This window comes from Frigoribacterium sp. Leaf186, from assembly GCF_001423905.1.
Taxonomy (GTDB): Bacteria; Actinomycetota; Actinomycetes; order Actinomycetales; family Microbacteriaceae; genus Frigoribacterium.
The window spans coordinates 1,067,737-1,109,318 of record NZ_LMPQ01000001.1; the positions used below are offsets into that span (position 1 = coordinate 1,067,737).

The 41,582-nt window shown below is 73.7% G+C and carries 44 protein-coding genes, 1 pseudogene and 1 riboswitch (1 of these 46 running past the window's edge); of the genes and pseudogenes, 27 read left to right on the forward strand and 18 right to left on the reverse strand.

Features of this window, described 5'->3' with window-relative positions:
* A protein-coding gene (locus tag ASG05_RS04855) for a helix-turn-helix domain-containing protein (RefSeq protein WP_056257878.1) crosses the window boundary here: on the reverse strand, positions 1-49 show its start. Its footprint begins 146 nt before the window's first position; only the first 49 of its 195 coding nucleotides appear in the window; it begins with the start codon at positions 47-49; its stop codon lies beyond the left edge, outside the window.
* Positions 50-163: 114 nt separating this feature from the next.
* On the reverse strand, positions 164-700 hold the full coding sequence (locus ASG05_RS04860) for a helix-turn-helix transcriptional regulator (RefSeq protein WP_082486367.1): 537 nt from the start codon (positions 698-700) through the stop codon (positions 164-166).
* A 54-nt stretch (positions 701-754) separates the two neighbouring features.
* Between ASG05_RS04860 and ASG05_RS04865 the strand changes: the two genes are divergently transcribed.
* Complete coding sequence (locus ASG05_RS04865; RefSeq protein ID WP_056257879.1) at positions 755-2,212, forward strand: TrkH family potassium uptake protein; 1,458 nt, start codon at positions 755-757, stop codon at positions 2,210-2,212.
* Positions 2,205-2,876 (forward strand): TrkA family potassium uptake protein, encoded by a 672-nt coding sequence (locus ASG05_RS04870; RefSeq protein ID WP_056257882.1) that lies wholly within the window; start codon positions 2,205-2,207, stop codon positions 2,874-2,876. The genes ASG05_RS04865 and ASG05_RS04870 overlap by 8 nt, the downstream gene beginning before the upstream one ends.
* 40 nt (positions 2,877-2,916) lie before the next feature.
* Here the strand turns inward: ASG05_RS04870 and proC are convergent, their stop codons facing one another.
* Complete coding sequence (gene proC, locus ASG05_RS04875) at positions 2,917-3,768, reverse strand: pyrroline-5-carboxylate reductase (RefSeq protein ID WP_056257885.1); 852 nt, start codon at positions 3,766-3,768, stop codon at positions 2,917-2,919.
* Between the two features lie 46 nt (positions 3,769-3,814).
* On the opposite strand from proC, the gene ASG05_RS04880 reads away from it, so the two are divergent.
* Positions 3,815-4,777 carry a cation diffusion facilitator family transporter gene (locus ASG05_RS04880; protein WP_056257888.1) on the forward strand — a complete coding sequence of 321 codons (963 nt, stop codon included), beginning with the start codon at positions 3,815-3,817 and terminating at the stop codon, positions 4,775-4,777.
* Positions 4,778-4,819: 42 nt separating this feature from the next.
* On the opposite strand, the gene ASG05_RS04885 is transcribed toward ASG05_RS04880, so the two are convergent.
* The gene (locus ASG05_RS04885; RefSeq protein ID WP_056258506.1) at positions 4,820-5,251 is read right to left on the reverse strand and encodes a nucleoside deaminase; all 432 of its coding nucleotides are present in this window, start codon (positions 5,249-5,251) and stop codon (positions 4,820-4,822) included.
* A 93-nt stretch (positions 5,252-5,344) separates the two neighbouring features.
* Here ASG05_RS04885 and upp point away from each other — a divergent pair, with 93 nt between their 5' ends.
* The 5 genes from upp to ASG05_RS04910 all read left to right on the forward strand — a co-directional run bounded on the left by upp (position 5,345) and on the right by ASG05_RS04910 (position 10,979).
* Positions 5,345-5,977, forward strand: a complete 633-nt coding sequence (gene upp, locus ASG05_RS04890; protein ID WP_056257890.1) for a uracil phosphoribosyltransferase — start codon at positions 5,345-5,347, stop codon at positions 5,975-5,977.
* Positions 5,978-6,477: 500 nt separating this feature from the next.
* Positions 6,478-7,254, forward strand: a complete 777-nt coding sequence (locus tag ASG05_RS04895; RefSeq protein ID WP_056257892.1) for a winged helix-turn-helix domain-containing protein — start codon at positions 6,478-6,480, stop codon at positions 7,252-7,254.
* A gap of 370 nt (positions 7,255-7,624) precedes the next feature.
* On the forward strand, positions 7,625-8,062 hold the full coding sequence (locus ASG05_RS04900) for a MarR family winged helix-turn-helix transcriptional regulator (protein WP_228497569.1): 438 nt from the start codon (positions 7,625-7,627) through the stop codon (positions 8,060-8,062).
* Entirely contained in the window at positions 8,059-9,432 is a 1,374-nt protein-coding gene (locus ASG05_RS04905) for a deoxyribodipyrimidine photo-lyase (RefSeq protein ID WP_056257897.1), read from the forward strand. The genes ASG05_RS04900 and ASG05_RS04905 overlap by 4 nt, the downstream gene beginning before the upstream one ends.
* A gap of 116 nt (positions 9,433-9,548) precedes the next feature.
* Positions 9,549-10,979, forward strand: a complete 1,431-nt coding sequence (locus tag ASG05_RS04910) for a serine hydrolase (protein WP_056257899.1) — start codon at positions 9,549-9,551, stop codon at positions 10,977-10,979.
* Between the two features lie 52 nt (positions 10,980-11,031).
* Here ASG05_RS04910 and ASG05_RS04915 read toward each other — a convergent pair whose 3' ends face one another.
* A complete protein-coding gene (locus ASG05_RS04915) occupies positions 11,032-11,964 on the reverse strand; it encodes a carbohydrate kinase family protein (protein ID WP_157490053.1) in 933 nt (310 codons plus the stop codon).
* Positions 11,965-12,095: 131 nt separating this feature from the next.
* On the reverse strand, positions 12,096-12,545 hold the full coding sequence (locus tag ASG05_RS04920) for a DoxX family protein (RefSeq protein WP_056257902.1): 450 nt from the start codon (positions 12,543-12,545) through the stop codon (positions 12,096-12,098).
* A 277-nt stretch (positions 12,546-12,822) separates the two neighbouring features.
* Between ASG05_RS04920 and ASG05_RS04925 the strand changes: the two genes are divergently transcribed.
* Both ASG05_RS04925 and ASG05_RS04930 read left to right on the forward strand, forming a co-directional pair.
* Positions 12,823-13,608, forward strand: coding sequence for an NAD(P)-dependent oxidoreductase (locus ASG05_RS04925; RefSeq protein ID WP_056257905.1), 786 nt, complete (start codon positions 12,823-12,825; stop codon positions 13,606-13,608).
* A gap of 67 nt (positions 13,609-13,675) precedes the next feature.
* A complete protein-coding gene (locus tag ASG05_RS04930; RefSeq protein WP_235491388.1) occupies positions 13,676-14,119 on the forward strand; it encodes a GNAT family N-acetyltransferase in 444 nt (147 codons plus the stop codon).
* Between the two features lie 54 nt (positions 14,120-14,173).
* Here the strand turns inward: ASG05_RS04930 and ASG05_RS04935 are convergent, their stop codons facing one another.
* Complete coding sequence (locus ASG05_RS04935) at positions 14,174-14,644, reverse strand: Lrp/AsnC family transcriptional regulator (RefSeq protein ID WP_056257909.1); 471 nt, start codon at positions 14,642-14,644, stop codon at positions 14,174-14,176.
* A gap of 167 nt (positions 14,645-14,811) precedes the next feature.
* On the opposite strand from ASG05_RS04935, the gene ald reads away from it, so the two are divergent.
* The 3 genes from ald to ASG05_RS04950 all read left to right on the forward strand — a co-directional run bounded on the left by ald (position 14,812) and on the right by ASG05_RS04950 (position 17,434).
* Positions 14,812-15,921 (forward strand): alanine dehydrogenase, encoded by a 1,110-nt coding sequence (ald, locus tag ASG05_RS04940; protein ID WP_056257912.1) that lies wholly within the window; start codon positions 14,812-14,814, stop codon positions 15,919-15,921.
* 108 nt (positions 15,922-16,029) lie between these two features.
* Positions 16,030-16,593 (forward strand): TetR family transcriptional regulator, encoded by a 564-nt coding sequence (locus tag ASG05_RS04945; RefSeq protein ID WP_056257915.1) that lies wholly within the window; start codon positions 16,030-16,032, stop codon positions 16,591-16,593.
* Between the two features lie 43 nt (positions 16,594-16,636).
* Positions 16,637-17,434 carry a dienelactone hydrolase family protein gene (locus ASG05_RS04950; RefSeq protein WP_056257917.1) on the forward strand — a complete coding sequence of 266 codons (798 nt, stop codon included), beginning with the start codon at positions 16,637-16,639 and terminating at the stop codon, positions 17,432-17,434.
* Between the two features lie 114 nt (positions 17,435-17,548).
* On the opposite strand, the gene ribH is transcribed toward ASG05_RS04950, so the two are convergent.
* From ribH to ASG05_RS04980, 6 genes and pseudogenes are all read right to left on the reverse strand, one after another.
* Positions 17,549-18,049 carry a 6,7-dimethyl-8-ribityllumazine synthase gene (gene ribH / locus ASG05_RS04955; protein ID WP_056257919.1) on the reverse strand — a complete coding sequence of 167 codons (501 nt, stop codon included), beginning with the start codon at positions 18,047-18,049 and terminating at the stop codon, positions 17,549-17,551.
* An 83-nt stretch (positions 18,050-18,132) separates the two neighbouring features.
* Positions 18,133-18,798: pseudogene (gene ribB / locus ASG05_RS04960) on the reverse strand (3,4-dihydroxy-2-butanone-4-phosphate synthase); the annotation flags it as partial.
* A gap of 2 nt (positions 18,799-18,800) precedes the next feature.
* Positions 18,801-19,445 carry a riboflavin synthase gene (locus ASG05_RS04965; protein ID WP_056257921.1) on the reverse strand — a complete coding sequence of 215 codons (645 nt, stop codon included), beginning with the start codon at positions 19,443-19,445 and terminating at the stop codon, positions 18,801-18,803.
* A gap of 182 nt (positions 19,446-19,627) precedes the next feature.
* Positions 19,628-19,764, reverse strand: a riboswitch (FMN riboswitch).
* Between the two features lie 224 nt (positions 19,765-19,988).
* The gene (locus ASG05_RS04970; protein ID WP_056257923.1) at positions 19,989-20,681 is read right to left on the reverse strand and encodes a pentapeptide repeat-containing protein; all 693 of its coding nucleotides are present in this window, start codon (positions 20,679-20,681) and stop codon (positions 19,989-19,991) included.
* A 147-nt stretch (positions 20,682-20,828) separates the two neighbouring features.
* Positions 20,829-22,253 (reverse strand): L-serine ammonia-lyase, encoded by a 1,425-nt coding sequence (locus ASG05_RS04975; RefSeq protein ID WP_056257926.1) that lies wholly within the window; start codon positions 22,251-22,253, stop codon positions 20,829-20,831.
* Positions 22,254-22,341: 88 nt separating this feature from the next.
* Positions 22,342-22,857, reverse strand: coding sequence for a MarR family winged helix-turn-helix transcriptional regulator (locus ASG05_RS04980; protein WP_056257929.1), 516 nt, complete (start codon positions 22,855-22,857; stop codon positions 22,342-22,344).
* Between the two features lie 88 nt (positions 22,858-22,945).
* Between ASG05_RS04980 and ASG05_RS04985 the strand changes: the two genes are divergently transcribed.
* The gene (locus ASG05_RS04985) at positions 22,946-25,102 is read left to right on the forward strand and encodes an MMPL family transporter (protein WP_056257931.1); all 2,157 of its coding nucleotides are present in this window, start codon (positions 22,946-22,948) and stop codon (positions 25,100-25,102) included.
* Here the strand turns inward: ASG05_RS04985 and ASG05_RS04990 are convergent.
* Genes ASG05_RS04990 through ASG05_RS05000 form a run of 3 tightly spaced genes read right to left on the reverse strand, consistent with a single transcriptional unit; the run spans position 25,027 to position 28,207 of the window.
* Positions 25,027-25,641 carry a thermonuclease family protein gene (locus ASG05_RS04990; protein WP_082486369.1) on the reverse strand — a complete coding sequence of 205 codons (615 nt, stop codon included), beginning with the start codon at positions 25,639-25,641 and terminating at the stop codon, positions 25,027-25,029. The genes ASG05_RS04985 and ASG05_RS04990 overlap by 76 nt on opposite strands.
* Positions 25,638-27,023 (reverse strand): MFS transporter, encoded by a 1,386-nt coding sequence (locus tag ASG05_RS04995; RefSeq protein ID WP_056257936.1) that lies wholly within the window; start codon positions 27,021-27,023, stop codon positions 25,638-25,640. The genes ASG05_RS04990 and ASG05_RS04995 overlap by 4 nt, the downstream gene beginning before the upstream one ends.
* A complete protein-coding gene (locus tag ASG05_RS05000; protein ID WP_056257939.1) occupies positions 27,020-28,207 on the reverse strand; it encodes a winged helix DNA-binding domain-containing protein in 1,188 nt (395 codons plus the stop codon). The genes ASG05_RS04995 and ASG05_RS05000 overlap by 4 nt, the downstream gene beginning before the upstream one ends.
* A gap of 108 nt (positions 28,208-28,315) precedes the next feature.
* On the opposite strand from ASG05_RS05000, the gene ASG05_RS16680 reads away from it, so the two are divergent.
* The 11 genes from ASG05_RS16680 to ASG05_RS05050 all read left to right on the forward strand — a co-directional run bounded on the left by ASG05_RS16680 (position 28,316) and on the right by ASG05_RS05050 (position 37,741).
* A complete protein-coding gene (locus tag ASG05_RS16680) occupies positions 28,316-28,453 on the forward strand; it encodes a hypothetical protein (RefSeq protein ID WP_199738651.1) in 138 nt (45 codons plus the stop codon).
* A gap of 162 nt (positions 28,454-28,615) precedes the next feature.
* On the forward strand, positions 28,616-30,628 hold the full coding sequence (locus ASG05_RS05005; RefSeq protein WP_056257941.1) for a carboxypeptidase-like regulatory domain-containing protein: 2,013 nt from the start codon (positions 28,616-28,618) through the stop codon (positions 30,626-30,628).
* Between the two features lie 150 nt (positions 30,629-30,778).
* A complete protein-coding gene (locus tag ASG05_RS05010; RefSeq protein ID WP_056257944.1) occupies positions 30,779-31,765 on the forward strand; it encodes an aldo/keto reductase in 987 nt (328 codons plus the stop codon).
* A 135-nt stretch (positions 31,766-31,900) separates the two neighbouring features.
* Positions 31,901-32,179 (forward strand): acylphosphatase, encoded by a 279-nt coding sequence (locus ASG05_RS05015; protein WP_056257946.1) that lies wholly within the window; start codon positions 31,901-31,903, stop codon positions 32,177-32,179.
* 191 nt (positions 32,180-32,370) lie between these two features.
* Complete coding sequence (locus tag ASG05_RS05020; protein WP_056257949.1) at positions 32,371-32,922, forward strand: methylated-DNA--[protein]-cysteine S-methyltransferase; 552 nt, start codon at positions 32,371-32,373, stop codon at positions 32,920-32,922.
* A 1-nt stretch (position 32,923) separates the two neighbouring features.
* Positions 32,924-33,529, forward strand: a complete 606-nt coding sequence (locus ASG05_RS05025) for an RNA polymerase sigma factor (protein ID WP_082486370.1) — start codon at positions 32,924-32,926, stop codon at positions 33,527-33,529.
* Positions 33,526-34,164 carry a methylated-DNA--[protein]-cysteine S-methyltransferase gene (locus ASG05_RS05030; RefSeq protein WP_056257952.1) on the forward strand — a complete coding sequence of 213 codons (639 nt, stop codon included), beginning with the start codon at positions 33,526-33,528 and terminating at the stop codon, positions 34,162-34,164. Before ASG05_RS05025 ends, ASG05_RS05030 begins: the two co-directional genes overlap by 4 nt.
* Positions 34,165-34,199: 35 nt before the next feature.
* Positions 34,200-34,907, forward strand: a complete 708-nt coding sequence (locus ASG05_RS05035) for a DNA-3-methyladenine glycosylase I (protein WP_082486460.1) — start codon at positions 34,200-34,202, stop codon at positions 34,905-34,907.
* Complete coding sequence (locus ASG05_RS05040; protein ID WP_200936707.1) at positions 34,904-35,839, forward strand: DNA-3-methyladenine glycosylase; 936 nt, start codon at positions 34,904-34,906, stop codon at positions 35,837-35,839. The genes ASG05_RS05035 and ASG05_RS05040 overlap by 4 nt, the downstream gene beginning before the upstream one ends.
* A 127-nt stretch (positions 35,840-35,966) precedes the next feature.
* Positions 35,967-36,341 (forward strand): hypothetical protein, encoded by a 375-nt coding sequence (locus ASG05_RS05045; protein WP_056257956.1) that lies wholly within the window; start codon positions 35,967-35,969, stop codon positions 36,339-36,341.
* Positions 36,342-36,454: 113 nt separating this feature from the next.
* A complete protein-coding gene (locus ASG05_RS05050; RefSeq protein WP_056257959.1) occupies positions 36,455-37,741 on the forward strand; it encodes a M18 family aminopeptidase in 1,287 nt (428 codons plus the stop codon).
* Between the two features lie 27 nt (positions 37,742-37,768).
* Here ASG05_RS05050 and ASG05_RS05055 read toward each other — a convergent pair whose 3' ends face one another.
* Positions 37,769-38,389, reverse strand: a complete 621-nt coding sequence (locus ASG05_RS05055) for an alpha/beta hydrolase (RefSeq protein WP_056257961.1) — start codon at positions 38,387-38,389, stop codon at positions 37,769-37,771.
* Between the two features lie 48 nt (positions 38,390-38,437).
* Between ASG05_RS05055 and ASG05_RS05060 the strand changes: the two genes are divergently transcribed.
* Positions 38,438-39,028, forward strand: coding sequence for a DUF1990 family protein (locus ASG05_RS05060; protein ID WP_056257964.1), 591 nt, complete (start codon positions 38,438-38,440; stop codon positions 39,026-39,028).
* A gap of 43 nt (positions 39,029-39,071) precedes the next feature.
* On the forward strand, positions 39,072-40,169 hold the full coding sequence (locus ASG05_RS05065) for an alpha/beta fold hydrolase (protein ID WP_082486372.1): 1,098 nt from the start codon (positions 39,072-39,074) through the stop codon (positions 40,167-40,169).
* Positions 40,170-40,277: 108 nt separating this feature from the next.
* Here ASG05_RS05065 and ASG05_RS05070 read toward each other — a convergent pair.
* Positions 40,278-41,582, reverse strand: a 1,305-nt coding sequence (locus ASG05_RS05070) for an Nramp family divalent metal transporter (protein WP_369814034.1), incomplete at its 5' end; no start/stop codon positions are given.

The window sequence follows — 41,582 nt, forward strand, 5'->3', positions numbered from 1 at the left end:
CCACCTCGGCGACCGTGAGGAACCGCACATCGGAGAGATCCTGCGACATGACCCTGCCTCGACTCGGGCCCCGTGCCGGGGCTGTGGAGCAGACGAGTGTTTCCCGTGTGCCTGAGGGCAACTCTAGGGGCGCGTGTGACTCGGTGTAAAGGAAGGGTCGGCGCTAGGGCCCGGTGCGCCCCAGGCGCTTGCGCACCGGGTCGATGACGCGCTCGTCGAGGGCCCCAAGCGCGCTCTGCGCGTCGTGCAGGGCCGAGGAGGCGCGGTGCTGGGCCCCGGCCACGTAGCGGCCCAGCGTGCTGCCGACGTCTTCGGCGTCGGGCAGGTTCTCGGCCGCCCGCCGCAGCGGCGCGGGCACGGTGGCCCCGGCCCAGGCCGCGAACGGCGTGCTGGTCAACGCGTCCGAGACCAGCGAGTCGGCACTGACGAACGGGATGAGCCAGTCCTCGACCGCTTCGAGCGGCCCCGGCTCGACCGAGTAGTACCGGTGCTGACCCTCTTCACGGACGCTGACCAGGCCGGCCTCGCGGAGAACGCGGAGGTGCTTCGAGACCGTGGGCTGGCTGATGCCGAGCGACGTGACCATCTCGCCCACGCTGATGTCGGCGTTGACGGAGTCGGTCGACATCGAGGCGTCGAGCAACACCTTGAGGAGGTCTCGGCGAGTGGCGTCGGCGATCACGGCGAAGATGTCCGGCATGCGACCAGCGTAGTGACCCGGGGCGCACGCGGCCTCGGCGTCGGCCGGGATAGCATGACCGGCGTGACTCGCGCCCCCGTCGCCGGTCGACGCCGCCCCTCGGACCCCGGCCGCTCGCCCTGGCGCAGACTCAGCGACGCGATCGACGACATCGGTCGCAAGTCGCCCGCGCGCTTCGCCATCCTGATCTTCACCGGCCTGATCGTCGTCTTCACCCTGCTGTTCTCGCTGCCGATCTCGTCCGCCGACCGGACGATCACTCCCCTGGCCGACTCGGTCTTCACGGCCGTCTCGGTCATCTGCGTGACCGGTCTCGCGACCGTCGACATGGCGACCCACTGGTCCCTGTTCGGCCACGTCGTCATCTTCGTCGGCGTGCAGATCGGCGCGATCGGGGTGCTCACCCTGGCCTCGATCATGGGCCTCGTCGTCTCGCGGAAGCTCGGCCTGCGCGCCCGTCTCATGGCGGCCGGCGACCAGAACCCCCTGCGGGTGCACGCGGGCCCGGTGCCCGAGGGGCAGGCCGTCCGACTCGGCGAGATCGGCGGGCTGCTGACGACGGTGGCGCTCAGCTCGTTCGTCATCCAGCTGGCCATCGCCCTGCTGATGATCCCCCGCATGCTGATCGACGGCATCCCCGTCGGAGACGCCGTGCTCGACAGCTTCTACTACTCGGCGATGGCCTTCACGAACACCGGTTTCACGCCCAACGCCGAGGGGCTGGCCGCTTTCGAGAACGACTACTGGTTCCTCAGCCTGATCATGATCGGGGTCTTCCTCGGCAGCATCGGGTTCCCGGTGATCTACGCCCTGGCCCGGAACCCCCGCAACCCGCGCCGCTGGTCGGTGCACGTCAAGCTGACCCTGCTGACGACGGCGATCCTGATCGTGTTCGGCATGGTGCTGTACATCGTCCTCGAGTTCGACAACCCGAAGACGTTCGGCGGCATCGAGGCCGGCCCGACGGTGTTCCAGTCGCTCTTCCTCAGCATGATGACGCGCTCGGGCGGGTTCTCGACCATCCAGATCTCCGACCTGAACGGGTCGTCGCTGCTCGTCACCGACATGCTCATGTTCATCGGCGGCGGCTCGGCGTCCACCGCCGGAGGCATCAAGGTGACGACGCTCGCGGTGCTCTTCCTGGCGGCCTTCGCCGAGGCGCGCGGTCAGCGGTCGATGGAGGCCTTCGGCCGCCGCATCCCCAGCGACGTCCTGCGCCTGGCCGTCAGCGTCGTCCTCTGGGGCGCCACGATCGTCGCCGTGTCGAGCATCCTCATCATGCACATCACCAAGGAGCCCCTCGACCACGTGCTGTTCGAGTCCATCTCGGCGTTCGCCACCTCGGGCCTCAGCACGGGCCTGACCGAACGCCTCCCCGACTCGGCGAAGTACATCCTGGCGGTCACGATGTGGATGGGCCGCGTTGGTACAGTGACACTCTCCGTCGCCCTGGCCGCCAGCCAGCGACGCCAGTTGTTCACGAGAGCCGAGGAGCGACCGATCGTTGGTTGACAAGATCAAGCACGACGCCCCGGTGCTCGTCATCGGCCTCGGCCGCTTCGGCGCCGCGACCGCCGGGCAGCTGGAACGACAAGACCGCGACGTCCTCGCCGTCGACACCGACGCCGGCCTCGTGCAGAAGTGGGCCGACCGCGTGACGCACGCCGTGCAGGCGGACGCCCGCAGCATCGACGCGCTCAAGCAGATCGGCGCCCAGGACTTCTCGATCGCGGTCGTCGCCGTCGGCTCGTCGATCGAGGCCAGCGTGCTCATCACGGCCAACCTCGTCGACCTGAAGGTGCCCCAGATCTGGGCGAAGGCGATCAGCCAGTCGCACGGCAAGATCCTCGCCCGCATCGGCGCGAACCACGTCATCTACCCCGAGCGCGAGGCCGGCGAGCGCGTCGCGCACCTCGTCTCGGGCCGGATGCTCGACTACATCGAGTTCGACGACGCCTTCGCCATCGTCAAGATGTACCCGCCGAAGCCCGTCCGCGGCGCCTCCCTGGCCGCGTCGAACATCCGCACGAAGTACGGCATCACGATCGTCGGAGTGAAGAGCCCCGGAGGCGCGTTCGTCGAGGCCACGCCCGAGACGGTCATCAGCAACCACGACCTGATCATCGTGTCGGGCGACAGCCGCGCGATCGAGCGTTTCGCCGCCCTCGAGGGCTGAGCGCGGCCGCGCTGCCGGGTGCGTTCGGGCAGGAAGCGGCTCAGCGACCCTCGGCGATCTCGCGGTTGCGGGCGAGGGCGGCCCGGGTGGCCCGTTCGAAGAGGTCGACGAGGCCGCCCTGCTCGAGCTCGGCGACGGCACGTTCGGTCGTGCCGCCGGGGCTCGTGACTCGGCGGCGCAGTTCGGTCGGTGCGGTGTCGGCCGGCAGGACGTCGCTCGCCGCGAGCAGCTCGCTCGCGCCGCGGAACGTGCCCTGGACCATGGTGGCGGCCTGCGCGCGGGTGAAGCCCAACGCGACCGCCGCCTCCTGCAGTTGCTCGATCAGGTAGAAGACGTAGGCGGGCCCCGAGCCCGAGATCGTGCTGAGCGCGTCGATCTGCGACTCGGGGACGACCACGACATCGCCGACGACGGCGAAGAGCGACCGGGCGAGCGCGAGGTCGGCGTCGGTCGACCGTGACCCGGCGCTGAGGCCGGTGACGCCCAGCCCGACGTGCGACGGGGTGTTGGGCATCGAGCGCAGCACCGAGACGGACTCGGGCAGGGCGGCCTCCATGGTGGCGGTCGTGACACCCGCGGCGAGGCTGACCACGACGGCACCCGCGTCGAGCACCGGGCCGATCTCGCGCAACAGGTCGACCACCATGTGCGGCTTGACGCCGATCAACACCAGCCGGGCGCCGACGACGGCCGAGGCGTTGGCACTCGGGTCGGTCTCGGTCGCGAGCGAGGTGACGGAGCCGTGCCGCAGGGCCCGCGCCTTCACCTCGGTGCGGTTGGTCACCCGGACGCCGCCGTCGACCTCGACCTCGGGGCGCAGCAGGCCCTGCAGGATCGCACCGCCCATCGAGCCGGCTCCGAGAATCGCTGTGGTGGGGAGGGTGGTGACCATCCGGCCATCCTAGGATCGACCTGGACCACACGAGGGGATCGAACCGATGAGCACTCACGGCGGCAACAAGGCGATCATCGCCGCACTCAGCGCGAACCTGGGCATCGCGGTGACCAAGTTCGTCGCCTGGGCGTTCTCGGGCTCGTCGTCGATGCTCGCCGAGGGCGTGCACTCGCTGGCCGACTCGGGCAACCAGCTGCTGCTGCTGCTCGGCGGCCGTCAGGCGAAGAAGGCGGCCGACGCCGAGCACCCCTTCGGCCACGGGCGTGAGCGGTACGTCTACGCGTTCGTCGTGTCCATCATCCTGTTCAGCGTCGGCGGGGTCTTCTCGCTCTACGAGGGCGTCGAGAAGCTGCGCGAGCCGCACCCGCTCGACGTGCCGTGGCTGCCCGTGCTCGTGCTCGCGATCTCGCTCGCACTCGAGGGCTTCTCGCTGCGCACCGCGATCCGCGAGGCCCGCCCGAGCAAGGGCCAGCAGAGCTGGGCGTCGTTCATCCGTCGGGCGAAGGCCCCCGAGCTGCCCGTCGTGCTGCTCGAGGACGCCGCGGCGTTGCTCGGCCTGTCGTTCGCCATGATCGGCGTCGTCCTGACCTGGATCACCGGCGACGGCCTCTACGACGCGATCGGCACCATCGCCATCGGGCTGCTGCTCGTCGCGGTGGCCGTGATCCTCGGCATCGAGACCAAGAGCCTGCTCGTCGGCGAGGGCGCCTCGGCCGACGACGTGCAGAAGATCCGCGACGCCGTCACGGGCGGCTCCGAGGTCGAGTCGATCATCCACATGAAGACGCTCTACCTCGGGCCCGACGAACTGCTCGTCGGCGTGAAGGTCGCGATGCCCGGCCGGACCGTGCTCGCCGACGTGGCGAGCGCCATCAACGCGGTCGAGGCGCGCATCCGCGAGGCCGTGCCCATCGCCCGCGTCATCTACGTCGAACCCGACGTCTGGGTGAAACCCGGCCAGGTCGACCCGCCCACCGACGCTATCGTCATCCGCGCCGCCGACTGAGACCCGAGGAGGCGCGGGTCGGCGACCAGCGCGCCTCCCGGCTCAGCGCCGCCCGGCGAAGAACGCGTCGAGCTGCGCCCGGCACTCGGCCTCGCGCACCCCGGCGTAGACCTCGGCACGGTGCGGAAGCCTGCGGTCGCGGGCGATGTCGTAGACGCTGCCCGCGCCTCCTGCCTTGTCGTCCCAGGCGCCGTAGACGAGCCGCGGCACGCGCGCGGCGAGCAGGGCGCCTGCGCACATCGGGCACGGTTCGAGCGTGACCACCAGGGTCGTGCCGGTGAGGTGCCAGTCGCCCGTGTGCCGGGCGGCGGCCCGCAGGGCGATCACCTCGGCGTGGGCCGTCGGGTCCTGGCGCAGCTCGCGCTCGTTGCGCCCGGTGGCGATCACGACCCCGCCGGCGTCGACCACGACGGCACCCACCGGCACGTCGGCCGAGACCCGACAGGCGTCGGCCTCGACGAGGGCGAGCGACATCCAGTCGTCGAACTCGGGCGGGACGGCGATCACGGGGCCTCAACGGGGTCGGGGCGGCTCACGGAACCGGTCGACTCCGCTACCGTTGAGCCTATGCGAGTGCACGTAGCGGACCACCCCCTCATCACCCACAAGCTGACCGTGCTCCGTGACAAGAGCACGCCCTCCCCCACGTTCCGGGCGCTGACCGAAGAGCTCGTCACCCTGCTGGCCTACGAGGCCACGCGCGACGTTCGCACGAGCCCCGTCGACATCGAGACGCCGGTCGGCCCCGCCACCGGTCTCGAGATCAGCCAGCCGCGGCCGCTGGTCGTGCCGATCCTGCGGGCCGGGCTCGGCATGCTCGAGGGCATGACGAAGCTGGTCCCCACGGCCGAGGTGGGGTTCCTCGGCATGGTGCGCGACGAAGAGACCCTGCAGCCGACGACCTACGCCGAGCGCCTGCCCGACGACCTCTCGAACCGCCAGTGCTTCGTGCTCGACCCCATGCTCGCCACGGGCGGGTCGCTCATCGCGGCCATCGACTACCTGCTCGACCGGGGCGCGGTCGACGTCACGGCGGTCTGCATCCTCGCCGCCCCCGAGGGGCTGGCCGCGGTCGAGAAGGCCATGCAGGGCCGCGACGTGCACGTCGTGCTCGGCGCCGTCGACGAGAAGCTCAACGAGCAGGGCTACATCGTGCCCGGCCTCGGCGACGCGGGCGACCGCCTCTACGGGCTCGCCTGACGCGACCCTTCCACACGACCCGCACCGCGCCTCCTGGACGTCAGGAGGCGCGGTTCGTCGTCCCGGCGCCGGTCACGGTGCCCGTCGGCGCGCCTCGCTTGACACGGGGACGCGGCGTGTAACAAGATCGACCCCATGACTAACAGCGTGCTCACCCCGACCTCTCGTGAGGCCCTCGGGAGCACCGGCACGATGATGCCGATGCACGCTGTCACGTGTCGAATGTGTGCCTGATCCGGCCACACACCTCGCCGAGTCGAAGCTGCTGACACCGCCAGCTGAGCTCGCGGCCCCACCCGGTCGCTGAGCCACCGACTCCAGGATGCCTCGCGTCGCCACCCCCGACGCGCATCCCGAACGGTGCATCGCACCGACTGCTCGTGACGTACGGCACCATCGCCGGCGGGATCGAGCACCGACACACATCGAGCAGTCCCTCGGCACCCCGGCGACCCGTCGGCCCGAGCGGCAGCCGCCGTCACGCAAGGACCCCGCCTGTCATGTCCCTCATCCTCGACCGCCCCGTCACCGCCACCCGCACCGTCTCGCCCGCTCGTCCCGCCGCACCGACCCCCCTCCGCGAGGTCGCCCCGGCCCGCTCCGCCGCCCCCGTCGTGGCGCCCACCGCGTCGGCGGCCGACACCCCCGCGGCACCTCGACCCCGCGCCGTGCCCGAGGGCACCGAGGCCCGCGGCTTCGTCCTCTACGTCGGACTCGACGAGCTCAAGGCCGCGGCCGACGGCACGTCGCTCGGCGACGTGGTCTCGCAGATCAAGGAGCTCGTCGCCCGCATCGCCCCGGCGGCCGAGACCCACGCCGCCGTCGCCCTGGCACCCGAGGGTGCCGGCGGACGCGACGTCGAGGTCGTCCGACTCGCCCTCCAAGACCCTGCGGCACTCGCGAAGCGCCGCCAGGTAACCGAGGACGACGAGCCCGGAGCGCGCGGCGGCGTGGTCGTCGACATCTCTCGCAAGCGCCTGCTGCTCGACGGCGACGTCGCACCCCTGACCTACAAGGAGTTCGAGCTGCTGCAGTACCTCGTGCTGCGCGAGGGCCGCACCATCGAACGGGCCGAGCTCATCTCGAGCCTGTGGGCCGACGGCGACGACGAGGTGCCGAACGAGCGCACCATCGACGTGCACGTCCGTCGCCTGCGGTCGAAGCTCGGCGCCTTCGAGGACATCGTCCGCACCGTGCGTGGCGTCGGCTACCGGTTCGACCGTCACGCCGACGTCTCGATCCGGCACGCGTCGACCCCGTCGCCCGACGTGTTCTGAGCCGCCCGCACCCGACGTCGGCCCCCAGGCGCCGCAGGGCGTCGGCTTCGACGTCGGCACGGGTCGCTCTGTCAGAGTTCTCAGGAACTGCTCGGAATCAACGCTGGACCACCGTTACCGATCCGTTATAGATTGTGTCTCGCCGACGTCGTTTGCTGTGGCGGCCGAGGCGGAATGTGATTGCAGGACACTCTTGGTGCAAGGGAAGAGGGCCGGTCGCCATCGTGCGACCGGCCCTCTGTCGTCCGCCCCGCGACGGCCCGGCCACGGGTCGGCCACGGCGCGGTCCTGCCCGGTGTCGGCCCGACGTCGGTGCCCTTTCGTAGACTCGTCCTCGACGAACGTGAGGTGCGACATGACGGAGACATCGATGGCAGTGGGTGCCTGGGAGGCGCTGTTCCGGGCCCAGGTCAGCGTCATGCGTGAACTGACCGACTGCTTCCCGACGAACGAGATCTCGTTCAACGAGTACGACGTGCTGTTCAACCTGTCGAACCAGCCCGACCGCCGCGCACGCATCCGCGACCTGACGCGCCACCTGCTCCTCACGCAGCCGAGCATCAGCCGTCTCGTCGACCGGCTCGCGTCGAAGGGCATCGTCGAGAAGGCCTCCGATCCCGGCGACGGGCGCGGCATCATCGTGGCCATGACCGACGAGGGGTACGACCTCTACCGCCGGACGGCCGTCAGCCACGCCGCGGCCATCCGTCGACGCGTGGGCGGCGCCCTCGACGACGACGAACTGGCGTCCCTGGCCGACCTGTGCACGAAGTTGCGCCTCGGCACGCCGATCGAGGCGAGCGCATGACGTCACCGTCCATCGTCTGGCTGCGCGACGACCTCCGCCTCGCCGACAACCCCGCCCTGACCGCCGCCGTCGAACGTGGCGAGCCCGTCGTCGTGCTCTTCCTGCTCGACGACGAGACCGAGGGCATCCGCCCGCTGGGTGCGGCGTCGCGCTGGTGGCTGCACCACAGCCTCTCGGCCCTCGACGCGTCGCTGCGCGAGATCGGCGGCCGGCTGACCCTCCGCCGGGGCCCCCAGGCCCGCGAACTGCCCCGCCTCGTCGACGAGGTCGGTGCCGGTGCCGTCTTCTGGAACCGCCGCTACGGGCTCGCCGCGCGCGACACCGACGCCGACCTCAAGTCGTCGTTGCGTGAGCGCGGCCTCGACGTGCGCAGCTTCCAGGCCAACCTGATGTTCGAGCCCTGGACGATCCAGACCGGCCAGGGTCAGCCGTTCAAGGTCTTCACACCGTTCTGGCGGGCCTGCCTCGACCGACCCGAGCCGCGGCACCCCGTGGCCGCCCCCGACGAACTGGACGCGCCCCGTTCCGGGCCCGACAGCGACGACCTCGACTCGTGGCAGCTGCTTCCCACGTCGCCCGACTGGGCCGGTGGGCTCCGCGAGACCTGGACCCCGGGCGAGGCCTCCGCCCTCGACACCCTCGAACGCTTCGCCACGGGCCACCTGGCCGACTACGGCCTGCGCGACGAGCCGGCTCAAGAGGCCACCAGCCACCTGTCGCCGCACCTCCGCTTCGGCGAGGTCAGTCCCTTCCAGGTGTGGCACCGCATGCGCGGCGACCTCGCACCCGACGCCCGCGAACAGGCCTCGGGGTTCTTGCGCGAGCTGGTCTGGCGCGAGTTCAACCACACCGTGCTGTTCGCGAACCCGCACCTGGCCACGAAGAACTACCGGCCCGAGTTCGACGAGTTCCCGTGGCACGAACTCGAGCAGGGCGAGCTCGAGGCCTGGCAGCAGGGCACGACGGGCATCCCCCTGGTCGACGCTGGCATGCGCGAGCTCTGGACGACCGGCTACATGCACAACCGCGTCCGCATGGTCACGGCGAGCTTCCTCGTCAAGAACCTGCTGGCCGACTGGCGCGTCGGCGAACGGTGGTTCTGGGACACCCTGGTCGACGCCGACGAGGCCAACAACCCCGCCAACTGGCAGTGGACCGCAGGCTCGGGGGCCGACGCCGCACCGTACTTCCGGGTGTTCAACCCCGTGCTGCAGGCCGACAAGTTCGACAAGCACCGCGACTACGTGCGCCGGTGGGTGCCCGAGGTCGACGACGACTCGTACCCCGAGCCCATGGTCGACCTCAAGGCCTCGCGACGTGCCGCCCTCGACGCCTACGAGGCGATGCGCCGCAGCACGCGGTCGGACTGACCGGCCGCCGACCGGACCGCCCCACGCCGTTCCGCCCAGCCGCGCTTCGTCCTGCTTCGTTCTGTCCCGTGCCCTCCCGCCCTGCTCCGTCCCGCCCCTCCGAGAGGATCACCTCCGTGACGACGACCCCTCACCCCGCCGGCTCCGCGTCCCCGACGGGCATCGACGCCGTGTTCGCGGCCCGCCCACCCGAGCGTCGCGGGCCGAGCGCGGTCTGGGCGACCTTCGACCGCTCGGGCCAGACACACGACGGGTCGTCGGGCGAGATCGCCCCGGGCAGGGCGCCCGGCGTCGACACCGCCTACCGGATCGCCTCGTGCACCAAGAGCTTCACGGCCACGGCCCTGCTCGCCCAGCGCGACGCCGGGCTCGTCTCGCTCGACGCTCCGATCACCGACTTCGTGCCGGCGTTCGCCGAGGTGGTCCTGCCCACGGCCGACTCCCCGGTGCCGACGCTGCGCATGCTGCTCACCATGTCGGCCGGCTTCCCGACCGACGACCCCTGGGGCGACCGGCAAGAATCCCTCACCGACGACGAGCTCGACGCGCTGCTGAGGGCTGGGCTCACCTTCGACAGCGTGCCCGGCACGACGTTCGCCTACTCGAACCTCGGCTTCGCCCTGGTCGGCCGGGCGATCGCCGCCGTCGCCGGACGGCCGTACCGCGAGGTGGTCGAGTCGACGATCCTCGAGCCCCTCGGCCTGTCGGCCACGGGGTTCGAGGCGACCGTGCCGGCGACCGGCGGCGTCGCGACGGGCCATCGCCGCGCCTCCGACGGGGGCGACGCCCTGCCGTTCTCGGGGCCCGGCGCGTTCTCGCCCATCGGCGGGCTCTTCAGCACGGTCACCGATCTGACCCGCTGGGCCCGCTGGCTCGGCTCGGCGTTCGACCCCGAGGGCCGCGGCGACCTCGACGGCATCCTGTCGCGCGCCTCCCGCCGCGAGATGCAGCAGGTGCAACGGTTCGTGCCCGCCCGAGCCGGGCACCCGGGCGGATACGGGTTCGGCCTGTTCGTCGAGCACTACCCCGACCACGGCCCGGTGGTGTCGCACAGCGGCGGCTACCCCGGCTTCTCAGCCCACATGCGGTGGCAGGCCGCGACCGGCCTGGGAGCGATCGGCTTCGAGAACGCGACCTACTCGAAGGTCTCAGAACCGATCGGCCTCGCCCTCGACGGCATCATGGCCGACCGGCCCGACTCCCGGGTCGTCGTGCGGCCCTGGTCCGAGACGACGGCCGCGCGCGATGCGGTCGAAGCCGTCGTCCGCGGTGGGGCCGTCCCCGACGGGCTGTTCAGCGAGAACGTCGAGCTCGACGTCCCGCTCGACCGTCGACGCGCCTCCTGGGCGGCCCTCGTCGAGTCCGTGGGCGGCTGGGACGACTCGGGCGACGGCGACCCGCTGCCGGCCGACGAGTCGACGGCGCCGTCTCACCTCGTCTGGCGTCGACGCGGCGCCCGGGGTGACGTCCGCTTCGAGATCCGACTCACGCCCGAACGTCCGCCCCGCGTGCAGACCGTGACGGTCACGAGCGAGAGCCCGCGCTAGCGAGGCGACAAGGCGGGCGGGCGGATCGACGGGGGCGAGCAGGTCCTCCTGGTCAAGACGGCGGTCTGCCGCCCGCGACGCCCGCCGCCCTCGCCGCCGCCCGGGCTCCGCTGCGACCGGCGACGCCGAGGCTGCGCGAGGTCGCCCACGCGGCGATGAACCCCGCCGAGAACGCGTCGACGAGGCCGACCGAGTCGACCCAGCGCGTGGCCACGCCGTCGACCGTGACGGGCGGCAGCCCCCGCGTCGCCACGGTCGCTCCCCCGTCGTCGTCGACGACGGCGACCACGCCGAACCGATCGGCCAGCGCTTCCGCCGACCCGGTCGGCTGCTCGAGTCCCGTCAGCTCGCGGGCGGTCTCTCGGGACGGGAAGAACAGGTCGGCCCCCTCGACGGCGGCGAGGAACGCCGGCGCCCCGAAGCGGCGGACCACCGAGGCACTGCCCGGCGCGACCGAGACGAGCGCACCGACCTCGCGGGCCCGCGCCAGCAGCCGGCGGAGGGCGACCGGGCTGCGCGACTGGGCGACCGTGTACCCGGTGAAGTGCACGAGGCCAGCCCGAGCCACGAGGTCGTCCGGCACGTCGTCGGGGCCGAACGAGGCGCCGGCACCCCGGTCGGTGAACATCGTGCGAGACGTCCCGTCGACCGTGATCACGACCGTGCCGGTCGGGTCGTGCGCGTCGTAGGCGAGCCGGGCCGAGACCCCGGCGTTGGCGAGCAACTGCGCGTGGCGTTGGAGGTCGGCCGTGCCGACCCGGCCGACGAACGACACGTCGACGCCCAACGAGCCGAGCCACGCGGCCGTGTTGGCGGCCGAGCCCCCCGCACGGTGCCGGATCGTCGCGGCGGTCTCGGTCCCCGCCGGGTCGGCCGTCCGCGGCATGACGATGATGTCGTCGAGCACGTCGCCGAACACGACGACGGGGGAACCGGGGCGGGGTCGAGCGTCCGGCGGACGGAGGCGGTCGTGGGCGGGGGGCATCGCCGTCCAGCCGATCACGGATCACGCTCCCGGTCGGGACGAGGAGGCGCAAATCACCCTCGCGGGCACGTCACGATCACCCGTCCCGCCCGGGCGGGCGCCGTCAGGGGCGCGCCGTCAGGGGCCCGCCATCAGGCGGGGACGGGCTCGGAGGCCGGAGTCTCGCGCCGAGCGCGTCGACCGCGCACGACCACCGCGTCGAGGGCGAGGCGGCCGGGGCCGGTCAGCACGATCGCGACCGAGGCCACGGCGAGGACGAGCACGTACTCGATGCCGCCCGTCGCCGAGAGGAATCCGTTCGGCAGGTGGACGGCGACCAGGGCGACGACCGCCGTGACCGCCAGGAGGGCCGCGGCGACCCGGGTGGCGAAGCCGACGACGAGGGCGACCCCGGCGGCGAGCTCGGTGACGGCCGCGACCGGGGCGGCGACCTCGGCGAACGGGATGCCCATGCCGCCGAAGGCGCCCTGCGTCGCGGCGAGGCCGTCGACCGCGAGCTTCTGCCACCCGTGCACGACGAACACCACCCCCAGGACGACGCGCAGCAGGAGGATTCCGAGGGACGAGGAGGCTGACGACACGGTGTGCCTTTCGATCGGGGGCAGGGTCGGGGCACGTCGTCGGGCCTCGGGTCACGGTACGAGGTGACGCGTCACCGACCCCGGCCGTGGAGTGCCCTGCCAGGGCATCGCCAGAGCCCTGCCAGGCTCGGGTGGGGCATCCGGGGGACGCGGGGACGAGTCACGAGGGCCCTTCGGCGGACGCGGGACGTGCCCCCGGTCGCCCGTGTCGGTGGCCACCGGCAGGATGGGGGCACGAGGTGCCCGGCGGACGGGCCGACGACGAGAGGCGGCACACATGGCGACCATCGCGATCACGGGGGGCTCGGGGCGCATCGCGACCTGGGTGCGCCCCCTGCTGCTCGAGGCCGGCCACCACCTGAGGCTGCTCGACGTGGTGGCACCCGGCGACGACCTCCGCGAGCACGAGACCTTCGAGCACGTCGGCGTGACCGACCTCGAGTCGCTGACGGTGGCGTTCGACGGGGCCGACCTCGTCGTCCACCTCGCCTCCCACGCCAGCGAGCGCACCTGGCACGAGATCCGCGACCTCAACGTCGAGAGCGCCTACGTCGTGCACGAGGCCGCCCGCCGTGCCGGCGTGACCCGCGTCTTCGCGGCCAGCTCGGTGCACGCCGTCGGGTTCGAACCCGGCTCGAGTGCCGCCGACCACGACGTGCCGGCTCCCCGCCCGGACTCGTTCTACGGCGTCAGCAAGGTGCTGCTCGAGGCCGTCGGCAGCCTGTACGCCGACCGCTTCGGCTCGACCGTCGTGTCGGCCCGCATCATGACGTGCGAGCTCGAGCCGCACGACGTCCGCAGCCTCGGCACCTGGTTGTCGCCGGCCGACGCGGCCCGCCTCATGCTGGCGACCCTGACGAGCGCCCCGGCCGGGCACCACGTCGTCTGGGGCGTCAGCCGCAACACCCGCCGCGTCGTCTCGCTCGCCGCGGGTGAGGCTGTCGGGTACCACCCCGAAGACGACGCCGAGGCGTTCGCCGAGCGGTTCGCCGGCCAGGTGCAGCCCCCCGACGCTCCCGTGGGCGGCGTGTTCACGACCCTGCCGCTCGGTGAGGCCTCGTGACGGCCTCGAGGCCGAGCGGGCGCCACGCCGACAGGGGCCGCGCCGGCCGGGCCGGTACCGTGGCTCCGTGATCACCGCCCTGCACTCGTCCTCCGTCGCCGCCCTCGATCCCGTCGTCCTGTACGAGATCCTGCGCCTCCGGGTCGACGTCTTCGTGGTCGAGCAGGACTGCCCATACCCCGAGCTCGACGGGCGCGACCTCGAACCGACCACGCGCCTCCTCTGGTCCTCGGACGACGACGGCCGGGTCACGGCGACGCTGCGCGTGCTGCACGACGGCGACGACCGCCGCATCGGCCGGGTGGCGACCGCCGCGGCGGCGAGGGGACGCGGCCTGGCCGCCGACCTGATGCGCGCGGCAGTCGCCTCGTGCGAGGGCCGGCTCGTGCGCCTCGACGCACAGGCCCACCTGTCGGGCTGGTACGCCCGCTTCGGCTTCGTGGTCGACGGCGACGAGTTCGTCGAGGACGGCATCCCGCACCTGCCGATGACGCTCGCGGCCACGCGCTGACGCCGAGCCCGGCCGACCGGCGGACCGGCCCCGAGCGGCCCGGTCGGCGACCGGTCAGACCGTCGGGCCGGGGTGGTGATGCTCGAAGACGAGACTGGTGCGCGTCGAGGCGACCGCGGGGTGCGCCGACAGGTGGTCGAGCACGAACTCCCGGACGTCGTTCGTATCGCGCACGGCCAGGTGGATGATGAAGTCCTCCGACCCCCCGAGGAAGAACAGCTGCACCACCTGGGGCAGGGCCCGGATCTCGGCCGAGAAGGCGGCGATCCGCTGACGGGCCGACGCCAGGATGGTCACGCTGATCAGGGCCTGCAGGTCGAGGCCGAGCGCCGACAGGTCGATCTCGGCACCGAAACCGGTGATGACGCCGCGCTCGACGAGGGACCGGAGGCGCGCGAGACAGGTCGACGGAGCGATGCCCACCCGGGCCGCCAGCGTGGCGTTCGGGGTGCGGCTGTCGGCGACCAGCAGGCGCACCAGCTGTCGGTCGACCTCGTCGAGCCGAACGTCGTTCGTCGCAGCCATCTCTTCTCCTGCCGTCACCGTCGATCATGCGGCGCGATGCCGCCTGCACAGAATATCGTGCGGAATGCTTGGCAGGCATCGATGAGAAACAGCACACTGACCTCAGTTCGGCGAACAGAGGCGTGCACCGGCCGCCGTCGTCGAGACCACCGTCGAGAGGACGAACCATGCGCGTCGGCATCCCCACCGAGATCAAGAACAACGAGAACCGCGTCGCGGCGACGCCCGCCGGGGTCCACGAGTTCTCGCGCCGGGGGCACGTCGTGCTCGTGCAGTCGGGGGCGGGCCTCGGCTCGGGCTTCTCGGACGAGGCATTCACCGCCGCGGGCGCGACCGTGGTCGACGACGCCGCCACGGTCTGGGGCGAGGCCGACCTGCTGATGAAGGTCAAAGAGCCCATCGCAGCCGAGTACCCGCTGATGCGGGCCGATCAGACCCTCTTCACCTACCTGCATCTCGCCGCCTCGCCCGAGTGCACCGACGCGGTGCTCGCCTCGGGCACCACGGCGATCGCCTACGAGACGGTGCAACGGGACGACCGCAGCCTGCCGCTCCTCTCGCCGATGAGCGAGGTCGCCGGCCGCCTGTCGACCATGGTCGGCGCCTACCACCTCATGAAGCCCGTCGGCGGCACGGGAGTGCTGCTCGGCGGTGTGCCCGGCACGCCCAAGGCGAAGGTCGTCGTGATCGGCGGCGGGGTCGCCGGTGAGCACGCGGCCGCGAACGCCCTGGGCCTCGGCGCCGACGTGACGGTCGTCGACGTGTCGCTGCCGCGCCTCCGTGCCCTCGAGGTCCAGTTCGGCGGACGCGTCCAGACCAGGTCTTCGACGGCGTACGAGATCGGTGCCCAGGTCGCGGCCGCCGACCTCGTCGTCGGGTCGGTGCTGATCCCCGGTGCCCAGGCCCCCAAGCTCGTCACCGACGAGATGGTCGCGTCGATGCGCCCCGGGTCGGTGCTCGTCGACATCGCCATCGACCAGGGCGGTTGCTTCGAGGGCTCGCACGCGACCACGCACGACGACCCGACCTTCGCCGTGCACGACAGCGTCTACTACTGCGTCGCGAACATGCCCGGCGCGGTGCCGCAGACGTCGACCAGGGCCCTGACGAACGCGACCATGCCGTACGCCCTCGCCCTGGCCGATCGCGGGTGGCGCGACGCGATCGCCGCGGACGCGTCGCTCGAGCGGGGCGTCAACGCCGTCGCGGGTCGCATCACGAACGCCGGCGTCGCCGCCGCGGCGGGTGCCGAGGTCGCCGACGCGCGGGCTCTCTGAGCAGGCCGGGCCCGCCGACCGGACGACGAGCGAACCGGACCGTCCGGTAAGCGAAGTCCACGCCCCGAACCGGGTGGTCCGGTGACCACCTGCCCCTATGCTCTGGGCATGGCACGACGACCCACCCCACCGCGGGAACGACTGCTCGAAGCGGCACGGGCGGAGTTCGCGGCCCGCGGCCTCGCCGGCGCCCGGGTCGACACCATCGCCCGCGACGCCGAGGCGAGCAAAGAGCGCCTCTACGCCCACTTCTCGACCAAGCGCGACCTCTTCGACGCGGCCCTCGGCGAGAGCATCGGTCGCTGGGTCGCCGTCGTGCCGTTCGACGCCCACGACCTGCCGGGGTGGGCCAGCGCCCTCTACGACCACCTGGCTTCGAACCCCGACGACGCCCGGTTGCTGCTCTGGGGTCAGATCGAGGGCGTAGCGCTGCCGAGCCCGGGCGTGCTCGACCACGGCCAGCTCGAGGCGCGCCGCGACTCGGTGAAGGCCGCCCAGGACGCGGGCGAGATCTCGTCGGGCTGGGACGCGGACGAGCTGCTGACGATGGTCTTCGGCGTGGTCCTGGCCTGGTTCGTCACCCCCGAGGCGACGAACCTGCACACCGGACCGCAGCAGCGTCGGTGCGACGTCGTGCGGCAGGCCGTCGCCCGCATCGTCGACCCCGGCTGAGGGCGGCAGGCGTCGTCCGTCCCGCCGGGAGTAGCGTCCCGGTGTGACCACGACCGAACCCAGCCCCCCGCTCTCCCCCGACCTGCAGCGCGTCCTCGACAGCGTGCCCGACCCGGGCGGCGTCACGACGTCGGACGAGGTCTACGCGGCGACCGACGTCGATCTCGAGGGGTTCCTGGCCAAGCCGGCCCGCGCCTCCTCGTCCGAGCTCGTGCCCGGCGTGCTCGTGCTGCACGACTGGATGGGCGTCATCGACCACGTCGAGGTGCGCGCGCAGATGCTCGCACGGCTCGGCTACGTCGCCCTCGCCGGCGACGTCTACGGCCAGGGCGTCCGCCCCTCGCCGGAGGAGGCCGCGGGTGAGGCCGGCAAGTACTACGGCGACGTGCCCCTGTTCCGTTCACGGCTGCTCGCGAACCTCGAGCGACTGCGCGCCGAACCCGGCGTCGACCCGTCGCGGATCGCCGTGATGGGCTACTGCTTCGGCGGCTCAGGGGCGCTCGAGCTGGCTCGCGCGGGTGCCGACGTCGCCGGCGTCGTGTCGTTCCACGGCGGACTGGGCACCGGGATGCCCGCCGAGAAGGGTGCCGTCACGGCCCCGCTGCTCGTCATGACGGGCGCGGCCGACCCGGTCGTCCCCGACGAGGCGGTCGTCGCCTTCGAGGACGAGATGCGGGCTGCCGAGGCACCCGACTGGCAGGTGCTCAGCTACAGCGGCGTCATGCACGCCTTCGCGGTGCCCGGCACCGACGCACCCGACCACGGCGCGCAGTACGACGCCCGGGCGGACCGCCGCTCGTGGCAGCAGCTCGAGGCGTTCCTCGACGAGGTCTTCGCTTAGCCGCAGGCACCGGCCCCGGTGTGCCCCTTGGGAGGCGCGGGTCGACGGACCGAGGAGGCGCGGTGCCGAGGAGGCGCGGTGCCAGGACGATCGTCGCCCCGGCACCGCGGGCGGTCAGAAGCCGGCGATGCGGGCGGCGCCCGCCCGGGCGAGGTCGCGCAGCCGGACGGCCGTGGCGATCGCCGCGTGGGCGGCCTCGGCCCCCTTGTCCTCCTTCGAGCCGGGCAGCCCGGCCCGGTCGAGACCCTGCTGTTCGTCGTCGAGGGTGAGCACGCCGAAGCCGACCGGCTTGCCGGTGTCGAGGGTGACCCGGAGCAGGCCCGAGGTGGCGGCGTCGGACACGTACTCGAAGTGCGGCGTGCCGCCGCGGATGATCACGCCGAGCGCCACCACGGCGTCGGCGCCGGCCTCGAGGGCGGCCTTGGCGACGACGGGCAATTCGAAGCTGCCGGGAACCCGGACCACGGTGGCCGTGGCCCCGAGGCGCTCGACGGTCGACAGCGCACCGGCCAGCAGGCCGTCGCTGATGGTCTCGTGCCAGGTGCCGGCGACGATCGTCACGCGGACTCCCGTGCCGTCGACGTCGAGTTCGGTGGGGGCGCCTGCTCCGCTCATGCGGGGTCTCCTTCGGGGGTGCTGGGGGTTGTGCTGAGGGTGGTGTCGTCGTGGGTCGCGTCGCCGCGGGTCGTGTCGTGGTGGGGTTCCGTCGCCGGTGCGTCGAGGTCGCGATCGCCCAGCCACGTGACGAGGTCGGCGATGGTGACGACGGGCACACCCTCGCGGGCGCCGAAGTCGAGCAGGGCCGGCAGTCGCATCATCTCGCCGTCGTCGCCCACGATCTCGCTGATGACCGCGACGGGTCGGAGGCCCGCGGCCTTCATCAGGTCGACGGACGCCTCGGTGTGCCCGTTGCGCTCGCGCACGCCGCCGGCTCGGGCCCGCAGCGGCAGGATGTGCCCGGGGCGGTGCAGGTCGTCGCGGACGCTGGTCGCCGACGCGAGGGTCCGAAGGGTCGTCGCCCGGTCGGACGCGCTGATGCCCGTCGTCACGCCGGCCGCCGCGTCGACGCTGACCGTGTAGGCCGTGCCGCGGGCGTCCTCGTTGTGGGCGACCATGGGCGGCAGGTCGAGCCGGTCGGCGATCTCGTCGGTCATCGGCGCGCAGACGAAGCCCGACGACACCCGCACCGTCCAGGCGAGCCACTCGGGTGAGGCGAGCTCGGCCGAGAGCACGACGTCGCCCTCGTTCTCGCGGGACTCGTCGTCGACCACCACGACCGGGCGGCCCCGACGCAGGTGCTCGAGGGCGAGCTCGATCGGCGCGGGGCGCGAGTCGACCCGCGCCTCCTCGGCCGGCGCCGACACGGTCACGAGCGCCCCGTCGCGACGGCGTCCGCCGCGCCCAGGGCGTCGAGCCGCAGCATGCGTCGCACGTGCCGGGCGAGCACGTCGGTCTCGACGTTGACGCGGTCGCCGACGGCCTTGCCGCCGAGGGTGGTCACGGCGAGCGTCTCGGGGATCAGGCTGACCTCGAACCAGCCCGGCACGGCGCCGGGTTCGCTGATCGCGCTGACCGTCAGGCTCACTCCGTCGAGGGTGACCGACCCCTTGTCGACCAACAGGGGCGCGAGGTCGTCCGCGAGGTCGAAGCGCACGCGTCGCCAGGCGTCGCCCTGTTCGATCTCGACGACCGTGGCCGTGCCGTCGACGTGGCCCTGGACGATGTGGCCGCCGAGGCGGTCGCCGACCCGCGCGGCGCGCTCGAGGTTGACGGCGGTGCCCGTCCCGAACGAGCCCACGGTGCTCATGGCGAGGGTCTGGCGCATCACGTCGGCCGTGAAGGTGTCGCCCTGCTGCGCGACGACGGTCAGGCAGACGCCGCTGACCGAGATCGAGTCGCCGTGCGCGGCGTCGGCCAGGACGGCCGGGCCCCGGACGGTCAGGCGGACGCTGTCGCCCTGGTCGTCGACGCGCTCGACGCGTCCGAGTTCTTCGACGAGTCCGGTGAACATCAGCGCACCGCCGTGGCCGTCGTGCCGTGCGGGCGTCGCGCCCCCACGGCTCGTGTGCGGCGCGTGCTCGCTGCCTGCGTGGTCATGTCGTCCTCCGGTCTGCCTGGCTCTGCCGAGGGCTCTCCGGGGGTGCGCGACGCGAGGGTCGGCATCGGCCCGGGGTCCGCGGACGGAGGACCGGGCCCGCGCACCTCTCATCCGGACTATGACCGTCGGTACCGGAGTTCCACCGGTTCAACCGGGCCCCCACCTCTCGGTGACGACACGGGTCGCGGACTGTGACCGCCGGCTCAGATTTTCACTGACCCCGGAGCGCGTTGCTCTGTCGGCGACGATAGCACCGCCGCCCGGGCCGCCGCCGTCGTGTTCGGCGACGGCGTAGCGCGGCCCGACGCGGACGACGCCACGAGATGGGCACGCCGCCACGAGATGACGTGGCGCTGTGCCCACATCGTGGCGCCGTGCCCACATCGTGGCGCCGTGCCCACAGCGTGTCGCCGTGCCCACCCGTGCTGCCGTTCCCACCCGCCGGCACGGCACGGCTCAGCCGACGACGAGCCCCAGGTGGGCCGCCATCGTCGGGGCGAAGGTCGCGAGCTGCAGCTCGTCGATGGTCGCGCCCCGCAGGCCCTCGAAGCCGTCGATGCGCGAGAAGTCGCTCGTGCGCAGGTCGGTGTGCGACAAGGAGGCGCGGGTCACGTCGAGCGTGCCGATCCGGCAGTCGACGAGCGCGACCCGCAGGGCCTGCACCCCGCCGAGGTCGAGCTCGCCGATGGTGCACCCCTCGATCACGACGTCGGTCAGGCGGGCTCCGCGCAGGTTGAGGAAGTCGATCTTGCCGCCGACCAGGTGCACCGACCGCAGCTCGGCGTCGAACAGCTCGGCCGACCCCCACCGCGGCCGCTCGACCCGTACGTCGCGCCAGGTGCTGCGCGACGCGGCGAGCTCGGGCGCGAACGAGTCGGTCAGCACCGACTCGACCAACCGGGCGCCGCGCAGGCGGGCCGACCCGAGCCGGGGCGACTCGAAGACGCACTCGGTGAACTCGGCCCCCTCGAGGTCGCGGTCGGTGAGGTCGGCGTCGACGTACCGCTCGAGCTCTCGACTGCCGCGCGGCCCGAGCAGGTCGGTGCCGAGGTCGACGAGGCCCTGCGGGTCGACCGGATCGAGCCGCGGGGCGTCGGTGCCACCCGGGGTCGCGGGTCGGGACGACGAGGGGCGGCGCGGCGGGGTCATGCGTCGAGGCTAGCGGTGGGGTGCGACACGACCCGCGCCTCCTCGGCCGACCGCGGGCAGCCGCCTGCCGTCAGCCACCTGCCGCCAGCCACCCGCCGCCCGCAGCCTGCCGTCAGCCGTCGACCGCCAGCCGTCAGCCGCCTGCCGTCAGCACTCGATGACGTTGACCGCGAGGCCGGCGCGGCTGGTCTCTTTGTAGCTGTCCTTCATGTCGCGTCCGGTCTGGCGCATCGTCTCGATGACGGTGTCGAGGCTGACGACGTGGCTGCCGTCGCCGAGCAGGGCCATGCGGGTCGCGGCGACCGCCGTGCCCGCCGCGATGGCGTTGCGCTCGATGCACGGCACCTGCACGAAGCCCCCGACGGGGTCGCAGGTGAGGCCGAGGTGGTGCTCCATGGCGATCTCGGCGGCGTTCTCGACCTGGCGGGGCGTGCCCCCGAGCAGGGCCGTCAGGGCGCCCGCGGCCATCGACGCGGCCGACCCGACCTCGCCCTGGCAGCCGGCCTCGGCGCCCGAGATCGAGGCGTTGCGCTTGTAGAGCGACCCGATCGCCGAGGCGGTCAGCAGGTAGGTGCGGGCGAGCTCGTCGTCGGTCGCCCCGTGGAACCTCATCGCGTAGTAGGCCACGGCCGGGATGATGCCCGCTGCGCCGTTGGTCGGCGCCGTGACGACGCGTCCGCCGCCGGCGTTCTCTTCGTTCACGGCCATGGCGTAGGCCTGCAGCCACTGAGCGGGCAGGTCGGAGGCCAGCAGCGAGGAGGCGCGGCCCCGGTCGATCGCGGAGCCACCGAGCGCGAAGGCGGTCGCCCGCTCGTCTTGCTGACGCAGCATGGTGGCGAACTGCCGGGCGCGACGGGGCACCTTCATCCAGCCCGGCAGGACGCCGGTGGCCTCGAGCCCGGCGTCGACGCAGGCGCGCATCGCGGACCAGCGGTCGTCGAGGCCCGCCGCGGCGGCGGCCTCGCCGTGCAGCGCGACCTCGTTGCGCCAGGCGAGCTCGGCGATCGAGACGCCCTCGGCGTCGCAGAGGCGCAGCAGGTCGTCGGCGTCGGTGAAGGCGAAGGGCGCCTCGGCGGTGGGCACGGCCTGCTCGTCGTCGCCGTCGCGCACGACGAAGCCGCCGCCGACCGAGAAGTAGACCTCGCGGGCCAGGCTCTCGCCCGAGGCGTCGTAGGCCTCGACGCTCAGGGCGTTGGGGTGGCGTGGCATGCGGGTCAGCGGCGCCATGCGCAGGTCGTTCGGCGCGAAGGCGATCTGGTGACGACCGAGCAGCCGCAGGCCACCCCCCGACTCGACCGCCTGCTGCATGCCCGAGACGACCTGCGGGTCGCACGTCTCAGGCTGCATGCCCGCGAGCCCGGCGAGCACGGCCGAGGGGGTGCCGTGGCCGAGGCCCGTGGCGGCGAGCGAGCCGTAGAGCACGGCCTCGACGCGGGCGACGTCGCCCAGGCGACCCCCGGCCTCGACGCCGAGCAGGAACTCGCGGGCGGCCCGCATGGGGCCGACCGTGTGCGAGCTCGACGGGCCGATGCCGATCGAGAAGAGATCGAGAGCCGAGACGTGGTCGGTCACGTGCCACCTGCCTTCCGGGGTCCGCGACCACGGTACCCGCTGCCGCCGACGGTCAAGGGCCGGGGCCGCCGAGGAGGCGCGGGTCGCCTCAGTCGGGACGCCCCACCTCGCGTGCCCGCTCGGCCATCGCGCCCGACATGCCCTCGAGGAACCGCCGGACGGTCTCGAGCTCGCCCTCGTCGAACTCGGACATGACGCGGTCGCTCATCACCCCGAGCGGTCCGAAGAAGGCCCCGGCGACCTCGCGGGCACGGTCCGAGTACCGCACGAGCACCCGGCGCCGGTCGGCGTCGTCACGGCCGCGCTGCACGTGGCCGACCTTCTCGAGCCGGTCGATCACGCCGGTGGCCGCGCCCGAGGTGACGCCGAGCAGTTCGCCGAGCCCCCCGGCCGTCACGGGGTCGCCGTCGCGTTCGGCCTGCATCACGTGCAGCAAGGCCTCGAGGTCGATGTGGCCGAGGCCGTGCTGCGCGGCGAAGGCCTGGGCGACCTTCTGCGACTCGGTGGTCAGGCGCTGCATGTGGGTGACGATCTCGTCGGCCCGCGGCGAGCGCGTCGGACGAGCGGTCGCGGCCGTGGGAGCCGGGTCTGTCGGGGTGGGCATGGGACCTCCTGCCCCACGATTCTGGTGGATGCTCCTGTGATCTGCAATACTCTTAGCTCCTAAGACATTCAGCTACTGAAGGATCACCATGCGCACCCTCGCCCGCATCGTCAGCGGCCATCGCACCGCCTGGGTCGTGCTCGCGGCCACGGCCGTGGCCGTCGCCCTGCTCTTCGCCGTCCTGCCGGCGAGCGAGGGCGACGCCGCACCGCCGTCGGGCGTCCCCGAGACGAGCCAGTCGGCCGAGGTGACCGAGTTGCTCAGGCAGTTCCCGAGTGCCGACACGACCGTCGGCATCGTCGTCTTCACCCACGGCGGCGAGCGCCTCGACGCCACCGACCTCGCCACCGTCGACGCGCGGGCCGCCGCCCTCGCCGAGCTGTCCACCACGCCCCGGGCCGTCACGCCGCAGGTCAGCGCCGACGGCACGGCGGCGCTCGTCGCCGTCCCGCTCGACGCCGCGACGACCGACGACGACGTCGCGGGCACCGCCACGGCCCTCCGCGACGCCGCCTCGGCCGACCTGCCCTCGGGGCTCGACGCCCTGCTCACCGGCCCGGTCGGGTTCCAGGACGACGTCGCGAACTCGTTCGCCGGGGCGGACGTCCGACTGTTGCTCGTGACCGTCGTCGTCGTGGCCGTGCTGTTGATCGTCACCTACCGCAGCCCGGTGCTCTGGATCGTGCCGCTCGCCGTGGTCGGCGCGGCCGACGCCCTGGCCGGTCGCGTCGCCGCCGCCGTGGCGGAGCCCCTCGGCATCTCGCTCGACGCCTCGATCTCGGGCATCCTCTCGGTGCTCGTGTTCGGCGCCGGCACCAACTACGCCCTGCTGCTCGTGGCCCGGTACCGCGAAGAACTCTTGAGTCAGCCCGACCGTCACCGCGCCATGCGCACGGCCGTGACGAGCGCCGGGCCGGCCATCGCGGCCAGCGGGGGCACGGTCGCGCTCAGCCTCCTGACCCTGCTGCTGGCCTCTCTCTCGGGCAACCGCGCCCTCGGGCTGGCCTGCGCCGTGGGCGTCGTCGTCGCGATCGTCTTCGCCCTGGTCGCGCTGCCGGCGGCACTCGTGGTCTGCGGTCGCGGGCTCTTCTGGCCCTTCGTCCCCCGCGCCTCCTCGTCCGAGGCGGCCGACACCGCGGGAGGCGCGCCCCACCACGCGGCACCGCGGCGTGGGTTCTGGGACCGCCTCGGGCGCGGCGTCCGACGTCGTCCGGCGATCGTGGCCGTGTCGGCCGTCGCGGGCGTCGCTGTGCTGTGCCTCGGCCTGAGCGGTTACGCCGTCGGCCTCTCGCAGACCGACCAGCTGCTCGGCGACCCCGACTCGGTCGTCGCGCAGCGGGTGATCGACGAGTCGTTCTCGGCCGGCCTGACGAGCAGGACGACCGTGCTGGCCCCCTCGGCCGTCGCCGACGAGGCGACCGCCCTGGCGTCCGGCACCCAGGGCGTCGACACGGCGACGGCCGGTGAGACCGCCGGCGGGCTGACCCGCGTCGACCTGCAGCTGTCGGCCGAGCCCGAGAGCGACGCCGCGTTCGCGACGATCGAGCGCCTGCGCACCGGGTACGCCGACGCCGGCGGTCGACTCGCCGACGCGCTCGTCGGCGGCAGCGACGCCACGGCCTTCGACACGAAGGTCGCGGCGCAGGCCGACGTCGACCTGATCGCGCCGATCATCCTCGCGATCGTCTTCGTGATCCTGGCCCTGCTGCTGCGGTCGCTGGTGGCCCCCGTGCTGCTGATCGCCTCGGTGCTCGCGACGTTCTTCGCGAGCCTCGGCGCGTCGACCTGGCTGTTCCAGAACGTGCTGGGGTTCCCGGCGCTCGACACGGCGGTGACGCTGTACGCCTTCTTGTTCCTGGTCGCGCTCGGGGTGGACTACAACATCTTCCTCACCACGCGCGCCCGCGAGGAGGGCCTCGTGCACGGCACCCACGAGGGCATGGTGCGGGCCCTCGCGTCGACGGGCGCCGTCATCACGAGCGCGGGGGTGCTGCTCGCGGCCGTCTTCGCCGTGCTCGGCGTGCTGCCGGTCGTGGCGCTGACGCAGGTCGGCGTGATCGTCTGCATCGGCGTGCTGCTCGACACCCTCGTGGTCAGGACCGTGCTCGTGCCCGCTCTGGTGTTCCTCACCGGGGACGCGTTCTGGTGGCCGGGTCGCCGGCCGTCGCGTCAGCTGCAGGCGCCCCAGAGCCCGGTGCGCGAGGCCTCGGCCGACGCCTCGGCCGCGACGAACCGGTCGCGGTAGCGGTAGGCGTCGTCGTAGGTGTCCTCGCGCCCGTACCCACCGGCGACGAGCCGCTCGTTCAGCATCGTGCCGTCGGGCGACCAGACGTAGCGCAGCAGTCGGTCGTAGCGGTCGGCGTCGCCCTGCGAGGCGTCGGCCTCGAGCCAGACGGTCGCCCCCTCGGGCAGGGCGGAGGTCGTGAACGAACTCGCCTCGGGACCGAAGCAGTCGACCGGGGCGTCGGGCTTCACCGTCTCGGGGGTGTCGACGCCGATCAGGCGGATGCGCTCACGCTCGCCCGCCACCGTGACGACCACGGTGTCGCCGTCGACCACGCGGTCGACGACGGCCTCGACGCTGCCGGCCGGGACGCTCGTGGGCACGGGTGCCGCACCCGCGCCTCCTGCGCCTCCGTCACCGGCGCCGCCGCCCACCTCGCCGCCGAGGAGGCGCGGGAACGCCACGAGGACGGCCCCCGCCACCAGCACCACGACGAGCCAGGCCAGCCGTCGCGGCGTCGTGCGGCGGCTGGCCGGCCGCCCGGGTCGACGCGCGCTCACTCGGCGAGCCGCGTGCCGCGGAGCTCGGGCAGCAGGGTCGCCGCGACGGCCCCCACGACGAAGACCGCGCCGAACACGACGAACAGGGTGGGCGGGCCGCCGAGGGCGATGAGCGGCGGCACCGACAGCGGAGCCGCGATCGAGGCGATGCGACCGACCCCCGCGGCCCAGCCCGCCCCCGTGCCCCGCAACGGCGTCGGGTAGAGCTCGGGCGTCACGGCGTAGAGGGCGCCCCACGCGCCGAGGTTGAAGAACGACAAGGCCATCCCCGCCACGAGGATCTGCGCGACGCTGCCGCTGACGGCCCCGAAGCCGAAGGCCACGGCCGCGACGGCGGACCCGAGCAAGAACGTCGCGAGGGTGCCCCGGCGGCCCCACCGCTCGATCAGCCAGGCCGAGGCGGCGTAGCCCGGCAGCTGCGCCAGCGTGATGATCAGGACGTACTCGAACGACCGCACGAGCGGGAACCCGGCGGCCACGAGCAGCGACGGCAACCAGACGAAGGCGCCGTAGTACGAGAAGTTGGTCATGAACCAGACGACCCAGATCGCGACCGTGCGACGCGTCATGCCGGCACCGAACAACCGACCGACGGAGGCGCGGGCCGGCTTCTCGACGACCCGCGCCTCCTCGGCGGGGGCGGTCGGGGCGGCGGGCGCGGTCGGGGCGGAGGGGGCGGCGACGCCGGCGGCCTCCTCGAAGGCGCGGACGGTTCGCTCGGCCTCGTCGTGGCGCCCCCGGGACTCGAGGAACCGCACGGACTCGGGCATCTTGAGCCGCACGAAGACCGCGTAGAGCGCCGGTGCCGCACCGATCAGCAGGGCCCAGCGCCAGCCGTCGTCGCTCGTCGGGATCACGAGGTAGCCGACGAGTGCCGCCGCGATCGAGCCGACGGCCCAGAACGCCTCGAGCAGCACGACGACCCGCCCGCGGATGCGCCTCGGAGAGAACTCGCTGACTAGGGTCGACGCCACCGGCAGCTCGGACCCGAGCCCGAGGCCGACCACGAACCGCAGCACGAGCAGCACGCCCACCGACCACGACAGGGCCGAGAGCCCGGTGGCGAGGCCGTAGAGCAGCAGGGTCAGGGCGAAGACGGTCTTGCGACCCATCCGGTCGGCCAGCGAACCGCCGAGCGCCGCACCGATCGCCATGCCCGCGAAGCCCGCCGAGGCGACCCAGGCGAGCTGGCCGGCCTGGTCGCTCCACACGGTCGCCAGCTGGGCGATGACGAACGAGAGCAGCCCGACGTCGAGCGCGTCGAGCGCCCAGCCGATGCCCGAGCCGGCGAGCAGACGGCGGTGCTTCGAGGTGAACGGCAGCTCGTCGAGGCGCTCGCTGCGCGTCGGGGCGACCGGGGTCGAGGTGGGCGCGGGGGTCATCGGGGCCTGTCGTCTCGGCGTGTCGTCGGGGTCGGGCGGGTGGTGGGGGCGAGGTCGCGGCCGACGAAGTCGGCGTACTCCGCCACTCGTCGCTCGAGGCGTCGGCGTGTGCGGACGCCCCACGGTACCCAGGCGTCGAGCTCGACCGCGACCGTGTGACGCGTCAGCGTGCGACGCCAGGTGCCGACGACGCGGCCGTCGACGACGACCGCCGGCAGGAAGAGCCCGTTCGACGCGGGCACCAGGCGGGCGACGTCGGCCGCCCGGAGCGACGCGGACCGGTCGCCGTAGCCGAGCAGCAGCTCGTCGAACGGGGGCAGGAGGCGCGGGTCGTCCCGGGCGGGCGGCACCGCCCCCGCGTCGCCCCAGGTCAGCTGCTCGACGTCGCCGACGGTGGTCCGCTCGACGTCGGCCGCGAGGTCGACCGCCCGGCGGGCCTCGGTGAGGGTGAGGCCGCCCCACCAGGCCAGGTCGCGCTCGGTGGCCGGCCCGCGATGCGCGAGGTACCGGTGGGCGTACTCGGCGAGGGCCTCGTCCCTGTCGTCGATGCGACGGGCGTCCGGCACCCACTCGTCGAGCAGGGCGAAGGTCTGCTCGGTGCCGCGGGGGGCGCCGAAGACGATCACGCCCGTCCCCGCGAGCCACCGCAGCAGGTGCGAGCCCCGTTCGCCCGCCGTGCCGACGCCCGCGTCCGAGATCGCGCGGAGCAGGTCGGGTCGCGACGCCGGCGCCCGCCCGGTGAGCGCGGTGAGCACCGCCTCCCGTGCCGCCCCGAAGTCGCGGGGCTCGAGGCCGACGCGTCGCCAGAGCCCCTGCGAGGCCTGCAGCGAGCGGGGCGCGAGCAACGCGGTCAGCCAGCGGACGTCGTCGGCGGCCACGAACATCAGCGTGCCCCGGGCGGGCCAGGTGCGGACCACCTCGCGGCGCTCGAGGGCCGCACGCACGTCGGCTTCACGGGAGCCCGGGGTCCGGAGGCCGAGGGCGAACAGGCCACCGGTGAAGTCCTGCGCCTGCGTCCCCAGCATCGCGGCGGCCGCCTCGGCGACGGTCTCGTGCCCGGGGATGCCGAGGCGTTGCGCCGCAGCCCGGGCCCGCGCGAGGGCGGCCGACGTGGCGCGGTCGTCGGTCGAGGTGTGGGGCACGGCAGGGGGCACGGCGGGGGTGGACGAGCCGTGACCGGACATGCCCGCAGTGTAGGAGCCGTGAAGATCGGTGCCGCTACAGACACCGGGCCCGCCGCCCCGTAGCCTCGGGCGGACCGGATCATCTCGGTCCGCGACGGAGGCACCACCATGGCAGAGAAATCAGCGAAAAAAGGCACCGCGAAGGTGGCCGTGCGCTCCTTGAAGGAGAAGCGCGCCGACAAGAAGGCCAAGGGAGCGACAGGCAGCCACTCGGAAGACATCGTCTCGAACGTCAAGAAGCGCTGACGCACGACGTCCCCGAAGGGGCGCCGCCCTCGACGCCGGTCCGACCGGCCGCGAGGCGGCGCCCCTTCGTCGTGTGACGGATCGGGTGTGACACGAGGCCCACAGCTGACATAACCTCGGAGTCGTGGCCCTCGTCAGGGGTGGGCCCGGAGGGACGACGACATGGTCAACAGGCGCATCAGGGCGTGGGCGGCGACGGGGGTGACGGTCGTCGTGGCCGGTGCCCTGGCACTCGGAGGCGCGACGGGCGCCTCCGCCGCCGGTCCGGGAACGGTCGGCTGGGCCGACTTCACCGTCGACGGGACGGCTCGGGCCTACACCGGCACGATGACGCTGCCGGGCGACTTCCCCCAGGCGACGTTCACGTCGACCTCGCGCCAGGCGACGATCCCCAGCGGGTCGAGCACCTGGCAGGGCACGGGCACGCCGGTCGGCGCCGAGTACGACTCGAGCCGCGGACGCCCGTACCTCAACCTCCGCCCCACGCAGGACTCCCCCACGGCCGCCGCCGCATCGGTCACGACGTACACCTTCGACCGGGCCACGCCCGCGAGCGACTGGTCGTTCGTGCTGGGCGACGTCGACGCCGACCAGGTCACCGTGTCGGCCACCGACGCCGACGGCGCGGCCGTGCCGGCGAGCGCCCTCGGGTTCCAGAGCACCTACAACTACTGCCGCACGGCCGGTGGCCCGTCGTGTGACGCGGCGAACCTGCGCGACGTGCCCTCGTGGAACGCCACGACGGGCGTGCTGACCGGCAACGCGGCCGCCGCCGACACCGAAGGCGCCGCCGCGTGGTTCAGTCCCACCGTGCCGCTGACGACGCTGACCTTCACCTACCAGCAGCGGGCCGGGTTCCCGGTGTACCAGACCTGGTTCGTGACCAAGACGTTCACGGCGGGCGGTGTCGTGACCAACGACGGTGCGCCCGTCGCGGGCGCCCTCGTCACCGTGACGGACTCCGACACGGGCGAGGTCGTCGGGTTGCCCGTCCGCACCGACGCCGACGGGGCCTACGACGTCCCCGGCCTCGTCAGCGGCACCCCGTACGAGGTCTCGGTCGAGACGCCGGACGGGGCCGACCCGCTCGACGCCCTGCCCGCGGCCGTCGCCGGTGACGACGTCCCCGGGCTCGACTTCGCCTTCACCGGCGCGACCGCGATCCCGGCCACCGCACCGTTGGCCGTGAGCGTCGTCGAGGCCGACGGGACCACCCCGGTCGCGGAGCGCGAGGTCGGTCTGCGCGTGACCGGCACGGGCGGCCTGATCGCCGTCGCCACCACCGCCGCCGACGGCACCCTGGTCTTCCCCGGCCTCGACCCCACCCTGTCGTACGACGTCGTCGACCTCGCCCGCGGCATCGCGTTCGGGCCCGTGACGACCGCCACGGGGGCCGTCATCACCCTGCCGGCGACCGTCGAGATCACCACGAGCATCGTCGAACCCGACGGCACGGCCCCTGCCGAGGGCTCGACCGTCGACATCGTGCCGGTCGGCGAGACCACGCCCGTCGCCAGCGTCGAGACCGACGCGACCGGTGGCTTCACCGTCGGCGGCCTCGTCCCCGGCGAGCAGTACGACGTCGTCCTGAACGAGGACGTCGACTCGGCCGTCACCATCACCGCCCCTGCCACGAGCGGCACCATCCCGCCCGTGCAGATCGCGGCCCCCGCGACCGTGTCGGTCGAGGGCACCGTCGTGAACTCCGACGGGACGCCCGCCGCGGGGCTGCAATTGCAGGTGATCGAGGCCGACGGCACCGAGCCGGAGCCCGTCGCCACCCCGGTGACCGACGCGGCCGGCGTCTACCGTGCCGAGGGCCTCGTCCCCGGGACCGACTACGGGGTCGTCCTCGACGGCGAGGTGGTGGGGACGTTCACGGCTCCGTTCGCCGACGGGACCGTCCCGACCATCACCCTCGCCGCGCCTCCCGTGGTGACTCCGGTGCCCGACCCCGAGCCGACCCCCGACCCGACCGTCACGCCGGCTCCCGTCGTGCCGGCGGCCGGAGGCCAGGGCACGGGCGGCACGGGCACCGGCGGCTCGGGCCGACCGCTCGCCTACACGGGCAGCGAGCCGGGCCTGCCGCTCGGCGTCGCGGCGGCCGCCCTGGCCCTCGGCCTCGCGCTCGTCACCGGCTCGGCCGTCACCCGTCGCCGGGCGGGGCGCCGCTGACCGCGGCGGCCCCCGGGGCCTGACCCCACGAGACAGAGGAGGCGCGGTGTCCGTTCGACGGGCACCGCGCCTCCTGCGGTCCGGGCGCCCTCACGGCCTGAGCCGTCGGGGCCTGGGTCGTCGACCGGTGCGAGGGAGTTGGCTCGGGCCATGAAGAACACCACACTCGGCCAGGTCGACGGCGGACTCGACGTCGGCCGCCTCGGCCTCGGCCTCATGGGCATGTCCGCCTTCTACACCGGCAACAGCACCGACGACGACGAATCGGTGCGCGTGATCCACCGCGCGCTCGACGTCGGCGTCACCCTGCTCGACACCGCCGACATGTACGGGCCTCACACGAACGAGCAGTTGCTCGGCCGCGCCCTCAAGGGGCGTCGCGACCAGGCCGTCGTCGCCACGAAGTTCGGCAACGTCACCGACCCCGAGGCCCGCGCGGAGCGTGCCGTCGACGGCCGGCCCGAGTACGTGCGCCGCTCGGTCGACGGCTCGCTGAAGCGCCTCGGCATCGACCACATCGACCTCTACTACCAGCACCGGGTCGACCCCCAGGTGCCGATCGAGGAGACCGTCGGCGCGATGGGCGAACTCGTCACCGCCGGCAAGGTGCGGTACCTCGGGCTGTCCGAGGCCGCGCCCGAGACCATCCGCCGCGCGCACGCCACGCACCCGATCACCGCCCTGCAGACCGAGTGGTCGCTCTGGAGCCGTGAACCCGAAGCCGAGATCCTGCCGACGGTCCGCGAGCTCGGCATCGGCTTCGTGCCGTACTCGCCGCTCGGCCGGGGGTTCCTCACCGGCACCATCCGCTCGGTCGACGAACTCGCCGAGGACGACTTCCGTCGCTTCGCGCCCCGCTTCTCGGGCGACAACCTGCAGGCCAACGTCCGCATCGTGCAGCAGGTCGACGAGGTCGCCCGGGCCGTCGGCGCCACGCCCGGTCAGGTCGCGCTCGCCTGGCTGCTCGCCAAGGGTGAGGGCATCGTGCCGATCCCGGGCACCAAGCGCCGCGCGTACCTCGACGAGAACGTCGCCGCCGACGACGTCGTGCTCGACGCCGAACAGGTGCACCAGCTCGACGACGTGGCGGCTCCCCAGGGCGCCCGCTACGCCGACATGTCGACGGTCGACAAGTAGGCCGCCGGCACCACACCGTCGAGTGGACGGGACACCGCCGCAGGTCGTGGTGTCCCGTCCACTCGGCGGTTCGGGGGGCGATCTCGGAACGGGACGGGTGGGGCCAGGCCGAGGAGGCGCGGGTACGGTCGAGCGATGGACGACGTGATCAGACGCCGGGCCCTCGTGCACGGCTCGGTGCAGGGCGTGGGTTTCCGTTTCTCGACCGAGGGCGAGGCCGACCGGCTCGAGGTCGGCGGGTTCGTCCGCAACCTGCGCGACGGGACCGTCGAGGTCGAGGTCGAGGGGCGACCCGACCGCGTGGCGCTGCTGCTCGAGTGGCTGCGCGAGGGGCCCCGCGGGGCACGGGTCGACCGCGTCGACGTGAGCGAGGTCGAGCCGGTGGGCGAGAGCGCGTTCGAGACGCGTCACTGAGGCCGTGACGCCGCGCGCGGCGGCCTGTGACACCGGGGACGGACGAGACCCGGCCCGGACGCTCGCACACACCCGACAGTGTGGAGTGCCCGGACCGGGCGTTCCAGGGTAACCGCTCGAAGGCCGGGTCGGATCACCCGGACCGGTTCGGTCGGTCACCTCACATCTGCCTGCCCGGTGACGTCTACGGGATGAGTACCATCGCCGAGAGCCAGGAGGGCACCGTGAGCGTCCACACCACCGTCGACACCCCCGTCGGCTCGCTGACCGTCGTGGGCGGCGAGACGGGGCTCGTCGGCGTCTACTTCGACGAGCACCGCCACCTGCCCGACCCGTCGGGTTTCGGGCCGGTCTCGCGCGACGGCGTCGGGCGGAGCGACTTCGCCGAGGTCCGCCGCCAGCTGGGCGAGTACTTCGTCGGCGCACGCCGCACCTTCGACCTGCCGCTGGCCCCCCGCGGCAACGACTTCCAGCATCGCGTGTGGGCGCTGCTGCGGGACATCCCCTACGGCGAGACCCGCAGCTACGGGCAGGTCGCCACCTCGCTCGGCGGCGTGGGGCTGGCCCGAGCGGTCGGCGCCGCCAACGGGCTGAACCCACTGAGCATCGTCGTGCCCTGTCACCGCGTGGTCGGGTCGGGCGGAGCCCTCGTGGGCTACGCGGGTGGCCTCGACCGCAAGCGGTTCTTGCTCGGGCTCGAGGCCGAGCAGCCGTCGGGCCCCGAGACCGGCCGGCTGTTCTGACGTGGAACCCTTCGAGCGCGTGGTGGCCCGGCACGGTCGCACCGTGTGGCGCGTCTGCCGGGCGGTCCTCGACGAGCACGACGCCGACGACGCCTGGAGCGAGACGTTCGTCGCGGCGCTCGTCGCCTACCCGTCGTTGCCCCCGTCGACGAACCTCGAGGCGTGGTTGGTGACCGTCGCGCACCGCAAGGCGATCGACGTGCTGCGGGCGCGGGAGCGGCACCCGAGACCGGTCGGGACGGTGCCCGAACCGCCGCCCGCGCCTCCTCACGACGAGGCGATCGCGCGCAGCGACGAACTCGACGCGGCGCTCCGCGGCCTGCCGCCGGGGCAGCGTCGCGCGGTCGTCTACCACCACCTCGTCGGGCTCTCGCACCGCGAGGTCGCCGAGGTGACCGGCATCAGCGCGGATGCGGCGCGTCGGGCGTCTGCCGACGGGATCGCCGCCCTGCGACGCCTGCTGCGCGGCCCGGCCGTCCGTTCAGCGGCTGCGTCGTCGCCGGCTGCGTCGTCGCCGGCCGGGTCGTCGCCGGCCGCAGGTCAGGGCCGTGTCGCGACCCGCACCTCCACCCCGACCCCGACCTCCGAGCCGAAGGGCGTCCGATGACCGCCACCCCCGCCGAAAACGCCGACGCCGACGCCGACACGACGCGCGACCTGCTGGTCGGCCTCGACCCGGCCGACGGCCACCTCGCCGCCCTGCACGCACGCTTCGCGGCGGCTGCGCTCGACGCCGGGGCGGTGGACGTGGCCTACCGGACCCTCGACTCGCCGGTGGGGCGACTGCTCGTCTGCGCGACCGACGTCGGGGTGCTGCGGGTGGCCTTCGAGCTCGAGGGCCACGACACGGTGCTCGACCGACTGGCCGCGACCGTCAGCCCGCGGGTCGTCGAGGTGCCGTCCCGGCTCGACGCCGCGGCCCGAGAGCTCGACGAGTACTTCCGCGGCGAGCGCCGCTCCTTCGACCTGCCGCTCGACCGCCGGCTGTCGAAGGGGTTCCAGCGGACCGTCCTCGAGCACCTGCCCGACATCGGCTACGGCTCGACGGCGAGCTACGCGGCCGTCGCCCTCGCGTCGGGCAGCCCGCGGGCGGTGCGGGCGGTGGGCACGGCCTGCGCGACCAACCCGCTGCCGGTCGTCGTGCCCTGCCACCGGGTGGTGCGGAGCGACGGGACGGCGGGCAACTACCGTGGGGGCATGGCGGCGAAGCAGACCCTGATCGAGCTCGAGGCGCACGCGTGAGCGTCGTCGCGTCGGGGGGTGACGCCGGCACCGGGCTGGGCACCGGCACCGACCCGGGCACCGGCCTCGCGGGCGCGGGCGTCGTGGTCGGCGACGACGGGTTGGCCCGCCCGGTCTGGGCGTCGACCGACCCGCTGCTGCGCGACTACTACGACACCGAGTGGGGCCTGCCCGTCCGCGACGAGCGCGGCCTGTTCGAGCGGTTGAGCCTCGAGGCGTTCCAGTCGGGGCTGTCGTGGGCGACGATCCTTCGCAAGCGCCCTGCCTTCCGGGCCGCGTTCGCCGACTTCGACCCCGAGGTCGTCGCGCGTTTCGACGACGACGATCGCGCCCGGCTGATGTCCGACGCGGGCATCGTGCGCAACCGGCTCAAGGTCGACGCGACGATCCGCAACGCCCGGGCGACGCTCGACCTGCGGGCCGACGGCGGTCTCGTCGACCTCGTCTGGTCGTTCCGGCCGGCCGAGACCCCCCGGCCGCGCACGATGGCCGAGGTGCCGACGACCTCGCCGCAGTCGATCGCCCTGTCGAAGGCGCTCAAGGCGAAGGGGTTCACCTTCGTGGGGCCGACCACCATGCACGCGCTGATGGAGGCCGTCGGGGTCGTCGACACGCACCTCGTCGACAGCCACCGTCGCGGGTCGTCCGGAGTGTGGGGTGACGACGGTCGACCCGCGGCGGACGGCGGTGCTGCGGACGGCGGTGGCCGGGCGGCCGGCGGCGGCCGGGTGGCCGGGTCGTGACGACGGACTCGCCCGAGGCGGTGCCGACGCCCGGCACGACGGCCTCGCGGTTCACGGTCGAACCCGTCGGCGCCTGGGACCACGCGCACGCCGTGGGGTTGCTCGCCGCGCACAGCGTGCCGGGGGCCGAAGCCACCGACGTCGATGCGGCGACGCACGCGCGACTGGTCGAGCTGGGCTCGGGGGCCGCGCGCGCCTCCTACCGGCTGGACCTGTCGTTCGCGTCGACCGGGGTCGACGTGACGGTGACGGGGCCCGACGGCGTGCTGCCGACGGAGGCGACGGCCGACGAGGCGTCGCGGGTCGTCCGCGACTGGCTCGACCTCGACGCCGACCTCGACGACGTCGAGCGGGGCTTCGCCGACGACCCGGTGCTCGGTCCGCTCGTCGCGGCGCGGCCGGGCATCCGCGTGACGGGCAACCCCGACGGGTTCGAGACGGCCGTGATGACCGTGCTGGGGCAGCAGGTCTCGCTCGCCGCGGCCCGCACCTTCACCGGCCGGCTCGTCGCGGCCTACGGCGAGCCGATCGCGGGGACGGGCCTCACGAGGTTCCCCCGGGCCGACCGGCTGGCGGCCGCCGACGTCGACGAGCTGCGGGCGGCCGTCGGGGTGACGAACAGCCGGGCGCGCACGATCCACGCCCTGGCCGAGGTCGTCGCCGGAGGTCTCGTGATCGCGCCCGACGTCGACCACGCCGACGCGCGCCGACGCCTGCTCGCCGTGCCGGGCATCGGCCCGTGGACGGTGGAGTACCTCGCCGTCCGCGCCCTCGGCGACCGCGACGCCTGGCCCGCGGGCGACCTCGTGCTGCGTCGCGTGATGGGCGGACTCACGACGAAGCAGGCCGAGGCCGCCGGAGCGGCCTGGTCGCCGTGGCGCGCCTACGCCCTGTTCCACCTCTGGGCCGCGGTGCTGCCGACCGCGCCGTGACGTGCGCCGCACCGCCCGTCGTGACTCGGGCTGCCTGCTCGACGGGCGCCGCCTGAGCCGTCGCCCCCGACCGGACGAGGAGGCGCGCTGCGCCTACCCTCGGAGGCCCACCACGAGAGGACCCCCGATGAGCGAGGCCCGCACGAATCCCGACCCGCACGATGCGGCCGACGAACTCGGCCACGGCGACGCGCTCGACCAGGCGGCCGTCGAGGCCGCCGCGATCGAGACGCACCGGGCCACCCACCCGGAAGGCCCGACCGACACCCAGGGCGAGCCCGCCGGCGCGGACGACGCGACGCCCGACGGCGACGTCACGCAGCCGCTCGGCGGCAGCCACTCGGGCGAGGACGGCTACGTCGCCGTCAGCCCGGGGGGCGTGTCGGGCGAGCAGGACGCCGCGCTCACCCTCGACGACGAGGACCCGCACTCGGCCGACCCCGAGGCGAACGCCCACCGGGGCGACATCGGCGCGAACCGCGGCGGCAGCGGCGGCCGCTGACCCCTGGCCCCGGTGTGAGACCCCGGGAAGTCGCCGAGACCCCCGTGCGCGCGCCGGGGTCTCGGCGACTTCCCGGGGTCTCGGCGGCGACGGGGTGGTGCATGCTGGTGGGGATGACTGACACGCGCCCCCACCTCGACGACTTCGCCCGGTTCATCCAGGCCTCGCCCTCGTCCTTCCACGCCGCGGCCGAGGCCGCCCGACGGCTCGACGACGCCGGGTTCACCGCCCTCGACGAGACCGCGGAGTGGCCCACCGGCCCGGGCCGCCGCTACGTCGTGCGCGACGGTGCCGTCATCGCCTGGATCGAACCGGCCACCGCGACGGCCACGACGCCGTTCCGCGTGGTCGGGGCGCACACCGACTCCCCCGGCTTCAAGCTGAAGCCCAAGCCGACCACCGGCACCCGCGGGTGGCTGCAGGCAGGCGTCGAGGTCTACGGCGGGCCGCTGTTCAACTCGTGGCTCGACCGCGACCTCGAGTTCGCCGGTCGGCTGGTCACCCGCAGCGGCGAGACACACCTGGTGCGGACGGGGCCGCTGCTGCGCTTCCCGCAGCTGGCCGTCCACCTCGACCGCGGGGTCAACGCCGAGGGCCTGAAGCTCGACCCCCAGCGACACCTGGACCCCGTGGTCGGGGCGGGGCCGCTCGACGAGGCCGACGTCCTCGGCCACCTCGCCGGGTTGGCCGGGCTGACGGGAGCCGACGTGACCGGGTACGACGTGGTCGTGGCCGACACCGCGCCTCCTGCGGTCCTGGGGCTCTCGGGCGAGCTGTTCGCCGCCGGTCGCATGGACAACCTGTCGTCGACCCACGCGGGTCTCGTCGCGCTGGTCGAGACCGCGACGTCTGGCGTCGAGCTCGACCACGTCGCCGTGTTCGCGGCCTTCGACCACGAAGAAGTGGGTTCGGCCACGCCGTCGGGTGCCGCCGGGCCGCTGCTCGAAGACGTTCTCGCGCGTGTCTCGGCCGGCCTCGGCGCGACGACCACCGACCACCGCCGCGCCCTCGCCGGCTCGTGGTGCCTGAGCGCGGACGCCGGGCACGCCGTGCACCCGAACTACCCCGAGCGGCACGACCCGGTCAACCAGCCGGTCGTCAACCGCGGGCCACTGCTCAAGATCAACGCGAACCAGCGCTACGCCACCGACGGGCTCGGGGCGGCCGAGTGGTCGCGAGCCTGCGAGCAGGCCGGTGTGCCGTTCCAGGAGTTCGTCTCGAACAACTCGGTGCCCTGCGGCTCGACCATCGGGCCGATCACGGCGACACGGCTCGGCATCCGCACGATCGACGTCGGCATCCCGCTGCTCGGCATGCACTCGGCCCGCGAGCTCTGCGGCGCCGACGACCCGGCCTACCTGTCACGCGCGGCCGCCGCCTTCCTCGCGCCGGACGCGTAGGCGCGGCCAGCCGCCGGGCACGGCGGATCAGCCGAACGCCTCCGCCGCGGGCGCCCCGAGCGCCCAGGCCAGCACGGCCGGCCACTCGCCGTAGCCCGAGTCGGGGGTGAGGTGACCGCCTCGGGGCACGACGACGACCGGGGCGTCGACCCGCGCCTCCCAGGTGTCCACCGGGCCGAGCGGCAGCCACTCGTCGTCGTCCCCGGCGACGACGACCGCCTCGGCGGACCCGCCGGTCGACAGCCGACGTCCGTCGAACAGGTCGCCGGCCACGAACGCGTCGATCGGCTGCCCGGCGATCAGCTCGGGCGACGGAGGCGCGACGAGCGCGACCCGGTCGGCCCGCGGAGGCGCGTCGCCGGCCTGCAGCCTCAACCAGAGCAGGCACGAGAGGCTGTGGCACAGCACCGTCACCGGTCGGCCCGCGGGCAGGGCGGCGAGTTCGCGTCGGACCGCGGCCTCCCAGGCGGCGGGCGTGGGGTCGTCGGCGTCGGGCAGCTGCGGGTAGCGCACCGCGTGCCCGCGGGCCCCGAGTTCGCCGGCGAGCCAGCGCTGCCAGTGCCCCTCGGGGCGGTGGTTCTGCCAGCCGTGCAGGATCAGGTAGGCCGTGGGAGGGGTCGAGGGCGGCGTCGTGGTCGCGTCGGTCACGGTCCGATCATGCCCCGGCCGAGCGTCATGACGTGGCAGGGTCGACCCATGACGTCACACCCGTCCCGGTCGCGACCGTCCCGATCGCGATCACCCCGGCCGCGCCCGGCCCGCTCACCCCGGGCCCGGTTCGGCGACGACTACGCGTTCGACGGCGAGCCGACCCTCGACGGCCCGCCGCCCGCCGGGTTCCACGTCACGACCCGCAGCCGGGTGATCGGCCACGGCCGGGCCGCCTTCGACGCCGCGGGCGACGCCGTGCTGCACTGGCAGGTGCATCGCGGCTCGGGCTTCGTGCCGCTCGATGTGCCCGACCGCGTGACCGTCGGCGCGACGAGCGTGTGGGGCGTCACCTTCGGCCCCCTGCACCCACCGGTCGCCTGCCGGGTGTTCGCCGTGGTGCGGTCCGAGACCGAGATCGCCTTCGGCCACGCCGCCCTGGTCGGCCACCCCCAGCGCGGCTGGGAGAGCTACCGCGTGCGCCACCACGACGACGACCGCGTGACGCTGGACATCCGCGTCGTCTGGCACCCGGCCGCCTGGTGGATGCGGGCCGCCGGGCCCGCGTCGGCGCTGGCCCTCTCGCTCATCCTGCGCCGCAACCTGCGTGCCCTCGACGAGGTGCTGGCGTCCGCCTGACGCGTCGTTCCGGGCGAAGGGCCCGCCGTGCCAGACTGATCCGATGAGCCCTCGACGTCGCCACGCCGGTTCCGCCCGCCGCGCGGCCGCCCGCGACGCCGCCCGCGCCTCCGACGTCGACACCAGGGTCACCGTCCGCCGGGTCGAGCGCGGCGACCTCTACGTGCGGGTCAACACGATCGGCGAGACCGGTGAGCGGCCGTTCGTGCTCGTGCCGGGCATCGGCGTCTCGTCCGACTACTTCGAGCGCCTCGCCCCGAACCTCAACGAGTTCGGCCCCGTGCACGCCCTCGACCTGCCGGGCTTCGCCGGGGTGCCGCACCCGGGGCACGCCCTGACCATCCGCGAGTACGCCGACCTGGTCGGCACCGCCATCGACGAGCTGGGCCTCGACGACCCGGTCGTCGTGGGGCACTCGATGGGCACCCAGATCGTGGTCGACCTCGTCTCGCGCCGACCCGACCTCTCGACCGTCGTGCTCATCGGGCCCGTGATCGACCCGGCGCACCGCAACGTCCTCTCGCAGGGCGTGCGGTTCGCGCGCGCGGCGTGGCACGAGCCCGGGCGTGTCAAGTTCTTGGCCCTCAGCGCCTACGTCCTCTGCGGGGTGCGGTGGTTCTCGCGCATCCTGCCGAAGATGATGACGTACCCGATCGAGCAGCACCTGCCGGCGATCACGGCCGACACCCTGGTCATCCGCGGCGAGCACGACGCCGTCGCCCCGCGCGAGTGGGTGCGCCGCGTCGGCGAATTGCTGCCGTCGTCCCGCCTGTGGGAGATGCCGGGCGCCGCCCACTCGGTCATGCACGCCCACGCCGAAGAGGTCGCCAAGCTCTGCGTCGAGCACGCCCAGCAGCCGATCCGCCACGACGAGAGCGACGAGCTGCACCACTACGTCGACGCGGGCGACGGCGACGAGAGCGACGACTTCAGCCCCAGCCCGGCCGACTTCGTCAAGGCCGTCGGCGCCCGCCTGCGCTCGACCGTCGCCACCATGCGCGGCGACGACGAGGCGCTCGCGAGGGCCAAGACCGACCACGCCGAGTCGATGCAGGCGGCGTTCGACCGTCGTCAGGCCGAGAAGGCCGCCGCGGGTGACGACCCCGACCACGGCCCCCACATCGAGCCCACCCGCGGCTAGCGGGGCCCGGCGGGCCCCGCACATTCAGCCCGCCCGCGACTAGCGGGCACCGGCGACGCCCCGCGCGATCAAGAGCCGAGCAGGCGCGGGTCGCGTCGACCCCGCCCCTCACGCCCCCGAGACGGTCAGCCCGATCAGCACGAGGTTGAGTGCGACGACGACCACCACGGCCGCCCACCCCGCGACGCGGGTGCCGACCGCGTTCACGCCCGTGCCCATGAGCGCCCGGTCGCTCGTCGCGACGACGAGCGGCACGAGGGCGAAGGCGATGCCGAAGCTCAGCACGACCTGGCTCAGCACGAGCAGCCAGGTCGGGCTGATGCCCGTCGCGAGCAGCACGAGGGCCGGGATCAACGTCACGACCCGGCGCACCAGGAGCGGCACCTGCACGTGCAGCAGCCCCTTCATGATCTCGGCACCGGCCATCGCCCCGATCGAAGTCGACGCCAGGCCCGAGGCGAGCAGCCCGACCGCGAACAGGACGCCGATCACCGGCCCGAGCGCCGAGGCGATGGCCCGTTGTGCGCCGGGGATCGTGTCGGTGCCGTCCTGCCCCGAGAGGGTCGAGGCCGCGAGCACGAGCATGGCGACGTTGACGCCACCGGCGACGAGCAGGGCGAGGACGACGTCCCACCGCGTGGCCTTGAGCACGCGGGCCCGGTCAGCCCCCTCGGCGACGACGCCGTGGTGGTCACGCGTGAGCGCGGAGTGCAGGTAGACCGCGTGCGGCATGACCGTCGCCCCGAGCATCGACGCGGCGAGCAGCACGGCCGTGCTGTCCTCGAAGCGGGGCACGAGACCGGCGAGCATGCCCCCGGCCGACGGCGGGGCGAAGAGCAGGCCGGCGCAGAAGCCCAGCGTCAGCACGGCGAGCAACGCGATGACGACGGTCTGGAAGACCCGTCCGCCGCGGTACCGCGTCAGCGTCAGCAGGCCGAGCGAGACGAGCCCGGTGATCAGGCCGCCGACGACCAGCGGCACGCCGAAGAGCAGCTGCAGGGCGAGGGCCCCGCCGATGATCTCGGCGACGTCGGTCGCGGCGGCCACGAGCTCGGCCTGCCCCCAGTAGGCGAGGCGGAGGGGCCGACGACGGAGGCGCGTGCCCATCACCTCGGGCAGCGAACGCCCCGTGACGATGCCGAGCTTGGCCGACAGGTACTGCACGAGCACGGCGATGGCGTTGGCCAGCACGAGCACCCAGAGCAACGTGTACTGGTACGCGGCACCCGCCGTGAGGTTGGCCGCGACGTTGCCCGGGTCGACGTACGCGATCGCCGCGACGAACGCCGGGCCGAGCAGGGTGCCTCGCGGCCTGACGTGCACGACCGGCTGGTGGTCACCGTCGGTCGCCCGGTCGGGGCGCGGCCGGTCGGGGCGCGGCCGGTCGGGGCGCGGCCGGTCGGGGCGCGGCCG

What these genes read in the sequence shown, in the direction of transcription:
- ASG05_RS04860 (WP_082486367.1), bottom strand. Translation starts at nt 700, where the DNA reads ATGCCGGACATCTTCGCCGTGATCGCCGACGCCACTCGCCGAGACCTC.
- ASG05_RS04865 (WP_056257879.1), top strand. Translation starts at nt 755, where the DNA reads ATGACCGGCGTGACTCGCGCCCCCGTCGCCGGTCGACGCCGCCCCTCG.
- proC (WP_056257885.1), bottom strand. Translation starts at nt 3,768, where the DNA reads ATGGTCACCACCCTCCCCACCACAGCGATTCTCGGAGCCGGCTCGATG.
- ASG05_RS04880 (WP_056257888.1), top strand. Translation starts at nt 3,815, where the DNA reads ATGAGCACTCACGGCGGCAACAAGGCGATCATCGCCGCACTCAGCGCG.
- ASG05_RS04885 (WP_056258506.1), bottom strand. Translation starts at nt 5,251, where the DNA reads ATGTCGCTCGCCCTCGTCGAGGCCGACGCCTGTCGGGTCTCGGCCGAC.
- upp (WP_056257890.1), top strand. Translation starts at nt 5,345, where the DNA reads ATGCGAGTGCACGTAGCGGACCACCCCCTCATCACCCACAAGCTGACC.
- ASG05_RS04895 (WP_056257892.1), top strand. Translation starts at nt 6,478, where the DNA reads ATGTCCCTCATCCTCGACCGCCCCGTCACCGCCACCCGCACCGTCTCG.
- ASG05_RS04900 (WP_228497569.1), top strand. Translation starts at nt 7,625, where the DNA reads ATGGCAGTGGGTGCCTGGGAGGCGCTGTTCCGGGCCCAGGTCAGCGTC.
- ASG05_RS04905 (WP_056257897.1), top strand. Translation starts at nt 8,059, where the DNA reads ATGACGTCACCGTCCATCGTCTGGCTGCGCGACGACCTCCGCCTCGCC.
- ASG05_RS04915 (WP_157490053.1), bottom strand. Translation starts at nt 11,964, where the DNA reads ATGCCCCCCGCCCACGACCGCCTCCGTCCGCCGGACGCTCGACCCCGC.
- ASG05_RS04925 (WP_056257905.1), top strand. Translation starts at nt 12,823, where the DNA reads ATGGCGACCATCGCGATCACGGGGGGCTCGGGGCGCATCGCGACCTGG.
- ASG05_RS04935 (WP_056257909.1), bottom strand. Translation starts at nt 14,644, where the DNA reads ATGGCTGCGACGAACGACGTTCGGCTCGACGAGGTCGACCGACAGCTG.
- ald (WP_056257912.1), top strand. Translation starts at nt 14,812, where the DNA reads ATGCGCGTCGGCATCCCCACCGAGATCAAGAACAACGAGAACCGCGTC.
- ASG05_RS04945 (WP_056257915.1), top strand. Translation starts at nt 16,030, where the DNA reads ATGGCACGACGACCCACCCCACCGCGGGAACGACTGCTCGAAGCGGCA.
- ribH (WP_056257919.1), bottom strand. Translation starts at nt 18,049, where the DNA reads ATGAGCGGAGCAGGCGCCCCCACCGAACTCGACGTCGACGGCACGGGA.
- ASG05_RS04965 (WP_056257921.1), bottom strand. Translation starts at nt 19,445, where the DNA reads ATGTTCACCGGACTCGTCGAAGAACTCGGACGCGTCGAGCGCGTCGAC.
- ASG05_RS04970 (WP_056257923.1), bottom strand. Translation starts at nt 20,681, where the DNA reads ATGACCCCGCCGCGCCGCCCCTCGTCGTCCCGACCCGCGACCCCGGGT.
- ASG05_RS04980 (WP_056257929.1), bottom strand. Translation starts at nt 22,857, where the DNA reads ATGCCCACCCCGACAGACCCGGCTCCCACGGCCGCGACCGCTCGTCCG.
- ASG05_RS04985 (WP_056257931.1), top strand. Translation starts at nt 22,946, where the DNA reads ATGCGCACCCTCGCCCGCATCGTCAGCGGCCATCGCACCGCCTGGGTC.
- ASG05_RS04995 (WP_056257936.1), bottom strand. Translation starts at nt 27,023, where the DNA reads ATGACCCCCGCGCCCACCTCGACCCCGGTCGCCCCGACGCGCAGCGAG.
- ASG05_RS05000 (WP_056257939.1), bottom strand. Translation starts at nt 28,207, where the DNA reads ATGTCCGGTCACGGCTCGTCCACCCCCGCCGTGCCCCCTGCCGTGCCC.
- ASG05_RS16680 (WP_199738651.1), top strand. Translation starts at nt 28,316, where the DNA reads ATGGCAGAGAAATCAGCGAAAAAAGGCACCGCGAAGGTGGCCGTGCGC.
- ASG05_RS05005 (WP_056257941.1), top strand. Translation starts at nt 28,616, where the DNA reads ATGGTCAACAGGCGCATCAGGGCGTGGGCGGCGACGGGGGTGACGGTC.
- ASG05_RS05010 (WP_056257944.1), top strand. Translation starts at nt 30,779, where the DNA reads ATGAAGAACACCACACTCGGCCAGGTCGACGGCGGACTCGACGTCGGC.
- ASG05_RS05015 (WP_056257946.1), top strand. Translation starts at nt 31,901, where the DNA reads ATGGACGACGTGATCAGACGCCGGGCCCTCGTGCACGGCTCGGTGCAG.
- ASG05_RS05020 (WP_056257949.1), top strand. Translation starts at nt 32,371, where the DNA reads ATGAGTACCATCGCCGAGAGCCAGGAGGGCACCGTGAGCGTCCACACC.
- ASG05_RS05030 (WP_056257952.1), top strand. Translation starts at nt 33,526, where the DNA reads ATGACCGCCACCCCCGCCGAAAACGCCGACGCCGACGCCGACACGACG.
- ASG05_RS05045 (WP_056257956.1), top strand. Translation starts at nt 35,967, where the DNA reads ATGAGCGAGGCCCGCACGAATCCCGACCCGCACGATGCGGCCGACGAA.
- ASG05_RS05050 (WP_056257959.1), top strand. Translation starts at nt 36,455, where the DNA reads ATGACTGACACGCGCCCCCACCTCGACGACTTCGCCCGGTTCATCCAG.
- ASG05_RS05060 (WP_056257964.1), top strand. Translation starts at nt 38,438, where the DNA reads ATGACGTCACACCCGTCCCGGTCGCGACCGTCCCGATCGCGATCACCC.
- ASG05_RS05065 (WP_082486372.1), top strand. Translation starts at nt 39,072, where the DNA reads ATGAGCCCTCGACGTCGCCACGCCGGTTCCGCCCGCCGCGCGGCCGCC.